Origin of the sequence: Paenibacillus sp. FSL H7-0940, assembly GCF_037979415.1 — a bacterium.
Lineage (GTDB): Bacteria > Bacillota > Bacilli > Paenibacillales > Paenibacillaceae > Paenibacillus > Paenibacillus amylolyticus.
In genome coordinates this window covers 576,716-634,386 of the sequence record NZ_CP150280.1, presented here as the reverse complement: position 1 = coordinate 634,386, position 57,671 = coordinate 576,716, and the positions used below count along the sequence as shown (strand labels likewise).

The 57,671-nt window shown below is 45.0% G+C and carries 43 protein-coding genes (2 of these 43 running past the window's edge); 17 read left to right on the top strand and 26 right to left on the bottom strand.

Going from position 1 to position 57,671, the window contains the following annotated elements:
- Both MHB71_RS02640 and MHB71_RS02635 read right to left on the bottom strand, forming a co-directional pair.
- Positions 1–10,194 carry the 5' portion of an amino acid adenylation domain-containing protein gene (locus MHB71_RS02640; protein WP_340030121.1) on the bottom strand. The gene continues 6,582 nt to the left of window position 1, outside the view, so the window shows 10,194 of its 16,776 coding nt (coding positions 1–10,194); it begins with the start codon at positions 10,192–10,194; the stop codon falls past the left edge of the window.
- A 63-nt stretch (positions 10,195–10,257) separates the two neighbouring features.
- Positions 10,258–10,734, bottom strand: a complete 477-nt coding sequence (locus MHB71_RS02635; protein WP_026080959.1) for a DUF6790 family protein — start codon at positions 10,732–10,734, stop codon at positions 10,258–10,260.
- Between the two features lie 423 nt (positions 10,735–11,157).
- Here MHB71_RS02635 and MHB71_RS02630 point away from each other — a divergent pair, with 423 nt between their 5' ends.
- Both MHB71_RS02630 and MHB71_RS02625 read left to right on the top strand, forming a co-directional pair.
- A complete protein-coding gene (locus tag MHB71_RS02630; protein ID WP_036668516.1) occupies positions 11,158–11,583 on the top strand; it encodes an Rrf2 family transcriptional regulator in 426 nt (141 codons plus the stop codon).
- A 110-nt stretch (positions 11,584–11,693) separates the two neighbouring features.
- On the top strand, positions 11,694–12,551 hold the full coding sequence (locus tag MHB71_RS02625; RefSeq protein WP_340028799.1) for an SDR family oxidoreductase: 858 nt from the start codon (positions 11,694–11,696) through the stop codon (positions 12,549–12,551).
- Positions 12,552–12,739: 188 nt separating this feature from the next.
- Here MHB71_RS02625 and MHB71_RS02620 read toward each other — a convergent pair whose 3' ends face one another.
- The 5 genes from MHB71_RS02620 to MHB71_RS02600 all read right to left on the bottom strand — a co-directional run bounded on the left by MHB71_RS02620 (position 12,740) and on the right by MHB71_RS02600 (position 17,083).
- Positions 12,740–13,279: an RNA 2'-phosphotransferase gene (locus MHB71_RS02620; protein WP_340028798.1), complete on the bottom strand. Its 540-nt coding sequence runs from the start codon at positions 13,277–13,279 to the stop codon at positions 12,740–12,742.
- 31 nt (positions 13,280–13,310) lie between these two features.
- A complete protein-coding gene (gene imm48, locus MHB71_RS02615) occupies positions 13,311–13,751 on the bottom strand; it encodes an Imm48 family immunity protein (RefSeq protein WP_053061631.1) in 441 nt (146 codons plus the stop codon).
- Positions 13,752–14,060: 309 nt separating this feature from the next.
- Positions 14,061–15,050: a serine/threonine-protein kinase gene (locus tag MHB71_RS02610; protein ID WP_340028797.1), complete on the bottom strand. Its 990-nt coding sequence runs from the start codon at positions 15,048–15,050 to the stop codon at positions 14,061–14,063.
- A gap of 299 nt (positions 15,051–15,349) precedes the next feature.
- Positions 15,350–16,219 (bottom strand): alpha/beta hydrolase, encoded by an 870-nt coding sequence (locus MHB71_RS02605; protein ID WP_036615225.1) that lies wholly within the window; start codon positions 16,217–16,219, stop codon positions 15,350–15,352.
- 210 nt (positions 16,220–16,429) lie between these two features.
- On the bottom strand, positions 16,430–17,083 hold the full coding sequence (locus tag MHB71_RS02600) for a ribonuclease H family protein (protein WP_036615228.1): 654 nt from the start codon (positions 17,081–17,083) through the stop codon (positions 16,430–16,432).
- A gap of 153 nt (positions 17,084–17,236) precedes the next feature.
- Here MHB71_RS02600 and MHB71_RS02595 point away from each other — a divergent pair, with 153 nt between their 5' ends.
- Complete coding sequence (locus MHB71_RS02595; RefSeq protein ID WP_338706654.1) at positions 17,237–17,869, top strand: DUF421 domain-containing protein; 633 nt, start codon at positions 17,237–17,239, stop codon at positions 17,867–17,869.
- A gap of 144 nt (positions 17,870–18,013) precedes the next feature.
- Here MHB71_RS02595 and MHB71_RS02590 read toward each other — a convergent pair whose 3' ends face one another.
- Both MHB71_RS02590 and MHB71_RS02585 read right to left on the bottom strand, forming a co-directional pair.
- The gene (locus MHB71_RS02590; RefSeq protein ID WP_127545022.1) at positions 18,014–18,781 is read right to left on the bottom strand and encodes an ABC transporter ATP-binding protein; all 768 of its coding nucleotides are present in this window, start codon (positions 18,779–18,781) and stop codon (positions 18,014–18,016) included.
- Between the two features lie 2 nt (positions 18,782–18,783).
- Entirely contained in the window at positions 18,784–19,860 is a 1,077-nt protein-coding gene (locus MHB71_RS02585) for an iron ABC transporter permease (RefSeq protein ID WP_218641572.1), read from the bottom strand.
- Between the two features lie 166 nt (positions 19,861–20,026).
- Here MHB71_RS02585 and MHB71_RS02580 point away from each other — a divergent pair, with 166 nt between their 5' ends.
- Together MHB71_RS02580 and MHB71_RS02575 are read left to right on the top strand one after the other, a co-directional pair.
- Complete coding sequence (locus MHB71_RS02580; protein ID WP_340028796.1) at positions 20,027–21,091, top strand: ABC transporter substrate-binding protein; 1,065 nt, start codon at positions 20,027–20,029, stop codon at positions 21,089–21,091.
- 220 nt (positions 21,092–21,311) lie between these two features.
- On the top strand, positions 21,312–22,517 hold the full coding sequence (locus MHB71_RS02575) for an MFS transporter (protein ID WP_340028795.1): 1,206 nt from the start codon (positions 21,312–21,314) through the stop codon (positions 22,515–22,517).
- Between the two features lie 94 nt (positions 22,518–22,611).
- Here MHB71_RS02575 and MHB71_RS02570 read toward each other — a convergent pair whose 3' ends face one another.
- Complete coding sequence (locus MHB71_RS02570; RefSeq protein ID WP_100528533.1) at positions 22,612–23,064, bottom strand: Lrp/AsnC family transcriptional regulator; 453 nt, start codon at positions 23,062–23,064, stop codon at positions 22,612–22,614.
- A gap of 170 nt (positions 23,065–23,234) precedes the next feature.
- On the opposite strand from MHB71_RS02570, the gene MHB71_RS02565 reads away from it, so the two are divergent.
- Positions 23,235–24,419, top strand: coding sequence for a serine hydrolase domain-containing protein (locus MHB71_RS02565; RefSeq protein WP_340028794.1), 1,185 nt, complete (start codon positions 23,235–23,237; stop codon positions 24,417–24,419).
- Between the two features lie 58 nt (positions 24,420–24,477).
- Here the strand turns inward: MHB71_RS02565 and MHB71_RS02560 are convergent, their stop codons facing one another.
- The 4 genes from MHB71_RS02560 to MHB71_RS02545 form a co-directional block, all read right to left on the bottom strand.
- Positions 24,478–25,839: an amino acid permease gene (locus MHB71_RS02560; protein WP_100528531.1), complete on the bottom strand. Its 1,362-nt coding sequence runs from the start codon at positions 25,837–25,839 to the stop codon at positions 24,478–24,480.
- 678 nt (positions 25,840–26,517) lie between these two features.
- Positions 26,518–27,216, bottom strand: a complete 699-nt coding sequence (gene sigK, locus MHB71_RS02555) for an RNA polymerase sporulation sigma factor SigK (protein ID WP_017687130.1) — start codon at positions 27,214–27,216, stop codon at positions 26,518–26,520.
- 130 nt (positions 27,217–27,346) lie between these two features.
- Positions 27,347–27,526, bottom strand: coding sequence for a hypothetical protein (locus tag MHB71_RS02550; RefSeq protein ID WP_036615241.1), 180 nt, complete (start codon positions 27,524–27,526; stop codon positions 27,347–27,349).
- Between the two features lie 219 nt (positions 27,527–27,745).
- Positions 27,746–28,678, bottom strand: coding sequence for an alpha/beta hydrolase-fold protein (locus tag MHB71_RS02545; protein WP_036615244.1), 933 nt, complete (start codon positions 28,676–28,678; stop codon positions 27,746–27,748).
- Positions 28,679–29,210: 532 nt separating this feature from the next.
- On the opposite strand from MHB71_RS02545, the gene MHB71_RS02540 reads away from it, so the two are divergent.
- Positions 29,211–31,622 (top strand): hypothetical protein, encoded by a 2,412-nt coding sequence (locus tag MHB71_RS02540; RefSeq protein WP_340028793.1) that lies wholly within the window; start codon positions 29,211–29,213, stop codon positions 31,620–31,622.
- Between the two features lie 65 nt (positions 31,623–31,687).
- Here MHB71_RS02540 and MHB71_RS02535 read toward each other — a convergent pair whose 3' ends face one another.
- Positions 31,688–32,935, bottom strand: a complete 1,248-nt coding sequence (locus tag MHB71_RS02535; RefSeq protein ID WP_340028792.1) for an MFS transporter — start codon at positions 32,933–32,935, stop codon at positions 31,688–31,690.
- A gap of 25 nt (positions 32,936–32,960) precedes the next feature.
- On the bottom strand, positions 32,961–33,887 hold the full coding sequence (locus MHB71_RS02530) for an ADP-ribosylglycohydrolase family protein (protein WP_340028791.1): 927 nt from the start codon (positions 33,885–33,887) through the stop codon (positions 32,961–32,963).
- Between the two features lie 504 nt (positions 33,888–34,391).
- Here MHB71_RS02530 and MHB71_RS02525 point away from each other — a divergent pair.
- Together MHB71_RS02525 and MHB71_RS02520 are read left to right on the top strand one after the other, a co-directional pair.
- A complete protein-coding gene (locus MHB71_RS02525; RefSeq protein ID WP_047843848.1) occupies positions 34,392–35,060 on the top strand; it encodes an HAD family hydrolase in 669 nt (222 codons plus the stop codon).
- Between the two features lie 47 nt (positions 35,061–35,107).
- Entirely contained in the window at positions 35,108–36,280 is a 1,173-nt protein-coding gene (locus tag MHB71_RS02520) for a mannitol-1-phosphate 5-dehydrogenase (protein ID WP_340028790.1), read from the top strand.
- 222 nt (positions 36,281–36,502) lie between these two features.
- Here MHB71_RS02520 and MHB71_RS02515 read toward each other — a convergent pair whose 3' ends face one another.
- From MHB71_RS02515 to MHB71_RS02505, 3 genes are all read right to left on the bottom strand, one after another.
- Positions 36,503–37,393, bottom strand: a complete 891-nt coding sequence (locus MHB71_RS02515) for a hypothetical protein (protein ID WP_340028789.1) — start codon at positions 37,391–37,393, stop codon at positions 36,503–36,505.
- Between the two features lie 142 nt (positions 37,394–37,535).
- Positions 37,536–38,189, bottom strand: coding sequence for a YkyA family protein (locus MHB71_RS02510; RefSeq protein WP_340028788.1), 654 nt, complete (start codon positions 38,187–38,189; stop codon positions 37,536–37,538).
- 37 nt (positions 38,190–38,226) lie between these two features.
- Entirely contained in the window at positions 38,227–39,129 is a 903-nt protein-coding gene (locus tag MHB71_RS02505) for a polysaccharide deacetylase family protein (protein ID WP_340028787.1), read from the bottom strand.
- 228 nt (positions 39,130–39,357) lie between these two features.
- Here MHB71_RS02505 and MHB71_RS02500 point away from each other — a divergent pair, with 228 nt between their 5' ends.
- Together MHB71_RS02500 and MHB71_RS02495 are read left to right on the top strand one after the other, a co-directional pair.
- Positions 39,358–40,302 carry a DMT family transporter gene (locus MHB71_RS02500; RefSeq protein WP_340028786.1) on the top strand — a complete coding sequence of 315 codons (945 nt, stop codon included), beginning with the start codon at positions 39,358–39,360 and terminating at the stop codon, positions 40,300–40,302.
- Between the two features lie 63 nt (positions 40,303–40,365).
- A complete protein-coding gene (locus tag MHB71_RS02495) occupies positions 40,366–41,220 on the top strand; it encodes a sulfurtransferase (protein ID WP_340028785.1) in 855 nt (284 codons plus the stop codon).
- Between the two features lie 209 nt (positions 41,221–41,429).
- Here the strand turns inward: MHB71_RS02495 and MHB71_RS02490 are convergent, their stop codons facing one another.
- Positions 41,430–42,989 (bottom strand): acetamidase/formamidase family protein, encoded by a 1,560-nt coding sequence (locus tag MHB71_RS02490; RefSeq protein WP_340028784.1) that lies wholly within the window; start codon positions 42,987–42,989, stop codon positions 41,430–41,432.
- A 743-nt stretch (positions 42,990–43,732) separates the two neighbouring features.
- Between MHB71_RS02490 and MHB71_RS02485 the strand changes: the two genes are divergently transcribed.
- Positions 43,733–44,950 (top strand): hypothetical protein, encoded by a 1,218-nt coding sequence (locus MHB71_RS02485; RefSeq protein WP_340028783.1) that lies wholly within the window; start codon positions 43,733–43,735, stop codon positions 44,948–44,950.
- 102 nt (positions 44,951–45,052) lie between these two features.
- On the opposite strand, the gene MHB71_RS02480 is transcribed toward MHB71_RS02485, so the two are convergent.
- The gene (locus tag MHB71_RS02480; RefSeq protein ID WP_340028782.1) at positions 45,053–45,640 is read right to left on the bottom strand and encodes a DUF1629 domain-containing protein; all 588 of its coding nucleotides are present in this window, start codon (positions 45,638–45,640) and stop codon (positions 45,053–45,055) included.
- 744 nt (positions 45,641–46,384) lie between these two features.
- Here MHB71_RS02480 and MHB71_RS02475 point away from each other — a divergent pair.
- Positions 46,385–47,356, top strand: a complete 972-nt coding sequence (locus tag MHB71_RS02475) for a phosphotransferase (protein WP_340028781.1) — start codon at positions 46,385–46,387, stop codon at positions 47,354–47,356.
- 65 nt (positions 47,357–47,421) lie between these two features.
- Complete coding sequence (locus tag MHB71_RS02470; protein WP_340028780.1) at positions 47,422–48,183, top strand: ankyrin repeat domain-containing protein; 762 nt, start codon at positions 47,422–47,424, stop codon at positions 48,181–48,183.
- A 158-nt stretch (positions 48,184–48,341) separates the two neighbouring features.
- Here MHB71_RS02470 and MHB71_RS02465 read toward each other — a convergent pair whose 3' ends face one another.
- Positions 48,342–49,379, bottom strand: coding sequence for an FAD-dependent oxidoreductase (locus MHB71_RS02465; RefSeq protein ID WP_340028779.1), 1,038 nt, complete (start codon positions 49,377–49,379; stop codon positions 48,342–48,344).
- 21 nt (positions 49,380–49,400) lie between these two features.
- Positions 49,401–49,787, bottom strand: coding sequence for a helix-turn-helix domain-containing protein (locus MHB71_RS02460; protein ID WP_047843861.1), 387 nt, complete (start codon positions 49,785–49,787; stop codon positions 49,401–49,403).
- A 140-nt stretch (positions 49,788–49,927) separates the two neighbouring features.
- Between MHB71_RS02460 and MHB71_RS02455 the strand changes: the two genes are divergently transcribed.
- Complete coding sequence (locus MHB71_RS02455) at positions 49,928–50,281, top strand: DoxX family protein (RefSeq protein ID WP_340028778.1); 354 nt, start codon at positions 49,928–49,930, stop codon at positions 50,279–50,281.
- Positions 50,282–50,508: 227 nt separating this feature from the next.
- Here the strand turns inward: MHB71_RS02455 and MHB71_RS02450 are convergent, their stop codons facing one another.
- Positions 50,509–51,438, bottom strand: a complete 930-nt coding sequence (locus tag MHB71_RS02450) for a DUF5050 domain-containing protein (RefSeq protein ID WP_340028777.1) — start codon at positions 51,436–51,438, stop codon at positions 50,509–50,511.
- Between the two features lie 212 nt (positions 51,439–51,650).
- Here MHB71_RS02450 and MHB71_RS02445 point away from each other — a divergent pair, with 212 nt between their 5' ends.
- A complete protein-coding gene (locus tag MHB71_RS02445) occupies positions 51,651–53,612 on the top strand; it encodes an AraC family transcriptional regulator (RefSeq protein ID WP_340028776.1) in 1,962 nt (653 codons plus the stop codon).
- A 180-nt stretch (positions 53,613–53,792) separates the two neighbouring features.
- Here MHB71_RS02445 and MHB71_RS02440 read toward each other — a convergent pair whose 3' ends face one another.
- Positions 53,793–55,316 (bottom strand): exosporium glycoprotein BclB-related protein, encoded by a 1,524-nt coding sequence (locus tag MHB71_RS02440; RefSeq protein ID WP_340028774.1) that lies wholly within the window; start codon positions 55,314–55,316, stop codon positions 53,793–53,795.
- 34 nt (positions 55,317–55,350) lie between these two features.
- The gene (locus MHB71_RS02435; protein WP_036617491.1) at positions 55,351–55,710 is read right to left on the bottom strand and encodes a hypothetical protein; all 360 of its coding nucleotides are present in this window, start codon (positions 55,708–55,710) and stop codon (positions 55,351–55,353) included.
- An 888-nt stretch (positions 55,711–56,598) separates the two neighbouring features.
- Here MHB71_RS02435 and MHB71_RS02430 point away from each other — a divergent pair.
- Positions 56,599–57,671: the 5' portion of a carbohydrate-binding protein gene (locus MHB71_RS02430; protein ID WP_076318806.1), read on the top strand. Its footprint extends 868 nt past the window's final position; 1,073 of the gene's 1,941 nt are visible here — the first part of the coding sequence; the start codon lies at positions 56,599–56,601; its stop codon lies beyond the right edge, outside the window.

Here is a 57,671-nt window from a genome sequence, read left to right as displayed (position 1 = left end):
TGAATAAATCATGCCTTCATGCCAGTGATAACCTTCTTTGAGCGGATAGGAGATAGAGACACCTCCCGCAAGTGCCACATCACACTCCCCCCGAATCAGCGATTCAGCAGCTTGGTGGATAGCGACCAAAGAAGTCGAACATGCGGTCTGTACGGCCATACTCGGCCCTCTCAGATTTAATTTGTGAGATACTCGGGTTGTAATATAGTCCTTTTCATTCAAAGTCATGGCTTCAAAAGCCTGTAGCAAATTACCGGAGCGACCGAGAAATTGCACCATCCATGGTAAGCTCAGTCCACTTCCGGCAAACAATCCTATAGCTCCCTCATAACTGTAAGGATCACACCCGGCATGCTCAAGCGCCTCCCATGAGCACTGATGCAGCAGCCGTATTTGCGGATCCATCATGTTGGATTCCTGATGCGGATATTCGAAAAATCCGGAGTCAAAATACTCAGTATCTTGCAGTACACCTTTGGCACGTACATAATCGGGATGTTTGAAGTCTTCCGGTCGTACACCCGCAGCGGTTAGATCCTCCTCATTCAGACGGGTGATACCGTCCTTACCTGCCATTAGGTTATCCCAGAACTCCTCAATATTTCTTGAGCCGGGAAAATGCCCTGCCATACCAATGACTGCGATATCCGACGAAGAAGAAATTCTGCTACTGTGTTCTGAAGCAAACGGAATACTCTGTTCCGGTCTGCTCTGCTCCACTTCGCTGTGTCCAACTGTGCTCATCACATACTCTTTTGGAGCTGTTGTCGGCTCCGGGTTCGTAACAGGATATCCAGCCGAAGCGATATGTCCGCTCTCCTCTTGTACCTGTTGTGTAACTGTCGGCAGCATCTGCTCAGCCACCAGATGATTGACCAGTGATGCAATGGAGGAATGCTCAAACAATTGCACCAGCGGAACGCTTTTATCCAGATAGGCATTCAGGCGATTATTGATCAGAATAAGCCCCAGTGAATTGCCTCCGATGTCAAAAAAGTGATCATGGATATTAACCGTATCCAGATTCAATATTTCCTTCCACGTTGCAATGAGCATCTGCTCCAGGTCAACTTTTGCCCGCTCCATTCCTTGAATCGATGAGCCATAAACCAGAGCCGGGTTATCCCTCTCTCTCGTTTCAAAATCAGCCAGACAAAGGGCATTGCGATTCAGTTTGCCATTAGGCAGCACAGGCAGATTTTCCAGACGAATCAAGCGAGAAGGCATCATGTACTGTGGAAGCCGCTGCTTTAACCAGGTCCGAAGCTGTACATCTTCATCTTCCATAACGGAAGGCCCAATCCCAGGCTTCAGACTGTAGAAAAGAATTAATTGCAATGAATATTGCTCGGCCCCTTCTACCTTAACGACAGCTTCTCTTACACGTTCATAATTCATCGCTGCCTGCTCAATCTCGTTCAGTTCAATCCGGTAACCCCGAATCTTCACCTGCTGATCCAACCGTCCCATTAACTCAACATCCCCATCCGGCAGTATACGGGCCAGATCGCCAGTTCGGTACAAACGGCCTCCCAAAACATTGGAGTTTGCAATGAATCGGGCATCGGTCTCAGCAGCATTGTGCAGATAACCGCGGGATAATCCTTTTCCTGCAATGCACAGCTCTCCATAACTTCCAGGTGGCAGTATTTCACCTTCATCATTCAGAATATAAATTTCTGTATTGGTAATGGGCTTGCCAATGGTAATCGCGGCTGTGTCATTCAATTCTTTGGTCGTTGACCAGATCGTAGTTTCCGTTGGTCCATACATGTTAAAGACTCGAGCAGGCGTAAGCCGCTTCAGATCGGTGAGGAGTCCCACAGGGACATTTTCCCCTCCGGTAAGAACACACCGCAGATTACCCAGCGCCTGAGCGAATTCCGGGTTTTCGACAAATGCCTTAATACGTGAAACCGTGCTAAGAATGTGTGTAACACCATGTTCACGTATTCGACGTGAAGCAAGAGCCGGGTCAAGCTGCTCCTGCTCATTGGCCAGATACAGCGAATATCCGGTGCATAATGGTGTCCACACTTCAAATCCGAAAATATCAAAAGATATGGTCGTTACACTGATGATGCGATCTGTCTCATGTGCAAAAATATGTCGGTGCCTGATGTCCTCAACAAAATTGACCATCGCCTCATGAGTAATCATCACCCCTTTGGGACGACCGGTCGATCCTGAGGTGAAAATCACACAGGACAGGTCCGAAGACAGGAAGCTGATGTCCGGGTTAACGGATGAGCGCACATCCTGGGCAGTTGGATCATACACGAAACGCTCTCCGCTAAAAGTCACTGTGCCTTCTTCATCAGGCGTACACAGCAATACGTTCATTCGGCTGTCTTCAATCATATTCACGATGCGCTGCGGCGGAAAAGCAGGGTCCAGAGGCACATAAGCGGCCCCAGCTTTCAGCACTGCCAATAGCATAATGATCAACGATTCATCTCGTCTGGATAATATGCCTACAGGTTCATCCCGGCGCACACCTTGATCAATCAGCTTCCAAGCCAGCGTATTAGCTTTTTCATTAAGCTCCCTGTAGGTAAAAGAGGCTCCGGATGATACAAGGAGAGCTTTCTTGTCTGGTGTGTGTTCTGCCTGCAGCTCGAACAGCCGATGCAGACCCACCGCAGGAGTGTAATCCAGACGTGGACCAGCAAGCAGATGGACTGAGTGCTCATGAGAAATGTTTCTATCAAACAGTTCGCTCAGAGACAGACTAGGCTGTTGTACAACCTCTTGGCAGAGTCCGATAAACTCCTGCATCATACCTTCAACTGTGTCCCGGCGGAACAGATCCAGCGAGTATTCGATATATCCTTCAATCACCTGCTTCTCCCTGTTTTCTTGACAGGTCATTAACAGATCATAAGTAGACGTACCCGTCTCCACCGGAAAAGAACTGAATTGCAAACCATGAAGTTCAAGTCCATGCAAGTCCATGTTCTGATAATCAAAACAAACATCAAATACCGGATTTCGGTTCAGCTCACGTGTCACGCCCAGTTGTGCCACAAGCTCATTAAACGGATATTCCTGATATGCAAAAGCATCCAGTGTATGTTGTTTGAGTTCGCGTAAAAAATCAGTGTACGTACGATCAAACGTTGGAAAATTCCGCATCGCAATCATATTGACAAACATGCCTACCGTCTCTTTCCACTCCTCTTGCATCCTTCCTGCAACAGGCGTTCCTACCACAATGTCCTGCTGACCTGAGCGGTGTGCAAGAAGAAGATTCCACACACTTAGCATTACCATATACATGGATGCTTCCGATGAGGAAGCCAGCTCATGCAAGTGTTGTGTCAACGAACGATTCAACGTGAAATGGAGACGTCCCCCTTGCATGGATCGCTGTGATGGACGCTCATGGTCAAGTGGAAGCTCCAGCACAGGTAAAGAAGGGCCAAGATGGTCCAGCCAGTATGTTTGATGTGAATTGTATTCATTTGAAGCGAGACGCTGCTGCTGCCATACCGCGTAATCTTTGTACTGCAATCGGACTGCTTGCTCTTTGCCAAAATATAAATCATTGAAGTCACGAGTGATGATTTCGACAGATGTACCATCCGCGATAATATGGTGAATATCAAAGAATAGCAGGTGCTTGCGCTCGCCTATCTTAATCAGTTCAACCCGCATAAGCGGAGCACTCCCCAGATCAAAAGGACGAATCAATGTCTCGATCATCGCAGGCAACTCTTGGTCATCTGCCACATGTTGCTCTGCATAACCCATACTTAAGCGAACCGAAGGTTGGATGATCTGAACGATCTGACCACCCCGTATCTCAAACGATGTTCTGAGCGCCTCATGATGTTGCATCAACTTCTGCAAAGCAGCCTCAACTCTTATACGGTCCAATTCACCTTCAATAATGGTTGCAGACGGTAGGTTGTAGGCCGTATTGCCTGGATCAAGCATCGCTTGTGTGAACATACGCATCTGTGCAGAAGAGATTGGATACGCATCCATAGTGGGTGCAGATTGAATTATCTGTTGGTCCACTTTTGGTTTCGCCATGACATAGAGATGCTCCGCCAGTTGAATAGGCGTTGAATGATTGAAAACATCTGCTACCTCAGGCTGAATTCCTAAATGAGATCGGATCCATGCAGACAAGCTGACTGCTTTGAGAGAATCTCCTCCAACCGCAAAGAAATTAACCTCTTCATCTAGATCATCGATGCCAAAAATCGTTCGATATGCGTCCAGGACAATCTGTTTCAGTTGGTCTGAACCACCAGTATAAACTGTCCCTTTTACTAGAGTAGAGCCACTTCCCTTACCCTGCTCTGCATGCTGCCTATCATCCCCGGTACCCATTCCTTGCGCTGCTGATGAGCCAGAAAGAGAAACACCGACAGGATAGGATTGTTTGTTGAAAACATAAGTAGGCAGAGAGCATTTGCGTCGTACCGTCTGCCCTTTGAGCACCTTCCAGTCCGGTTCAATGCCTTCGCACCATAACTCCGCAAGTCTGCGGTTCACATAGATACTGTCCTGCTCCGTCTCCCTTACGTGACGTAGCATATTCAGTACCGTCTGGGAATCTCTTGATAGACTGTGCTGTCTGGCAAAGGAGCTTAGCGTTCGTCCTGCACCTACTTCAATTAATACAGCCCGTTCATCCTTTAACACTTCAGCCAGGTTTGATTCAAACAACACCGGCTGTAAAATATGACGGGACCAATAGTCAGGTTGTGTGATTTCATCTCCAAGCGCCCATTTTCCACTGGTATTGGACAGTAATGGGATCTGTGGCGTATGAAGTGAATGCTCTGCTAAATAACGTCTAAATTCCTCAGCGGCCTGATTCATCATTGGCGTATGGAATGCATGGGAAGTCTTCACACGAATGCACTTCCAGCCCAGTCCTTCAGCCTTGGCTTCCATCCGTGAAATGGCTTCAGCTGTCCCACCAATCACACTGGAACCTGTAGTATTCACCAGGGCAAGCCACATGTCTTCCTCCAGTTGTGACTTCACCTGCTGTGCATCCGCCATAATGGCAAGCATGACCCCGGGTTGTTGTTGCTGCATCAGACGTCCGCGAAGTCGAACTAACTTGACGGCATCTCCGAGTTCGAATACACCCGCTACCGCTGCGGCAGCCAACTCACCAATGCTATGCCCGATCATGCCATCTGGCTTGATGCCCAGGTCCAGCAGCGACTTGGCCAGCGCATAACTTGTCATGAACAGTGCGAATTGGCTGTACTCTGTCTGGTTTATTCGCTCAGGCTGCTGATCCCCGTATACAACGGACAGCATATCTTCTCGTTCTTCCGCAGGCAGAAAGTCCAATATTTCCTGAATATAACTTCTGAAGATTGGAGCCAGGCCTGCTTGCTCTGTAGATCTGTATAGTTCTGCACCCATTCCCTGATACTGACTGCCCTGTCCGGGGAACATAAAGTATACGGGACGAGTGCCTTGAGCCGAATGGTATACCCGTGCTTTCGCCAGCTGCTGTATCAGCTTGTCCGGATTATCCTTCCATGTCTTATCCAGAATGAGTGCCTTACGATACGCAAAAACAGATCTACCTGACTGCAAGGTCCACGCTGCGTTCGATATAGATAGCTCCGGCTGCTGAGTCAGATGTTCCATAATCCGTTCAGCGGTGCGGTTCAGCGAGTACTCTGTTTTGGCGGAAAAAAGCAATATATTTACGTCATCATCCGGGCTGCACTTCTCCATCTCGGGAGCCTCCTCCAATACCATGTGAGCATTCGTGCCCCCCACACCAAATGAATTGATTCCTGCGCGCATGACTCCAACTTTGCCCTGTTTCCAGTCCACCCCTTGTGCATTAACTTTAAAAGGCGTATTCAAAAAATCAATTTTGGGATTAGGCTGCTCATAATTCGCTGTTCCAGGGATATAACCTTGTCCAAGACTGAGCGCTACCTTGATTAAACCAACCACACCTGCGGCAGTATCCATATGTCCCACATTGCCTTTGACCGAACCCAGATAACAAAATTGCTTTTGGTCGGAAGCAAAGGCCCGAGTTAACGAGTTTACTTCAATTGGATCACCAAGCAACGTTCCCGTACCATGTGCTTCGATATAACTCACCGTTTCCGGGTCTACTCCAGCTACCTTATAAGCATCCTGAATGACTTCAGCCTGTCCGCTTACGCTAGGAGCAAGAAAACTGAGTTTCTCTTGTCCGTCATTGTTAATTGCTGAGCCTTTGATGACCCCGTAGATATGATCTCCGTCCCGCAGAGCATCGGTTACCCGCTTCAGCACCACAATTCCCATACCATTGGAGAAGACGGTTCCACTGGCTGCCGCATCAAATGGACGACAGTGTCCATCTATGGAGAACATCATGCCATCCTCAAATATGTAACCCCCTTCATTGGGCAACTCCACGGTGATCCCACCAGCCACGGCCACATCACATTCTCCAACGATCAAAGATTGACATGCCAGATGAGGTGTAACCAATGAAGTAGAACATCCCGTCAGAGCGGTATAGGCCGGCCCTTTTAAGTTCAGCTTATAAGCCATTCGGGTAGCGAGAAAATGATTGGTGCTGAGGGTGAATGCTTCGTATTTACTGCTATAGTTAGCATCGTTAAAAAGCACTTGACGGTACCATTCGAAGTCATCGGACCCGCCAAGGAACACACCCACCTTACCCGCTTCATCCGGTCTGCAGCCCGCATCCTCCAGCGCTTCCCATATTCCCTGATACAAAAGTCTGAATTGGGGAGACATCATTTTGGCTTCACCGGGAGTATAGTCAAAGAACCCTGCATCAAACTCATCGATGCCGTTGGCACGTCCTTTTGCCTTGACATAACGAGGTGAACGCAGCAGTGCTTCCTCCACGCCAAGCTCCCTCAATTCATCATCACTATAAAAGTGAATGCTTTCCCGCCGTTCAACAAGGTTACTCCAGAACTCCCTTATATCCTCAGCGCCCGGCACATTCACCGCCATGCCCACAATTGCAATGTCCTCACGCATAATGCCGTCTTTTCGTTGAAACAATTGTTCCCTTTCAGTCGGTATCCGAACTCCCTCATCTTTTGGTCCTAGCGCTGCAAATTGACGCAATGTCGGGCATTCGAAAAAACGAGGAACAGGGAACTCCACATCGGTATAATGCTTAAGTTTATTGTGAGCCTGAATGACAGAAAATGAATTTCCGCCCAATTCGAAGAAATGGTCATCGCGCCCTACTCTCTCAACACCGAGCACTTCGGCCCACACTTCGGCTATAACCTTCTCAAGCTCAGAAGACGGGGCGGTATAGAACGTACTGGAAGCGTGAGCATGCGTGATATCTGCCATGAGTGCCTTCCGGTCAATCTTCCCACTGCTATTCAATGGAAATTCGGATTTATGTACAAAAACGGATGGTATCATATATGCCGGTAACAAACGAGACAGATGCTCTCTCAATTCGACAGAAGGCAGTTCCTGCTCTGACAGATAGTAGGCATACAGCAAGCCGGGCCTACCTTCAAATGATTTCATGACTACCACGGTCTGGATGACACCCGGATAGGATGACAGGGTATTCTCAATTTCGCCTGTCTCCAGTCTGGCCCCCTGAATTTTAACCTGAAAATCAATGCGTCCCAGATATTCGATCGTACCGCTTGGGAGTGAACGTACCAGATCCCCTGTGCGGTACATGTACCTGAAGTGCTCTGCGTCCTGTCCTTCCTGAAAGAAAGGATTAGGGACAAACTTCTCTCGGGTCATCTGTTCCAGATTCAAATATCCACGTGCAAGCCCAACACCGCTAAGACAGAGCTCCCCTGGAATACCTAACGGCTGAAGCTCATCATGATTTCCGACGACATACCATCTGGACTCATTGAGCGGGTAACCTATCGGTACATTGCCCAAGCCTTCGTAATGGCTTAATGGATAATGAGAAACCCATATGGTGCATTCGGTTGGACCATATACATTTTCAAGACTTGCTCCAATGCCTAACCTGTTAAATTTCTCAATGATGTCTGGCGTGACTGCCTCTCCGCCAACAAACATCCATTTCAGCGTTTCCAATGCTGACAGATCGGAGCGAAGCTCCATCGTTTCCAGAAAAAGACGGAATAACGTTGGAACAAAGTTGATGTGTGTAACCTTATGTGATGCCACCGTAGACACAATACGAGCAGGGTCTTTTTCTGCTCCAGGCTCAAGAATACTTAGTGCGCCTTCACCCATGAACCAGCCGAAAAGTTCCGTGGCCGAAACATCAAAGGTATATGCCGTTTTCAGCAAGTAAACATCCTGCGCCTGCATTGGAAAACGACGCTCCAGATCAAGCAGTGTATTGACTACGCTATGATTTTCAACCATGACTCCTTTTGGCTTACCTGTTGATCCGGACGTATACATGATATAGGCAAGGCTATGCGGATTCAGCGCCTCTTCAAGATTTGAGACATCCCCCGAATAGGCCTGATCTCCCTCAACGTAGATGTACTGGACATCCAGAGTCTCGTCATCTTTTTCGGGCTGCATAGCCAGCACGATGGATATGTCTGCATCCGATATAATATAGTCCTTTCTGGACAAAGGATAGGAAGGGTCTACAGGCACAAAAGCACATCCGGCTTTTAATACAGCCAATAGGGCAATGACCATATCCGAGGAACGTGACATCTGCACGCCAACTGCTGCGTTATCACTTTTTTTACTCGCAACGATCTGCCTAGCCAATTGATTCGCTTTTGCGTTGACCTGCGCATAGGTCTGATGCTGCTTCCCTTCCATTAGAGCTACCCGCTCCGGGAAACGTGCTACTTTATCGTGAAATATATCCATAATATGTTGTGGAGTGTAGGGAAAATAAGAAGTTTGATTGAATCGGTACAGTAGGTTTTCTTTCTCATCCTGCATCAGGAGGCTGAACTCCCTGATTTTTTGTTCAGAATTGGTTACTAGTTGATTCAGCAAATATAGAAATCGTTGGCCCATTCGCTCCATTGAATCTTCACGGAACAAGCTCGGTTTATATTGCAGCTTCAACTGAGCACCTTGCGGTAAACGGCTTAACACCACCATCAGATCTCCTGGAAACGTAACCTTATCCTGATCCAGAATACGAGTTCCGAGCATATCTTCCTCATAGGAATCATAAACAAAGGAGATATCAAACAACGATGGTGATCCGGGTTGAGCCTGTAACATACTGTCTCTGACAATGAGGTTATTGGGATATCCGATGTTCCTGTACGTATCCATCCAGGTTGTGGCTACTTGTTGCAGCAGAGGTTTTAGAGTTGATTCGAGGTCAATATGGAATCGCATAGGCAACATATGGACAAAACATCCAATCGTTTCTTCCAAGTCCATACCGGGACGATGAGAATATGGGGAGGCAAAGGTGATATCGTCTGTACCGACATATTTACTCATAAGAATGCCAAAGGCACCCATAAAGAACATAAAAACGGTTACTTCATTATCTTTGGACATCTGTGTAATATCAGCCATTAACGATTCCGAAATATCAAATCGCAGTTCATGACCAATCCCTTCTTGTACAGAACCTGCTGGAAAGTCGTGCTTTAGAGAAAGAGGTTCCACTCCCTTCATTTTGTTCAACCAGTATTCCCGCTCTTTGGAGTACTTGTTTTCGTGCAGTTTCTTGTTCTCTGCCTCAACATAAGAGATGAATCCTTCATCCAGCTTGACATCCACAGGCTGATCTTCAAGAAGACACGTATATGACTGGATAAGTTTGTTTTTCATCAGTTCAAGCGACAAGCCATCACATATTAAATGATGAATACATAAGGTCAGAATATATCGGCTTTTATCCATCTGAACAATCATTATACGGAACAGAGGACCTTTCTCCAGCTCAAAAGGTGTCCCGATGCATTCATCCACCAGTGCTACTAACTGTTGTTCCTTTGGATTCTCCTGATTCTCGCTACTTAGGTCCCACAAGGCAAGTGAATAATCCATATCTTCATGAACGGATAACACGGGTACATCATTTTGAATCTCAATCCGAGTACGCAGCACCACTTGCTCATACATAAGCAATTCGATGGATTGGCGAAATATCTCCATTTGAAGATGATCAAATTGCATTGAAGCTGAGATGTTATACGAAGTGGGATCATTCACCTGACAATCAAAATAGATTCCCTTTTGTGTTTCGGAAAGTTCAACGTTTTTTTGTACCATCACGACCACACCTCATCGTTTAATTGAGATTCAAGCTGTGTAAGGCAAAAAATCAGTTACAGCTTAGTGCATTACCCAGATTCCACCAGCCAATACGGAGAGAACCGTGATAAACGTTTGATACACCACATCCATAATGAGATTCCCGATACTGTCTCCATCTGCCTTGCGATTTTTAATCATGACATAAGTATGTGACCAAAGACCACTTAATCCGTATATGTACATCGTTACCAATACACCAACCCAAAAGTTCCCTTGGAACCAGATGGCCATAATCCCCATAACTCCAAGCCCTACCTGGGAAAAACCGTATTTAACCTGAAATGGTCCACCAGGCCATCCTAACATTTTGGCTGTCTGATCCGCTCTGGCAATGTTGACAACATAACCAATCACTCCAACCAATCCAAACGTAACCACAAACTGATGAAGCAGCAACACCCTGCTAATCTCGCTCATTTCCCCGGGAAAACCTAACACATATAGGTGTACTCCCCCTGAAATTAGACCTAACAACCATAGAACCAAAAACCACATGCCTGTCCCACTCCCGCCGTTTGTTATTTGGAATCATTTGTAACTAAATGTACAATCTTGTAGTTAAACACATTATATAATCGCTTTTACATTTGTCAATTCATACATAATTTTCTAGTTTGTCGAAGCTTTTGTCATTTTTCTTCTTCTGTACGCAAACAAGAAAACCATATAGTTCCATTTAACTTGAAAATAATAGGAACTTAGCCCTATTATTACATTAAAAGGTTTGAAACCTACTTCTTTTTTAACGCTTCAAAAGAACCACAACTCATTTATTTGACATAGGTGATAGTTCAATTATCATCTGTTTGATTATCTACGATTCCAGAACAACAGCAACTATCCATTAAAATATAATATAAAGGAATTGACATCCGATCTCTTTGTAACTATTATAGTTACAACGGTGGTGATTATCCCATGAGACAAATCAGCAGTCGCTTTTCCATTGCGGTTCATACCCTGTCCCTGATCGCTGTTATGCCCAATGAATGCACCGGAGATGTGATCGCGCAGAGTGTGAATACAAATCCCGTGATTATTCGGCGGATTATGTCCAAGCTGAAACAGGCTGGACTGATTGACGTCAGACCCGGTGTGGGTGGTGCTTCCTTGTTGAAAGATCCAGCCGACATTACCCTTCTTGATGTATATCGAGCGCTTGAGGTGGTGGAGGATGGGGAATTGTTTAACTTTCACAAACATCCGAATCCGAAATGTCCGGTCGGCAACATGATTGAACACACCTTGCGTGCCGAACTCATTGAGGCTCAGACAGCCATGGAACAGCGCTTGAATCGTGTAACCATACAACAGATGATGGATCAGATTCATGTCTCTGAATAAAAAAGCTCATAATGAGCTTTTTTTAACCCTTCCGTTGTAATCACACCTGTTATAACATTTATGATTACATCCATATGCAAACAAAACACATATCCTAGGAGGAAAAGAAAATGAAAATTTTGGTTACTGGCGCAACAGGTCAATTGGGTTCAATGGTTGTAGAGGCATTGTTAAAAACGGATTCTGCCAAAGGTTTGGCAGTAAGTGTACGTAATCCGGAAAAAGCGGAAGCACTCCGCACTCAAGGGGTTGACGTGCGTCACGGTGATTTCGATCAACCGGAGACGTTGGAGAAAGCTTTTGCCGGTGTAGACCGTCTGTTGCTCATCTCGACTGATGGTGACAATGAAACGCGTATTCGCCAACATCAGGCTGCCATTGACGCTGCCAAGAACGCAGGCGTGGGTTTCATCGCTTATACAAGCGTTGTGAATGCAGAGAAAAATACCCTTTCCCTGGCGGAAGTTCACCGCGCTACAGAAAAAGCTATTCGTGAATCCGGCATTCCGTATTCCTTCCTGCGCAACAACTGGTACCTGGAAAATGAAGCAGGCAGTGTGCAAGCAGCTACGCAAGGTGCACCTTGGGTTCATGCCACCAACAACAGCCAAGTAGGCTGGGCTACCCGCAGTGACTACGCCCATGCTGCTGCAGCTGTACTAGCAGGCGAAGGACATGAGAATACCGTGTATGAATTGTCCGGCAAACTGCGCACGCAAGCCGAACTGGCTGCCATTGTTGGTAAAGTGCTTGGACAAGAAATCAACGTGCAAAACGTGGACGATGCCGCTTACGCTGACATCATGAAAGGCGCAGGTCTACCGGACTTTGTCGTATCGATGCTTGTTGATATGCAAAGTGCCATCCGTGAAGGCGCATTGGCTGTAGAAAGTGATACTTTAGAGAAATTGCTTGGCCGTCCGGCTCAGCCACTTAGCGAAGGTATTAAAGCAATTGTAGGCAAGTAAGTTTTGGATATGAGAAAGGGACACACCAACAAATGTTGGATGCGTCCCTTTTTTTGTGTAGCTAACGATCAATACAAAGGTATACAACTTCAACGGATGACTGTACACTCACCCGTTGATTGCGACTGCTGCGATTGGAGATAGGTATTTATGCTGTCCACAACGGTTCATCACTCATTGCTCACCAGTCACTGCTCAAGAATATAACGTGCAGGAATGTGATCGGCCAGCCAGATATTTTCGTTTCCATGATAAAAAAGGATTCCATCTGTGGCCGCTTGAGCAGCATTGATTCTCAAAATGACAGGCTGATCATCCCGTCTTTGTCCCACCTGATTGGCCGTATCAATATCTGCGGACAGATGTACATATTGCCTTTGCCGCGGCTGTAAGCCATGTTCCATAATAGAATGCACTGCGCGTGCCGGGGTCCCATGGTACAGGGTTTCCGGTGGCTCGGCAGATATTTTCGATATCTTATGAGGAGTCGAATGTCCATACAATGCCCGGATGCGGCCAGAACGGATTTCATGTCTCTTTTTCTCCGAGGTTTCAATCATCTGCTCCAGATCGGCTTGCGTGACTTCCTTCCACTGCGGACTTTCATGTAAAGCCACCAGCAATTGCGAGATTTCCACCCAACCCTCTTCGTCCAGTTCCAACTCATACTCCCATGGTGCATGTCGCAGAGCGTATGAGAGTTCCTTGCTTAATTTCATCAGATCCAATACAATCATCTCCCACATCTAATAAAACTGTCTATTTTTGCGATTGAACCGCGGTTAAAATCTCCTGAATGTTACGTTCCAATCCTTCATCGTCTTCCTGATTGAATTGGCGGTGTCCATCAATCCCACGTTGGATAATCGTATTCATCACCGGATGAACCTCACGATCGGAAGCCACCCGAATCAGATCATCGGCAAAATCAACCGCCTGCTGTTCACTGTAATTAAATGGTTTAATCAGCATCCGAATGCTCAAGGCATGGGCCTGCGGCTCCGCTAGCTGATCCCGATGAGTGATGCCATACACCGCGCCAAAACCAAAAGCAGCCATGACCTGACGCTCCAGTTCTGTCGTCTGTTCCAAAGGCGTGCCAATCAGCTCACACATTTTGTCCACCATCTGCTCCAACTCGTTTGCTGCCGCAGCCAGAATTACGTCATTAATATCGTCAGCGTTGATAAATTCAGTCATATTGGTTTTCTCCATTTCTGCACCGTATTTGATCCATTCTCTTAGACTCTATGAGAACATTGTATCGGAGTTGGGGTGTTCGTTTCAAATTCTATCTATAGGTGGAGCTGTTAATCACGGCATGATTTATCGTCTGGCTAACTTCGAGACGAACTCTATAAAATATAACGTCATTCAATTACATCCGATTCCCTATAACATAATAAATAACAAAAAAACCAAATCTCCTCTTTTATAAGTCGACTTGGTTTAATTTATTGTACGAATATGCTCATCTAGCATACCATTTTATAAAAGAGGTGTTATAACTCAAGCCATCTCATGTTGCTTTTTCGACTCCACTTCATAGACCTGCGTATGTTGATTCTCGGCTAAAGACCATTCCACTGTACCTGGCTTGCGCACTTTCCATACCCAGGCTTGAACTCGCAGCGAGCTTCTGACCCAAGCTAAGGAAGCACAGCGTTTCTCAGAACGAACCGTCAACCCCCAATGAATAACACGAGCGAGCCAAGGATTCACATACTCATTATGTGAGCGAACAGATGGCAATTCATCCTGGAACAACCGCTGTTTCACGTCCATAGGGGGTTGCCCACATGTCCAATAATGGAGCAGAGCTGCCAAACTATAGATGTCCGACATCGGTCCTTGACTAGATTTCTCCGAATAAAACTCCAGCGGAGAATAACCTGCCGATGTAAATATCACCTGTTTCTCTCCGGATTGCATAGGCCAACGGGTAGCTGAGCCAAAGTCCAGAAGTTTGGGTGTACCATCCTCCATAACCATAATGTTGGAAGGTTTCACATCCCGGTGAAGAATGCCTTGCTTATGTATGTAATCCAATGTATCCACCAGTGGAAGCAGCGTCTCCGTTATGAAAGCAGCATCAAGAGCATGATTATGTTCATTCAAATACTCGGTCAATGTGATTCCCGTGCAGTATTCCATAACCAGATACCCCGTACCATTTGCTTCAAAATGATCCATATACGATACAATATGGGGATGATCCAGTTTCGATAATAGTTCACCTTCGAGCAGAAATGCAGCCAGTAACTCCTGATATTGCCCACCGTATCCTCGTGAAGAGCAGAACACCCCTCGCTTGTCTGCCTGCCGTTCAGCCATTCTCTGTGGGAAAAATTCCTTAATGGCTACTTTTGCACCTGTGTTACGATCTCGCCCTGCATATACAATAGCCAACTCACTGCTGGCTAATACCTGTCTTACCTGATATGTATCATTTATAATCACATTGCGCTGCAATGCCATTTTGCAATTGTCTTTTCTCATAACAGACCTCTTTTCAACCTTGTCGATCGGAAGACTTTCCGCGTAAATGCATCACTTGGTTTAACCAGTCAGCAATTCATCGCCAACTATACATATAAACCAAATGATGCAATTTGAAACACCTTAACGCGAAATATTTAAATATTAATGATATCAAGCCTTCTGCGATATACTGCTAATCCCTATCCACACTACTCTATAGAAGAAAAGCATTCTCTTATATAGAGTATCGACAGATGGATGTAATTACTTTATTAAACTGGAGAATAACATTTCTCATCCTTCATTTACAGCTTTTATTAATAATTATTCTGTAAAAAACGCCCGATTTCCTCGTTCATCTGAACCAATACGTCCTGTGAAGGAAAATGTCCTGTATCATACTTGATGGCTTCTACATTCGTAATAATCTTTTGAGCTCGCTCAATACACTTATCCGCTGGGAAAAAGACATCCTTCTCTCCTACCAATAACAAGGTTGGTGACGTATAATTCACCAGTTCTTCCCGCTCCGTAAGCTTGGGCAGATCCTGATCTATGCTGACGTATTTAAAAAGTTTGCCGATAATGTTTTTATCCATTTCTTTCATGCAGTTGCACGACATGTTGTCCGTAATTTTTTGCAAAGAAGATGGTGAAGAAGTCATACGATACTTGACGAGTGGCAGCGTGATATCCTGAGCTGTTTTAATTTTGGAATTGACCGCAAGACCCGCAGGAGCAACCAATACAGCACACGAAATGCGTTCCGGAATATAGGTAGCCAGTCTGAGAATAATGCCTCCTCCAAACGATGGGCCGATAAATGCACTCTTTTCGATATCATAGTGATCCAGCAGATCCGATACCCATAATGCCAAACTATCAAACCGTGTCGAGATACTCGCTTCCTCACTATAACCAGGATGACCAATCGTATCAGGAGCAATAATCCGGTATTCTTTAAATAAAGAAGAGAACCAGGACAACGTCATCGGATTCACACAATTACCGCCTTGGAGAATAAATAACGGCTTGCCATCTAGAGGACCCGTCAGTAAAACATGTGTCTTTCCAAAACGCGTCTCTACATACTCCCGAGTAAATTCCTCACCCAACTCGTTCAAATAAATCTCATACTCTTCAAGTATGCTGCTCTTGCCTTCTTCACTTCTATAAATGGAACTCATGTCTGCCTCCTGCAATATATACTCAAATACCCCATTCTATTGAATGGACTTGCTAATCAATGGACCAAAAAGATAAAGAGGGCCTGCAGATGACAGGCTCCTCCATATGTTTAACTAATCATATTCAGATGATTATAGAGCGGAAACTGGAAATTGTAAATAACGATTCTAATAGACCAGAAATTAAGGAGGAATCCTTTGGAAAAATACCTACTTCCGGCCGTAATCTGCCTTGATTTCGCCCCACTGTTTGGTCTGCCATTTTAGCACTTTATTGCTGTACGTATTCGTCTGGAGCCACTGCTCGGCACGATCAATCATCAACCAGATCTCTTCCGTGGAGTTGTCTCTTGGCAACGTTGTGGCTACTTTTTTCTGCTTTAGCCATTTCATGGCATTGACCGAGTCGGTATACACCGTTTTGGTACTGCCTTCTTTTTTCAGATGTGCGAGGGCATGTACAATGGCTAAAAATTCGCCCAGATTGTTCGTGCCTTTGGAGATCGGTCCGACGGAGAAAATAACCTCACCGGTACGGGTGTCTACCCCTTTGTATTCTACAGGTCCGGGGTTACCACGTGTGCCCACATCAACAGAGACGCTGTCGTAATCCACTTCCTCTGACGTTTCCATGCCAGCACTTCTTCCGCTACCAGCCGACTTTGTCTTCGACGCTCCGCCTGCACTTGAACCCCAGTTCCCTTTCCATCCAGCACGATACGCTTCTTCTGCGGCTGTTTTGGACTCATAGGATTTATATTTTGCTCCAGTATAATGATCCGTCTGCGCTTTGCAATCTGCCCATGTGTTATACACACCCGGCTTCTTGCCTTCCCAGACAACATAGTATTTCTGTTTTGCCACTGTAACCCGCTCCTTTGTTCCTTCATCAATACCCTATTGTAAACGATCCGGTGGGCGGAATGAAAGCTATGGATTTAGCCATCTGCATAATTTCTCCAACTCCAGAACAGTCTAAGAAGCAAAACGCATACTGGAATAGAAAGGAATATACGTATGGACTGGATATGGAAATCTGTTTTACTTGTACTTATCGGCATGATTCTGCTGCGAATTGCAGGACGCAAGTCGATCTCACAGATGAGTGTCGCCACAACGGTCATCATGATCTCCATCGGAACAACGATTGTACAACCCATCGCAAATCATGAGCTTGGCAAAGCGATTGGATCAGCATCAGTATTCATTTTGACATTGCTTGTAGTGGAACAACTGCAATTGAAATTTAATATTTTTGAACGGTTAATGAGTGGCAGTTCCAAAATCGTGGTAGAGGACGGAAAGGTCATTATCCCGAATCTGAAACGTATGCGTTATACGATGGATCAGCTTGAGATGCATATGCGACAGCACGGAATTACAAGTGTAGACGATCTGGAGACAGCAACGGTGGAACCCAATGGTCAACTTGGTTATGTCCTGAAACGACATGCTCGTCCCGTGACGATTGGAGATCTGGAAGAGATCCTACGAAGTTATGCGATTACAGGTAGTAGTCCAGCAACGGGAGAACACCCCCAACAAGACAACAGCAACAAGTCTTCAACGCATAGCGATAATTCCTCAGATATTTTTCAAGAAGTCAGCAAAGGTGCTCATGCTCATCCCGTTGATCCTAAGCTTCAATAGTTGATCCCTACCCCCACCTAAAAAACAAAAGACCGGCCCTGTGAGCACTCAACAACATCGCTCCAACAGGCACGGTCTATTTTCACTTCAATTGATTATTTCGAAAGATTGCTCCGGGTCATCCAAACGAAGATATAGTCCCAATCAACGTGTACTCAGGTAAGCAATGCCCAGGCCGCCTGTAACCGGATTTGTATAGATTTCACAATCGACATCAAATACCTCACCAATCATCTCGCGAGTCAGAATATCAGCCGGTTTGCCATGGACCACAATCTGGCCCTTTTTCACCACATAGAGATAATCGCAATATGCTGCGGCGAGTTCGAGATCATGCAGCGCTGCCAATATGCCAATGCCGAGTCCACGGACAATATTTAGAATCTGAAGTTGGTATTTGATGTCCAAATGGTTCGTTGGCTCGTCCAGGATCAGGAATTGGGGTTGCTGTGCCAAGACACGCGCCAAGACCACACGCTGTTTCTCCCCACCAGACAGAGACACGTAATTGCGGTCTGCATGTCCAGTCAGATGTACTTTTTCTAAAGCCTGCTCAACGATTTCGTGATCCCGTTCATTATCCGTCTCCAGCATTTTTTTGTGCGGGGTACGGCCCATCATGACCATCTCACGTACTGTAAAATCAAAACTCAATTCATTAAACTGGCCAACAACGCCCATGTGTCTGGAAACAAGCTTTGGACTGGATTTGAGAATATCGGTATTATCCAGAAAAACCTTACCTTGCTGCGGTTTGATCACTTTATAGATGCTCTTGAGCAGCGTTGACTTGCCACAACCATTGGGTCCGATCAGTCCAACGAACTGTTTGCCGTTCACCTGTAATGAAATATCCTTGATGATGTCCGTGTTCAGCACGGAGATGGATACATTTTCTACGTTCAGCTTCATGTTTAATTTCCTCCAAAACCGTAGCCTTTTTTGACCAGCATATACATAAACATTGGTGCACCAATCATTGCCGTAATAATACCGATTGGCAACTCCACGCTGGATATGAGGGATCGTGCAATAACATCCGTCCAGATGAGGAAAATGGCTCCAAACAGCACGGATACAGGCATCACTTTACGATGATCGGAACCCACGAGACCTCTGACAATATGCGGAATAATGAGTCCAACAAAACCAATCATGCCACAGCTCGCCACCATAACACCTGTCACCAAAGCGGTTAACAGCATGTACACCCTGCGGTACACACTCAGATTAATGCCCAGTGTAACGGCTGCTTCATCCCCCAATAACATCGTATTGAGAACTCTGGACTGTAAAAGGAAAAATAGAATCGCCACAAGCACGACGATACCTACGAGTGGAAGTTTATTCCATCCGGAAGCCGCCAGGCTGCCCATGGTCCAGAATGTCACCGTTTTGATGCCTTCAGCATTGTTGGCAAAATAAATAATAAAGTTCGAAAAAGCGCTACATAACGCGTTAATCACCATTCCGGCAAGCACCAGCTTGACCGACGTCATTTTCCCCCGAATCCCTGCCAAAGTCAGGACCAGTAAGGACGCACCCATCGCACCGGCAAAGGCCCAGAAAGCCACCCCCGTCTGACCTAGCCACCCAATCGCACCGAATCCAATAAGAATTGCAAAGGTTGCTCCAAGTGAAGCGCCTGAGGATATACCCAGTATGTAAGGATCAGCGAGCGGATTCTGCACAGCAGCCTGCATAACAGCACCGCACAAGGCCAAGCCTGCACCGATAAACATCGCCATCAGCACACGCGGAAAACGAATCTGCCAAATGATATCGGTAAAGGAACCTGCCTCAATCGGTGTTGTCCCCCACTGAAATCCCGTTAATTTGTATAAAAGAATACGATATGACTCCGCCAGCGGGATACGAACCTGTCCAATGGAAACTGCAATACCTACGGATATAAGCGTAATCATGATTAAAGCTGCAATCAGTAAAGCAAACCCGGATTTACTATGAATCAGAGACTCTCTTTTCCCCATACGCTGTGTCTGAACCTGAACCGTCTGTGCCATCTCTTCCCCCATCAATTCGCGTAAAATGTAGAACAAATTAAATTTAGCTATTTACAATGTGTTTTCTCGGATTATAATTGAGAATGATTATCTTTGTCAATTTAAAACACATAGAAAAGGGGTTCATCATTTAATGAAATTCACATCCAGAACCATTGGCATCGCTGCTCTAAGTCTCCTGTTACTGCTGCTTGCAGCCTGTTCGAACGCTTCAACTTCTTCCCCTGCCGAAGAAACAACTTCAACTACTAACACGACAGAAACTTCAGCTCCTGCTGAGAATACAAATAAAACGACGTACCCGCTCACCATTGAGAATTTCACGATCTCGGGTGAGGGCGGCGAGTGGAAACCCAAAGTGCAAGTATTCGATAAAGCACCTGAACGTGTTGTTGCGAATACCCAATCTGCGGCTGAGATGCTCATCAAATTAGGTCTGACCGATAAAATGGTCGGTGTTGCTGCTCTATACGGTTCCGTTACACCCGATGTGGCTGATGATTTCGCCCAAATTCCGGTATTGTCCAAGGATTATGTAGGTAAAGAGCTGGTTGTAGGTGCAAGCCCGGATCTGGTTCTCGGACGGGGCGACCTGTTCGCTGATGCAGACTGGGGCGTGGGTACCGTCGATGGATTGAATGACTTGAATATCCGCACGTTCCTGCAAACGACGAATCACAAAGGCACACTCGAAAGCCTCTATAGCGATATTGCACAACTTGGAAAGATCTTCGACGTTCAAGAGAATGCCGCAACTTTCACGGAAAGTCTGAAGACTCGTGTTGCAGCCATTAAGGCAAGTGTAGCGGATCAGCCTGAGCAACGTTTTGCTTATATCGTACCCGCTACAGAAGACACCATTACGGTAAGCAGCATGCAGAACGATACGTATCAGCTTGATGCACTTGGCCTGTTGAAGCTGAAAAATACGTTTGATGGTGTGCAAGGTGAGGTAAGTGTTGAGCAACTGATCACAGCGAACCCGGACTACCTGCTCTTGTCCGCGTATGCCGGTTCACCGGATATCGATAAGCTAATTGAGAACCTGTATGCCAACCCTGCCCTGCAAAGCATGAACGCGATCAAGAACAAACAGATCTATGTCACAGATTTCAGCCAGTTCTGGGGTTATGGATATCAAATTCTGGATGGCATTGAGAAAATGGGACAGGAAATGAAAGCTAATCCGATGAAGTAATGACTTGAGCCAATGAGCAGGAGAAGACATTCTCACTGCTCTTTTTTCAGTTGACTTTAGAACATACTAAATTAACGGATAAACTCACAAATTAAATTAAAAATCATGTTAAGACCTCCTTTTTACCTTTAATCCTGTATGCAAAAGTTTATTTTTTTTAGATAAGCTTATATGCATAGTTCTGGATAGGATTAAACGATAAGAAAAGAGGTTTTTATTCATGGCCATTAACACATCCCTCCCAAAGCAAAGGGAGCTACCTTCCATATCTTCAGAACGCCTTCCGTGGGCTGGGCTTCTTGCATTAGCCATGGCGGGATTTATTTGCATCCTCACTGAAAGCTTGCCTGCGGGACTGCTGCCGCAAATCGCAAAAGACTTGGGGATCACAGAAGCCCTCACAGGACAGTTGGTGACTCTTTATGCCATTGGATCACTTGTTGCTGCCATTCCATTGACTGCTGCTACACGCGGATGGAGACGCCGACCTCTACTGTTAGTATGCATTAGTGGTTTTCTTGTCTTTAACACCGTTACCGCCTTATCGTCAGATTATATCCTTACACTTGCTGCTCGTTTCATGGCGGGAGTCTCTGCGGGTGTGTTATGGGGCATGACAGCAGGTTATGCTCGTCGGATGGTTCCGGATTCGTTAAAAGGTAAAGCCATGGCTGTGGCTATGGTCGGCACTCCGGTAGCATTAGCCCTGGGTGTCCCAATCGGTAGTTTTCTCAGTTCTTATGTCGGCTGGCGCCTCATCTTCGGGATGGTATCTCTTCTAACCGTAGCTTTAATCGTATGGGTTCTCTGGAGAATGCCGGATTTTGCCGGAGAGCCAGCTGGTGAACGTCTTCCGTTGCATAAGGTGTTTTTAATTCCGGGAGTTAGGCCTATTCTGTTTGTTGTTCTGGCCTGGATGCTTGCCCATAACATTCTATATACCTATATTTCTCCCTACCTTGCCCAGACCGTATTTGCTAATAGAGTCGACTTGATTTTGCTCATTTTCGGTTTTACTTCCATTGTTGGAATTTGGTTAACCGGCATGCTTATTGACCGATTTTTGAGGAGATTGGTTATCATTAGCTTGGCATCATTCGCTCTGGCCTCTGTCGTGATGGGAATCGCTACTCATCAACCTGTGATTATTATCCTTGGCGTCATGATCTGGGGACTTACGTTTGGCGGAGCCGCGACACTGTTACAGACTGCCATCGCTCAAGCCGGAGGCAAAAGCACAGATGTCGCCCAATCGATGCTGGTTACAGCATGGAATCTGGCGATTGGCGGAGGAGGCATCATCGGGGGCATCCTTCTTGAAGTATTTGGAGCAGGATACCTTTCTGGGGCGCTGTTTATCTTGCTTATTCCTGCGTTGCTTGTAGCTATGCGTGCTTATAAATATGGATTTACCAGAGCAAATTAACAGGAAGGCATTTTGCATGAGTTACACACAGGAGGAAAGAGGAGTTCACTTGATGTGGACTCCTCTTCTGTTTTTCATTTTAAAGACCAGAATCTTATTCTGCCTGTGCCAACAGATTTGGTCCTTCCACGAGATTCTTATGTGCAATTGGAGAAGACATGGTGATTAAAGTCATGTAAGTACCGTACGGATCACACTTGTTCTGAAACTCCTCGAGTCCCTGAATGGTATCTGTGAGGATTTTCAGCAAGTAATTGTACTCTCCGCTTATCCGATAACACTCCACAACTTCAGGGGACGCACGACAGAAATCCAGGAAAGGATAACAATCCCGCGTACGAAAAAGAACATAGGCTGTGCTCTGCTTGCCCAATTTGGATGGGGAGATCACGGTTCGATATTCCTCGATAACCCCCTTTTCTTCCATTCGTTTGACTCGTTCAGTAACGGCGGGCTGAGATAACCCCACCAATTTGCCTAGTTCGGTCATGGATAATCTCGCGTGATTCTCCAAGTGATACAGAATATGCTGATCTATTTCGTCCATGTAATCCACTCCTTTAAATACGTAAGATATATTCAGAAATTACCTTAAGTATATTCGCTAATTCATTATAATGCCTTTAACAAACCATGTAATACAAGATCAATCATTTATATAATAAACACAGTTATCACGAGAAATCAAATACATCAGTTGGTGAGAGGAAGATAAGCATGAGAAAAAAAGACATGACGACATTGCATAATTATGTGGATGAAGCCATTGACCGCGCTCTAAGCGAAAAAAGAATCGTAGGAACAGTTGTACAAGTTGCTTTAAGAGGGGAACTGATATACAGCCGGGCTGCTGGTTTCGCGGACAGGGAGCAAAAGCGCAGCATGTCGGAAAACGCTCTGTTTCGACTTGCTTCCGTAACCAAACCTATTGTCTCGACAGCAGCTCTGGCATTAATCTCACAAGGAAAGCTGAGTCTCCATGATCCGGTGACCCGCTGGCTTCCTGCATTCCGGCCTAAACTTGCCAATGGTCAGGACGTTTTAATATCAGTACATCAGTTGATGACACACACCGCAGGCTTGACATACCGTTTCTTCCAAGAAGATCAGGGAACCTATGAGCTTGCAGGAGTATCGGACGGAATGGATTGGTCTGAAATTAGTCTGGAGGAGAATCTGCAAAGACTGGCTTCTGCTCCTCTTCTGTATGAGCCAGGCAACATGTGGAGATATTCCATTGCGACAGATGTACTTGGTGCCCTTATCGAAAAGGTAACTGGGATGTCACTACGAGAAGCTGTCCAAACGCTGGTTACTCATCCACTCCACATGACCGACACTGACTTTGTTGCGGTGGATTCGGAACGATTGACTACCGCATATGCTAATGGTTCTGAAGAACCACGTCTCCTTCATAAGGAGTTGGAGCTGATTCCTTTTATTGAGGGTACTGCTGGCTTCCGACTGTCACCCAATCGTGCGAATCATACTTCTGCTTACTTATCAGGCGGAGCGGGTATGGTTGGAAGTACCGGAGATTTTCTTACTTTACTTGAAGCATTGCGACAAGGAGGACAGCCTCTCCTTACAGAAGCCGTTGCGACTGAGATGTCCACCAATCAAATCGGGGATCTCGTGATGCCATACTGGCCAGGCAGAGGGTTTGGCCTTGGTTTTACCGTACTTAAAGATCCTGTCACAGCTGGTACACCGGAATCCCCGGGTACGTGGCGAATGGGTGGAACTTACGGCCATTCCTGGTTTGTTGATCCAAAAGAAGAACTTAGTGTTGCAGCATTCACCAACACGGCACTTGAAGGGATGTCGGGCCAGTATACCACCGATATCTGTGATGCCATCTACGCGAGCATTCGTGAAGGCAAAGAGGCTGCAAGAATTTAAATACGAATAGCCACCCAATATCATTGGGCGGCTATTTATTTGGCAACGATGGTAAGACCTACTGTCTGTTACTGCTCAAATTTTTCTTTTTAAAAAGGTAGATCCCCGCAACAAGAATAAACCACACCGGCGTGACAAACAGTGCCACACGCGTGTCATCGGCCAATGCCAATACCACTAGCACAAACGCCAGGAATGCCAGGATCAAGTAGTTCGAAAACGGATATAGTGGCAGTTTGAAACGGCTGCGACTCGCCAGTTCCGGCTGAGTACGACGATATCTGAGATGACAGATGACCATGATGCCCCATACAAAGATGAAACACACGGTCGACACGCTCGTGATCAGCGTAAATACGCCTTCTGGCATGATATAGTTCAGAACAATTGCAATCAAAATAACAATCGTGGAGAAAAACAGCGCGTTGGAAGGGACTTTCCTCTTGTTCAGTCTTGCAAATGATTCAGGTGCGTTGTGATCCTTTGCCATGGAGAACACCATACGGCTTGTACTGAAAATGGCACTGTTACATGCTGACGCTGCGGAAGTCAGTACCACGAAGTTCACAATACCTGCTGCGGCTGCAATACCTACAGCGGCAAACACTTGTACAAACGGACTTTCAGTAGGCACAATGGCGTTCCACGGGTAGATACTCATAATAATCAGCAGTGCGCCAACATAGAAGAGCAGTACTCGGATCGGAATCTGGTTAATGGCTCTCGGAATAACCTTCTCCGGGTTCTCCGTTTCCCCTGCTGTGAGTCCCACCAGCTCCATGCCTACAAAGGCGAACACCACCATCTGGAACGATATGATGAATCCATGCATTCCATTCGGGAACCATCCCCCATGACTCCACAGATTGGTGAAACTTGCTGGACCCTGATCCGTCGTAAAACCTTTGAAGATCATATATAAACCTACAACAATAAGTGCCAGAATAGCCACGACTTTAATCAGGGCAAACCAGAATTCCATCTCCCCGAACAACTTGACCGTTGCCAAGTTCATGATTAGCAAAATGACCAGCGCAATTAACCCTGGCATCCATTGAGGTACATTTGGAAACCAAAACTGTGTATACAATCCAACTGCCGTAATATCAGCCATGGCAATGGAGATCCAGCAGAACCAATAGGTCCAGCCTGTAATAAATGCCGCCATATTTCCCAGGTAATCACGCACAAAATCGACAAAGGAATGATACTGCAAGTTGCTTAACAGCAGCTCCCCCAATGCACGCATGATCAGGAACAACACAACACCCGTAATAATGTAGGCCAGCAAGATGGATGGCCCTGTTAGCTGGATCGTTTTGCCTGCTCCGAGAAACAGCCCTGTACCGATCGCACCTCCGATCGCCATCAACTGCACATGCCTGTTCTTTAATCCCCTTGTTAACGTTTCTTGCTGCATGATCAACCACCACTCTCTTTCTGCAAATGCTCTCTACGATGTAAAATATTATTACTCATCATATAATAATCTGCCCAGAATACATATCCCTCTTTTATATATTTTTTTGCACAGCAAAGAGGCCACCTTTGTAAGAGGTGACCTCTTGATACGCTCGTATTTCATGCCCTGGCTTTTATGATCTTGAGTTACATCCGATCCATATTATCATCAGCCTATGTACATTCCTTTGTTATCCTCATGCCATGTCATGCTGATTATACATATCTATAGAAGTATACTAAAATATAAACCAAGCATAGAGCGGCAACAACTACAAAGGTAATCGCTAACGAACGTTCATTTTTCCAAATTCGAATAGCATTAGCAACATTAATTATGAATAATGCAAGCAAGTTAATGGTACCCGAGTTTGATTGAAACGAGTTGAACACGATCATCATAAATCCTACAATCCAGATTAACAAAAACCACAGTGGAGTTTTCCGAAAAAGCTGCTTCATTATGATTTACTCCTTATAAATTAAATTGGTCTTTGTATTAGATATTCTTCAACAGGGATGAAAATTCCTTTATTTAGGTTATAACCCCAAATAATTAATACGATTTAGACCCAATTTTAAGTATCTTCACAGTAAAAAGGGCTCCCGATAAGGCGCCCTCTGGTCTGTTCAGCAACTACTTTTGCTTATAAAACTCATGATACAGCTTCATTAACGCTCGTTTCTCAATCCGTGATACATAAGAACGTGAGATGCCCAGTTCCTTCGCAATTTCGCGTTGAGTTCGTTCCTCCCCGCCTGCTTCCAGGCCAAATCGACCGATTACAACTTCCTTCTCCCGGTCATCCAGGATATCTAGATTGCGATAAATTTTGCTTTTTTCAATCTTGAGCTGTACCCGATCTACAACATCATCAGCTTCTGTGCCAAGGATGTCGATTAATGTAATTTCATTGCCTTCTTTGTCCGTACCAATGGGGTCGTGCAGGGATACGTCTTTGCGTGTTTTCTTCAGGGAACGGAGATGCATCAAAATTTCGTTTTCAATACACCTCGCCGCAAATGTGGCAAGCTTCGTGCCTTTGCCTTGTTGAAAACTTTCGATAGCTTTGATCAATCCAATGGTTCCGATGGAAATCAGGTCTTCCTGATCTTCACCCGTATTGTCGAACTTCTTGACGATATGCGCGACGAGGCGCAGATTGTGTTCAATGAGCAGATTGCGAGAGTGAGCATTGCCTTCAGCCATAAGGCGTAAATGTTTGGCTTCATCACCCTCAGCCAGTGGCTGGGGGAACGCATTATTTTTGACATACGAGACGAGTAACGTTAACTCTTTAATGAATAGAGCAATTGCGGTAAACAATCCGGGCACAGATGACACCTCCTGCAGTTTTACAACGATCTGGCCTGAGCACATGTGGGAACAGGGTCGATCTATTGTATGTAGGCAGTGGCCCAGAAGTGCACGTACACTTGAAAAAGGTGAAGCTTCTGTAGTTATTTCACAGACTCACAGAAACAATGGAGCCCACCCGCTGAAGCAGGAGAAATTCTTTTTCCACACTTTCGATAAAATACTTCTTTTCACCAAATAGGACAACATCATTCTGGGCTAATGAAACATCGCTTTTAAAATAGATCACATTGTCCGTTTCCCGGAATGCACCTTTGTAATAGAACATCCTATTTCTCTCCTTCATGTATCTACCTATGTAATTAACTACCCGCTCCATGTGGATCTGCTTCCTTCATGCTAACATATTCTCTCTCATTCATCATGTCATATTCGCACACTAACCAACATAAAGCCCCAGCCCTGTGCAGAACAGAACTGAGGCTACATATCGATATGAATTCCTGTTTCTCCTGTCGATTGCTTCAAGAAGCTAATTCAAATTAAATTATTTGAAGATTCGTTGTGAGAACTGATACAGGCCGCTGTTCCAGACAGATGGTTCGTGTCCACCTACATCCAGATAAAAGGTATGCGGAATATTCATGCTGCTCAAGCCGTTTTTGAAGTTCTGGCTGACCCATAACAGACCGTCACTTGATCCACAGGAGATCCACAACAATTTGAGTTGGCTGGCTACTTGTCCCGGGTTGGAAACCAGCTGTGATACAGATTGCGTATTCGGTGCAGCCGAGAAGGCCCCTACCCAAGCGAAGGTATTCAGATTTTTCAATCCGAAGTTAAGCGACTGCCCACCACCCATGGACAGACCGGCCAACGCACGGCTATTCTTGTCTTTGTATACCGGATAATTGGCCTCGATATGAGGAATCAGATCCTTGAGCAGGTCTTGCTCAAACCGTTCAAACGCAGCCACTTTGTCCGGAGCAAAAATGTCACCGACTGGACGGTCGTCCTTCATGGCACGGCCATTCGGCATGACAACGATCATCTGGGACAGCTTGCCTTCCGAATACAGGTTGTCCAAAATGTTCTTGGGTTTCATTGCATTGACCCACTCATGCTCATCCCCGCCGATGCCGTGCAGGAGATACAAGACGTTATACTTTTTATTCGGAGAATATCCTGGCGGTGTATACACGGTCGCTTTCCGTGTATTGCCCACCGTTGTGGAGTAATAGGATATCAGATTGGTATTTCCGTGCGGAATATTGTTTCGATAGCCATCAAAACCCGGTGGTGCCGGCACCACCGGAGTATTAGCAAGCGCATTGTTTGCGTCATTGCCGGATACATTCATAGATTCATACGCTGTGTTCTGAGCCCCAACCTCGCTGGAATCCGTAGCAAAAGCCATTGTTGGGGCAATCATGGCAACGATCATCGAAAGACTTAAAAGGATTGTAATACGTTTTTTCATCTCAATTTCTCCTCTCAATTTTGTCAAACTTAAGTATGCGTTTCTCGAAGTTTCACTGGATTACGCTTGATGCTGAAGTTCAACTTTTTTCTAACGCGGTGAAGCAAGCTTCCTCTTAACCCAAAATTGAAAGCCCTTACAAGAAACAGGTTAGATCACCTCCCTTCCCTTCAGAAAAACACTGAAACATGTAGATTACACTCTGTTTTCCCGACATAGAATTACTTATATAGTATATTTAAACTTATTTATCCATTTTTTGCAACAATATTTTCATTTCTAGCGATTCAATTCAATGATCTTATAGCATCAGAGTTTTTCTTCTTTCTTCTTTATTCTCGAATCATAATTTAAAATTGTAAAATACTGTTGTTAAATTGAATATTTTACCTTATTATAGCTTCCATAGGGGGGTGTCTATGAACAATTTCAATAGATTCATAATATTTTTCTTCTGAGATATGCTTACGCAAAAGTTTCAACGTTTCGGCCGCCAATATCTTTTGCAACTACTTTATTTTCTGGGAGGAAAATGATGATGTTCAATGTACGCTTTTCGATCAAAAAAGCATGGGCTTCATTCCTGGTTATTACATTATTGCTGCCTTTACTTGTGGGGTTATGGCCATCCAATGTCTATGCTGCATCTAACAATGAAGGAAAAATATCCATAACCGCAGATGATGAGTTCACACTTTTTATAAACGGCAGACAGACGGGAAAAGGCACCGACTGGGCCAAAGCCTATACGTTCCCTGTGCCGATTCAATCTGGCATCAATGTGATTGCAGTTCAAGCGAAGGATATAGGCCTCTATGCGGGACTGCTGGCAGACCTTAGCTACGGAGATGAGAATCTGGTTACGGATTTCAACTGGAAAGTATCTGAACGATATATCGAAGGTTGGGAGCAACCCAAATTCGATGATTCGTCATGGTCACGTGCTACTGACTTCGGACGGTATGGCAGTGATCCTTGGAAACAGATTAGTGGCATGCCTGAGGAGACCAGTGCACGCTGGATCTGGGCAGGCAAGACCAATGTGAATGCTCCAGTTTCAGAAGCATATTTTCGAATCTCATTTAACGTCTCCGAAGATGGACTGGCTATTAGCAACCCCATTTCTTCTTCAGGTCAATTCGAGCAAGTCGATTATCAGTTAAAACCGACCCAACCCATGCCTGCTTCCATGGTGAAGAGACTTCCCGTGGTAAATGCCGTCTTTGAAACGGTGGAAGAGAAAGGTTCTATAGAACTTAGCACCCAAGAGGCTGCCCAGATCGGTAATAACCTAGCTCCTGGTCAGATCTTTCTCGATCAGTCCTCTGCCCGGGCTATCAAAGTTACAAGCGTCAATAGAAGCTCTGGTGGTATGCGGGTAGATTACACCACTCCGGGTGTGGAGGAATTGTTCGATTACTATGATATTCCCGAGCAGGAGGTCTCGTTCGAAGAGCGCAATATCGTCATGCCTGATCCTGAGATGGTATTGGATAGCAAGGAATGGCTTGTTCAGGAAACCCCTTCCTTGTTAGAGACCGATATAGCTGACGATGCTGAAATGCGACAGTTCGACATCGACAACACGATTCAAAATGATTTGGATGCAAATACGGACATGGTTGCGGATGCGGAAACAATGGATATCGCTTCCACGGATATCGCACCCATGGATCTGAATAATGTGAATTCCATGGACATGAATGATACAAATGATATGGATCTGAATGAAATAAACTACACGGAATTAACTGATATTAATTCAACGGATCTGAATGATGTGATTCGTGCTGCTGGAGCAGGTGATTTTGCCAATTGCAAAAAATCCGGCAATGAGTTTGTCTGTGATTTCAAGAAGGTACTTGTAAATCAACAAAATGCAAACGGTAACAAAGTGTTCGTTGAAGCAGGTGGCAAGCTCACCTTGATTGCACCCAAAGTTACGGGGAAATACGGATTTTGGGGAAAATATGATCTGAAATTTACTGCTGGTGAGAAAGCCAACATCTATATCAAAGGTGATGCCAAGTTCAAAAAAGAAGTCAAAGTTCCAATCATGGGCTTCAACATTGGTGCTGGCAATCTCGGAGCCGTATCTGTCGGCGTTTTTCTGGTCATCGGTATTGACGGCAACGTCACCTTTGAATTTCAGGTCGATCAGGGATACACGGTTACCGCGGGAGTCAAAGGGAAAACACGTGTCTTTATTCCCGTGAAGATCCAGCCTTACAGCAGTGTGAACAGATATCTTACGGTAACCCATAAAATTGAAGGACAGATCACTGCTTGGGCAGGAGCCAAAGCGGAAGTCGGTCTGAAAATTGCCGGCAAAAAAATACTTGAGGTAAGTGTTTTTGCCGGCATTGAAGGCACAGGAAAATGGACAAGCAGCAATAATGTGCCCAGTACCATGTCTCTAAAGATTGATGCTCTCGTCAAAGGAGAAGGAGCTGTATTTAATAAGTCCTTCAAACTCTTCGAGCTGCGCTGGAATTTGGTGAATCTGGTGAAAACCCCTACCAATCCGGGAACCGGACAGAACCTGGCACGAAATGCTGCCATAACTGTAACTTCCACCTATCCCGGGTATTCAGCAGCCCGAATCAATGACGGGGATCGTAACACGGCCTTGGGGGAAAATTATAGCTGGGCCAATAACCGTAATTCCTCACTTCCCCAATATGTCGTCATTGATTTGCCGGCATCGAGTTCAATCCAGCGAATTGATCTGTATACCACCCAGGGATACCCGCTTGCCAATTATGATCTGCAATACTGGAATGGCTCAAATTGGGTGAATCTTGTACAGATTACAGGCAATCAAGAGTTAACGCGTTCACACACATTTTCAGCAGTCAGTACCTCCAAGATCCGTGTCGTAGCGAGTAAAGGTCCTTCGCATCAGCCAACCTATGTGCGAATCAATGAGCTTGAAATCTATTAAAACAACATGCCCAAAAAGCCTCAGCCTCTGGTTACACAGGATGCTGAGGCTTTCTTGACATCTGTTTAGTGTACGGATACTGGATTAACTACCTCTGCACCCTCGGGTGAAGCCAGTCTGTCTTTCATCAACAGACTGATGAACAAACCCAACAAACCCAGTGCAGCAATTACTGCGGCATACAAAGGCACTGAGATAAGTCCTGTATGCGTAATTGCATACCCACCCATATAGGCACCAGCGGCATTTCCCAGGTTAAATGCCGAATGACTTGAGGTTGTCGCCAGCAGCGGCGCTTCGCGGGTCATATTCATAATCCGAATCTGAAGTCCCGGCATAATACCAAACGCGGCAACCCCCCAGAAAAATATGGTGATTACCGCGAGATAAGGATTCTCTAGTGTAATCGTAAGTGCAGCTAACAGAACAGCTAAGATCCCAAAGTTGACGATTAACGAAGGCATCAGCTTCCAGTCTGCCAGACGGCCGCCAACCAAATTTCCCAAGGTTACACCGACGCCAAACAACACCAGAATCCAGGTCACACTTTGCTCCGCAAAGCCGCTAATATCCACAAGCATCGGTGTAATATAGGTGAAGACTGTAAACAAACTTCCGCACCCCAACGCCCCAATAAGCAGAACCAGCAACACTTGTGGACGTACCAGATTTCGAAATTGCTGACCGAGGTTTGCAGGCGGTCCTTGCGCAATAACCGGAATAAAACGAATAATCCCCATTAATGAGATAATGCCCAGAATTGTAATCGCCCCGAAAGATGACCGCCATCCAAGCTGTTGCCCGATAAATGTACCAAACGGAACGCCAATGATGTTGGCAATCGTTAGCCCCGCGAGAACAACCGATACCGCTCCTGCCCTTCTCTCTGGCGCAACAAGCCGCGTTGCCATGATTGAACCTACACCAAGGAACGTACCATGAGCAAATGCCGTTAATATCCGTGCTGAGATTAACAACCCATAGGTGGGAGCAATAACGGACAATGCGTTCCCGATAATGAAAATGCACATCAGCAGTACCAGCAGTTTTTTCTGCGGAATCTTGTGTGTAAATACGGTCAAAATCGGCGCACCTACCGCTACACCAAGCGCATATCCCGTAATGAGTTGTCCTGCCTGCGGAATACTTACATTCAGGTCTGTTGCCACATTGGGCAGCAGGCCCATAATAATAAATTCAGTCATACCAATCGCAAAAGCCCCTATCGTCAGGCATAACAGGGATATTGGAAACGCCCCTCGTTTACCTGACTGCGAAGCCTGTGGTTCTGTTGTGTGTCCTGTGGTGCTCATAGATGTTCTCTTCTCCTGTTTCTAATCAGCGATTTTCTGTCGCCTTCAACCACAAGGCATCTGTTAGTTGTTCGAACGTTTCACGCATAGCCAGCTTGTTCCGCCAATGTGCCGGAATGCCGCTTAGCCCGTAATAAGCACCTGCGATTTGTCCGTACACCGCACCCGTGGTATCCGCATCATCACCCAGATTAACAGCTAACAACGCGCCTTCCTCAAAACTTGAGGACTTATGAAACGCCCATAGTGCTGCTTCAAGTGAACGAACCACATAACCACTGCCCTTAATTTCCGGCGGTTCTTTGCTCTGATAGGAACCCATCACAACCTCTTCAATTGCAGGCGAAAAAGTAGGTTCTTCCCTCCACTGTCTGCATGTCTCCGGCATCAGCATGACGCTCTTGTCCGCTCCGCGCAGACCGGCAACAATTATGGCGGTCAGCACTTCACATGCTTCCACGCTTTCTGTTGCAGCATGTGTTGTCCGGGAGCTCAGCCCGGCATAACGAACCGCCTCGTTTGGTCGATTAGCGTAAGCCATCGCGACAGGCGCAAGCCTCATAATAGAGCCATTGCCCGCCGTCATCGGGTCAGTTGATCCGCTGTAAGCTTCTCCAGTTATCTCAAACCTCTCCAAGGCACTTCGCGTGGCCCCGCCGATATCAAAGCAATCGCCTGTACTGCTCATATACCCGACCTTGTACCAATTGATGTATCTGCGCATCTGATCCGCAGGATCAAAGTCTGCCTTGCGTACCAGACTTTCTGCCAGACACAGAGCCATGGATGTATCATCTGTCCACTGCCCTGCCTCCAGTCCGAATACACCGCCACCCACGATATCCGTTACGGGTTCAAATGTGCCCGGGCTACTGAATTCCACGGTAGTTCCCAACGCATCACCCGCTGCAAGCCCGATGAAGCAGCCATTGAAACGGTCCTTTTGCAGCATGTTTGTCTTCCTCCCTTACTCCATATACTTTCAGAATCTTTCTTCCATTCTCCCACAGGGCCTGATCTGGCGTAAAGCTAATAAAATCCAATAAATTAATCTCCATTTCTTCTATTATAAAAGTGTCGAAAGCTGTTGAACGGCCAGACTATCCAATTTTCATAAAAAAAGTTTTATTTTTTTGAGCTGTAAAAACAGTTTATTCAGTACACCGCTTACATGCAAAAGGGTTAACGGTTTGCAACGTTCATCATTTTCTGAAAACAAATCATACACGTGAAAATTTTCAATGTAAACAATCATGACGCGCTTGACCCTTCGGTTTGTCCTATGTTACGGTTTTATTAGCTTCAAACGCATATTTTTTCCCAAATTAATATTCGTTTTCGGTGTATTGCGTCAACTAATATCCCGCAGGTTAATGAATACAGGGAATAAATTTGCAGAAAATTTTCATTTTTATATTTATCCCCAAACTAATTCTGAAATAGGAGGAACAAATTTATGATTAAGGCACTGGTGTTTGATTTCGACGGAACGATTATTGATACAGAGACAGCATGGTATATTGCTTTTCGTGATGCTTACAAGGAACACGGCGTAGATTTAACCCTGGAGATGTATTCACAATGCATCGGTACCAGTCTGAAAACATTTAATCCATATGAGTACCTCATCACAGATTTAAATCTTCCGATCGATCGGGAAGCGTTCAGGGAATCCGTTCAGTTGCAGCACGCTGCATTGATGAACAAAGAAAAGGTGCGTCCTGGTATTCAGGAATATCTTGAACAAGCACGTGAAGCCGGACTGAAACTGGCTGTAGCATCCAGCTCCAAACGGGAGTGGGTTGAACAACATCTGGAACAACTGAAACTAAAAGATTATTTTGAAGTCATTCGTACGGCAGATGATGTTGCAAATGTGAAGCCTGACCCGGAACTCTACACTCAAGCGCTTGAAGCCCTTGGAGTAACTGCAGACGAAGCCGTAGCGATTGAGGATTCACCTAACGGCGCGCGTGCAGCTGCTGCGGCTGGTATGCACTGCGTAGTCATCTCGAATACCATCACAGGAACACTGGAATTCGATATGCCTCACCAACGGCTGTCTTGCTTGACTGACCTTACATTTAACGATTTGATTTCGAAGCCACTCGTCACTACCGTCTAAGGTCTGCACGAATTTCGCGATTTAATCCTTAAAGGGGGAGTTCACACATGAAAGCTGTACATTTTGGTGCGGGCAATATAGGCCGCGGTTTTATCGGTCATATGTTGTCCGCTTCCGACTACGAAGTCTGCTTTGTCGCACGTAACCCGAAGAAAATCTCCATGCTTCAAGAGAGACAGGAATATCCGATTACACTTGCCAATAGAGATCAGGACACTACGATTGTCAACAACGTGACGGCTATTAATGTGAATGAGCAGAATCTGGTTGCTGAAGAGATCGCTTCAGCCGATGTGATCACAACCGCGGTGGGTGTATCTGCACTCGGAGATATCGCCGAACCGATCGCCAAAGGCATTCAACTTCGCATGAAAAACAATAATCAGGCTCCACTGCATATTATCGCTTGCGAAAATGCCATCGGTGGTAGCACCAGGTTGAAGAAACGCATCTATCCATTTCTGGATGAACAAACTCGCAATAAAGCCGAACGTTATGTTTCTTTCCCCAATGCAGCTGTGGACCGGATTGTTCCGGCTCAAAACCACAAAGACCCGCTGCAGGTCACTGTTGAACCTTTTTACGAATGGGTCGTTCATCGTCCAGCACTTCTGGATGGATTTAAGAAAATAGATGGCGTCCACTATGTGGATTCGCTTGAACCTTATATCGAGCGTAAAATGTTTACGGTCAATACAGGCCATTGTGTCGCCGCATACTTCGGCTATCTCGAAGGATTCAAGACGATCCGACAGGTGATGAGTAATTCCACCCTGCGGGCCAAAGTGCGCCATGTTATGGAAGAGACCGGTCAGATGCTTATCCAGAAGCACGAATTCAACGCTCAGAAGCATAACAAATATATCGATACCATACTGGAACGCTTCGCCAATCCCAACCTGACAGATCAGGTCACCCGGGTCGGACGTTCCCCCCTTCGCAAGCTTTCGCCTCATGATCGGCTTGTTCGCCCAGCGATGCAGGCCAGTGAATTCGGAATTGAAATTCCTCATTTAACTTCTGCTATGGCGGCCGCAATGCTGTTCAATGACAAGCGCGACGAGGAAGCCATGAAGCTACAACACATGATTCGTGAAGATGGCGTCTCCGCCTTCATCCATGAACGCATGGGAATTCCCGACGAACATCCCGTTCATCAGAATGTAATCGCCCGTTATCAGGAACTCAGAGGGCGCAAGGAATCGACTATACTAACCTGATTAACGGATCAAGGCATGGGTTCGATCCTGCAAACTGAATAGAAGCACGGCCAAGAAGCCGGGAGGAACCTATGCAGCTGCATCGCTCCTTCCGGCTATTTGTCTATGCACGGCGTGGCACGGCACGGTACATCCTATCTATATTGTAGTAACGTTAATAAAACAGCGCATCTCCTCTCTCAAGGAAACACGCTGTTTAGGGAATCTTTTTAATTTAATTTTCTACTCATTCATAATGGAATTGAGGGATGCATATGCCATGGGCAGGAAACCTTCCGAAGGTTCACCAATAGGTGCTTGGATGTGGAAAATGAAACCATTGCCGTCCAGTTCTTTCACAATAAAATACTCTGTCTTCTTATCATTCTGGGACATCATATATAATCTTGCATCCTTCATCGGGCCGTTGCTGAGTTGTTCAGCCGTTAACTGCTTCACTTCTCCGGTCTCGGACAACTCTTCCTTGGCATCCATCTTCAGCGCATCCAGATTGTAATTCGCCGGCAGCTTCTCAATCTCTACCTCGTAATCCGGATCAATCTTCATTGTTAATTCATGGTCTTCGGCGTCAAAAGCCATCGGTTCAAACACATAAAGTGAATAACCTTTCGCTTGTGCCAGTTTCACTGGGCGTTTCTCGGTCATTCCTTCTACCGTCACTTCCAGCTCTGATGTCTTCGGACGATCAGACGTTACTGTACCGCCTGCATTGGAACCGTTATTGTCATCACTCGATTCAATCTTTGCAATCTCTGTAAGTACCAACTGTTTCGTTGTTGCATCAATCGTTTTCTCTACATATTTGAAACGAACGGAATCTTCGTCATCGATATCATCCAGAGACTTCTGCAGATCTTCGCTCACCTGGAATGACATCGGCTTCTCATTCACTCGAATCTCAACGGTATGCGGATCAGCCCATCCAGTCAGAATACCTTCTGCTTCTATTGCAGCACTTTCATTTGGTTGTTGCTCCGGTGCTGGTGACTGTTCTTCCGTATTATTCACTGGTGGCTGTGCAGCAGGATTACTGTTCCCACAGGCCACAAGCGAGAATCCCATAAGTAAAACCAGGAGTGATGCACTGACTTTCATTGTATTTCCTTTTCGCATATGAACACCTCCGTTAGCTTATACGCAATGATGCTTGTCCATGTTGCTTCTCATCCATTGGCTTGGCTGTATACTAGTACTTACACGGGAGACAGGCAGCTCAATCATGCAAAATATCTGAATCGTTGCTCAGATCCTCTACTCAGCTGGCCTTATCCATCTGTACCAGTTTGGCATTGGCTCCGTTAAACGCTTTGGTCTGGAGGTTAAATTGCTTTCGGAATTCAGCAAGCTTCGCATATTCGCTATTCCGTACCCGAATAGCTCGCTTAATCTTAACCAGATTAGGTTCTGCACTTTCTCTCATCAGATCATACAACTGCTCATCGGCATTCAGACTCAACTGATACGAAGCAACAAAATTTTCCAATGCACGTGCTCTTGCTTCATATTGATCCAGCACCTTTTCAGCCTGTGCCAACGTTTCTTCTTTTTCAAATGATAGTTCCTTAAGGGAACCACGCAGGGCCACCGTCTTCTCGTTGGTCTGTTTCATGGCCTCTTCCGCCTTTTTCAACAACGTTCTTCGTTCATGGATATGATCTGCTGCCTGATCCAGCAGTGCTTCGAGATCACTGTTTTTGTTCTTGCCTTTGTCTAAAATAGACTTGTATAACTTCATATCTTCCTGCTCATGACTGGTCAGCGTCTTCAAACTCTGATCGATCTCCTGACCGCTGAGCACCAATTGGTTTATCTGATTTGCCGCAGGCTCCTGCGGATCTCCACAACCACTCGCCAGCAGAATTAGCAATACACTAACTGCCGCAAGCGCCACTTTTTTACTCGTTAGCACCAAAGTCCTTCCTCTCTTGCATCATCTTGTTGTTATATTACAAGCGGGTATCTCCGCTAAAATTGGCTACCCAGTGTGCATCCGGATCGTATACTTCGAACTCGTAACCCCGATCTTCGAGTAACTTCAGAATGCGTGGTAAAGCCTGAACCGTCTGCTCCCGCTCATGCATCAGAATCACTTCCTTATCCCGATGTACACTTTTGCTCACCCGGGCCACAATCTTGTCCGGCTGACCTGGAAGATTCCAATCGAGTGAATCTGTCGTCCAGTCCCACAGTTTGAACCCGGCCGCAGCAATGTCCCCTCTGAACTTTTCACCGATCTGTGGACTGCTGCCATAAGGTGCACGAATAAGATGAGGCGTAAAACCAATCAGGTCTTGCACCATCTTCTGCTCTTTCTTGAACTCTTTCACAAAGTTCGCAGAGCTGCCACTCTTATACAGCTTTTTATAGTTATGCGTCATGCTGTGAAGCCCAGGATAACTGCCTTCCTTCAACAGCCGTTTCACTGCTTCCGGATGCTGATTCAACTGACGTCCGATCATAAAAAAGGTAGCTTTCGCCTCATGCTGCTTCAATATATCCAGCAGTTGTTCTGTATATTCAGTTGGCCCATCATCAAACGTTATGTAAGCCAATTTGCGAACCTGGCCCTGGAACCGTGCCGGCTCCTCCTTCGCATCAGGAGTAACTTGTATCATGCCGAGCTTGGCCGGCTGTTCGATTACAGTAATCGGAGGCGGCGCCACAACGCTTTTGATCCAATGCGTCATGCCAAAGAATATATATGTAATACCGGTAACGAACAGTACCAGGAGCATTAGAGCTATGATTACCCTTCCATACCGGATTTTTCTTCGTTTATGTGTTTTCGTGCGACTTGTGCTAGGCGGAATACTGCCACGTTCTCCCGCTCTCTCTTGTTGAACTCTCACTGTCATGCCACTTCCTTACTTTCATTTTTTAACGATTATTGGTATATTATCTCGTTTCATGTCTCTATATAGAAGATTAATAGAAAAATGGATCGGGAGAATGACAGAATAGTTACAAGCCCGGTTACAATCTACTTATCTCTTCGTTCTCTTTATCTTTCCTGCGGTTGTCTTCTCCTGTATAATGAAGTGATTTACGCTATCAGACTTCAAGAAGGAGCTACACCCATGACAAGCTTGAACCGTGCCGGCAGATCCATCTATCTGTTATTCTTTGTCGGCATTATCGCCATTTCTTTTTCTTCGATCTTTGTACGCTGGTCTACCGCAGATGTTGCGGTCATTGCCATGTACCGTCTATTTTTGACAAATCTGCTAATGCTCCCGTTTGTCTGGAAATACAGACATGAGATGATGCGTCTGAGCTTACGGCAGTGGGGCTTGCTGCTTGCATCCGGTGTGATGCTGGCCCTTCATTTTCTGCTCTGGATGGGTTCGCTGCGGCTCACCAGTGTTGCCAGTTCCACAGTTATTCTCGCGCTGGAGCCTATACTGATTCTTGCCGGTTCGGTATGGCTGTTCAAAGCCAAAATTAACCGCATGATGATCATCGGCATGGGCATTGCCCTGTTTGGATCAATCGTCATTGGCGCAGGAGATTTCCAGTTGGCAGGTACTGCTCTGCAAGGTGATGTCCTGTCTTTGCTTGGCACAATCGCAGTCGCCGTTCATATGTTGCTGGGTCAATTTTTGCGTGCGGGGCTTAGTGCTTTTTCGTATAACTTCTGGGTGTTCTTCGTAGCCGCTTGCACGCTGGCGGTATATAATCTGATCATGGGCCACCCGTTCGGAGGTTACGCTGCGTCAGAGTGGGGAATCTTCCTGCTGCTCGCCATTGTGCCAACGATCTTTGGACATTATCTCTTCAACTGGCTGCTTCAATATATGAATGCCACGACGGTATCCATGGGCGTACTTGGGGAACCCGTATTCTCTTCATTACTGGCCTGGATGCTGCTCGGCGAATCCCTCAGTGCATTACAGATGTCTGCCGGGGTGGTCATTATATTCGGGGTATGGATTTTCATTCGATATGGCAAAACCAAACCTCAACCCATTCCTGCTGATGCTCCTATCGCTGGCAAAGGGCCTGTTGAACCTACCACGGTATAACGTATTTTTTCTTAATGCATAGTAATAAACGACTCTACCACTCTCATAAGGCGGTGTATTTTGATGAAAAATATTGTATCCATGCGCTGGCTGCTCGCCAGAATGTATGAACCGGATGTAGTTATTGCAGATTGCCGATTCTTGCTCGGTCAGCCGGAGACTGGAAGACAAGCCTATGAAGCTGGACATATTCCAGGAGCTGTCTATCTCGATTTGGAAAAAGATCTGTCCGCTCCTGTGTCTTCGCACGGAGGACGTCACCCACTTCCTGATCCGGCTGTGCTCGCAAGTCGTCTCTCCAAAGCTGGCATCGGCTCCAATAGTCGTATTGTTGCTTATGACGATCAAGGCGGGATGAATGCATCTCGGCTATGGTGGCTGCTTCGCTATATCGGTCATGAACAGGTGTATATCATGGACGAAGGTTTCTCCGCTTGGAAAAACGCCAAATTCCCAGTGACCGCGGATGTGCCAGTTCAGATCCCGGCTTCTTTTGAGGTGAATGTGCAGCCAGCCATGCTGGCAAGTGTTGAGGATGTTCAGCAGGCTTCGGCAAATGGCAGTGCCGTGCTAATTGACTCCCGTGATGCTCGCCGTTATGCGGGTCTGGAGGAACCGATTGATGCCAAGGCCGGACATATTCCGGGTGCGGTGAATTATTTTTGGAAAGATGTGTTGGATTGGGACGGACGTTGGACAGATACTGGGGTGTTAGAAGAGCGTTTCAGTAAGCTGGACAAGGATGGCGCGATTATCGTGTATTGCGGCTCCGGCGTATCAGCCTGCCCGAACGTGATTGCACTGGAAGAAGCGGGATATACAAATGTGAAATTGTATTCCGGGAGCTGGAGCGACTGGATTAGTTATGAGGAGAATCCGGTGGCTACTGGTAATGCGGAAGCGGACAAAGACGTATAGCAGTATATCGATTTGAATACACCGCCAGGTGGCTTATCTGCCCCAGCGGTGTATTTTTCTATGTTTGGAGCCAACATCGAGTCAACAACACAACCCAGTAAGTATTTACAAGCATACAGAAGTAGACATTACGTGGCAGCTTTTTTTGATTCATGATAACAAAAAAACGTGATGGACATCTGTCCACCACGGTTGAATAATGAAATCTATTATTGCTTTTTACTTAACGATACATTAGCTGTTAACGTCTTGTCGATCGTCGTCCAGTTGACATAAGCACCTAGTATTTCATTAATAACAGAAACCGGAACTACGGTTTCGCCATTTAAAAGCTTTGGTACGTTACTATTGAATACTAGTTTATCGTTAATTGAATACACATCTGAACCAATTTGAGCACTTATATTTTTCGTGCCTAATTTGATTTGCGTTGTACGCGTCTTATGATCCCATTCTACTGTGCCGCCCAATAGCTCCGAAATGGTTCGAATCGGTACGTAGAACTCATCGTTATGAACAACCGGTTTGATTAACGTACCACCTACGTTCATTGCAACGTCAACATATTCAAGAAAATCGGTCTTTCGAATGAGTCCATGAACCCCTTTCGTTCGGTCTACAACCTGAGATACTTCATAATCCGTTGCGGCCGATAGGTACGCATAAGCTACACTTCTATCCATATCAAGCTTATCAGATAAGAATTGAATCGATTCACGTACTGATTCTTTCATTGCTTCATCCAAATCAGGGTCCAATCCAATTGGAATCCAATAATCCTCTGTTTCAGCAAAGGGTTGCGTGAATTCTCCACTGTGTGGTAGTGATGGATCACCTTTCTTTAACACCGTTAACCGAACTGTCCCCCTTAAGGAAGCTTCCAATGCAGTTAACGCTACTTCCCCATCTCCTTGAGCAAAGTGTGGATCTCCAGTATAGAATAACCCGCCTTTAACTTGAATCGGATAATAAATAGTTGCACCAACACCCAACTCATTAATATCCATATTCCCTCCTGTTTCAATAGGTGGGATAGAACTTACAACTTCACTGGTATTTGGTGCAACCCCCATGACACCTAGAAACGGGTTAATTGGGAAACGTACATTTTTGCCAGCTTTTGTTGGTAATACTCCATACCAATTGCCGTTGATTTCTTCAATAGGCGTAAATATGGATACATTATTATATAATTCCGGTTTTGTTGCGCTAGCTCCCTCTTGTGGGCCTGTATTTTCTGGAAATTCGTTAGGAAGGGCACCTTTACCATGGCGGTTAGAAATGACACCATACGGAACTCGAGTTTGCAACGAAAGGACTTCTACTTTAAGAACATCTCCTGGCTCTGCTCCCTCAACCTCTACTGGCCCAGTGATAATATGAGGTCCGTCTTTTACATAATCATGCTTAATCTCAGAAGCCGCAATCACCTTCGCATCATCCAATACTCCATCGGGTGAGATACCGAATTTGCCGAAGTACTCCACTGGATTTCTCCCTTGATCCTCTATCAGTCCCTCATGCGATACCGTGTCAAATGTTACAGCACTTCCTGATGGTACAGTAAGAATCGGAGAGCTTTCTCGATTAGGCAGTGATCCCCAGCGAATGTTCTCAATCGCAGACGTTACATAATAATCACCTTCTACCTTATCGATGGTTGTTGGTTGTAGCGGCATACTAAAACCCACTGAAGGTAGAGCAAATGTAAACATACCTATAATCCCTACTGAAACCCCAAATTTCCTAATCGTTCGGTTAATAAACATTACGTTCCCCCTCTGTACTATGTAATATTTTCTAACACAATAACATATAAATACATTTACAACAATATTTTTTCGTCAACAAACATAACATTAACGAGCTACATTTCAAGAATAAACTTATAACTTTTAAAAAAACTGTAAATATACTTGCCACAACTAAGTCATGTAAAACTTAAATACATTTAGTTAACTTAAGGATCCTTCTTCAGAGATTTGAACAAACGAAATTAAGTTACAGGAAAACTATGTATGTCCTTGATGTCTATGAACCCGCCCCAGGAATACTACTGCACTCCGGTTCAGGCTTAATCACCTGTCCGCACGTGATTGCACTGGAAAAAGCGGGATACTCAAATGTGAAGTTGTATTCCGGAAGCTGGAGTTACTGGATTAGTTATGAGGAGAATCCGGTGGGAACTGTGGGAGAGGTTTAAGTTACGATCTATAGGGAATACAAAAGAACCAATTGACATAAATACCGCCTGTAGTAAATTCAGGCGGTATTTTGCTTCAGGATGTCTGAATGGATGGGCTGATTTTCTCTTCAATATTATCTATTAGGTGGCAGTGATTGCTCCCCTAGATGATCTTCTGTTACCAAGTGTACTTCTTAAAAAACGTTTCTAAAATAGATATGAACATGTAACGTGAACTAAACTACATAAAAAAAACTTCATTCCTCACGAAGAAATGGTACTATAAGGAAATAGAGTACCTACTAAAGTCCTAAGGAGAGATATTACTTGGTAAAAAACAATTCGTTAAAGAAACTTATAGTGATCGTATTCACTATAGCATTGCTATCATTACTCCTAGATTCTATTTCACCTAGATTTGCTGAAGCTAAATGTACATACGTAAGTGGTTATACTAAGAAAAATGGAACGAGAGTGAGTGGATACTATAGAGGCTGTGGGACAACAGATAATAACTCTAGTTATAAACCTTACGTACCTACGTACACTCAAGATAATAATTATTTCGGCTTGTCAAATACAGTCAATCTGTACAAAGGAAATAATTATGTAGGAAATGCTGAGATTGAAAATCTCGTATATGTAAACGGATATTACCGAAAAGATGGTACCTATGTTAGACCACACTACAGAACGCATCCTAATAATTATATCAATGACAACTTTAGTTATCTCGGGATTTCGTCACTAGTCCCACATACAAAGTATCCAAGTTTCATCTTTAATACTAATCAAGACATATCTCTGAAAGAAAGCTACTTACTATATAGTCTTGCTGAACATAATTTAAACCAGAGTCAACTCAAAACATTAAAAAACTACGCTGAAAATCTTAATGAAGTGGAGTTAAACAAAGAACTTGAACAGAAATCAATTATCGCTGGCAAGCAATTCTACACTTCTCTGGGTTATGATGATACCACAGCTTACAACAAGACTCGATTTGATCTCTCTGGGAACCTATCTATTGAGGATTACCTCTTTAATGTAACTTACAACTTTAATCCAAGTTCCAAAGAAGTATTTGGTGATTTTCCAATGTTAGAAACCTATGCATACCTTTTAAATGAATCTCGGACTGATTTAAATCTACTTGAAGTCACTAAAAAATATGGTAAAAGGTTTTATACATTTGTTGGTGCTGATAATTTAACTATAGAGAATCAAATTGAAATGGATTTAATTCAACCATTTGAGACTAATCCATCTTCAATTCCTCTTATGCCCCCAACAGAAACGAAAAAACAGTCAATCAAATCATATCTAATGAGTGAAAGTACACATCACGGCATAATTTTCAACTCTCAAGTATCTTTTGATATAATAAATTATCAAAACTCTTTAGAATCCCTGTATAACGGTTCCAGTAGTAACTTTACTTTTTCTCTCTCAGAAGGTATTAAATTTTATACTAAGCATGGCTTAAATGTAGAAGGTGCACGAAATCAAACTATAAAGGACATTAACATCATTTTGGCGAGTTAAGCAACTCACAATCTAAGAATCCGGTGGCTACCGGGGAAAAATAAAGACTAAGAGCCCACGTTTTGCGTGGGCTTCTTTGTGCTTTCATTATATCCATACATTTTAGGTGCTTACATCTCCGACTTCTGTAACGTTTAGATTCAGCTTATGTTTTCGGCATACTTCGTAAAAATCTTTTGAAACAATGGGTTTGAAGATATTTATATAATCCAGCATAAAAAATTCATGCTCGCCAATTCGCTCTTCATGAAGGCAGATTTGAGATACAACTTTGACGATCTTACGTGGAGGCTGTTGTACAGATGCAGCAATGACCGCTTTGCGCCCATATTCCGAAAGTTCATAATCAAAAACATCCAAACGATCAAGCTGATGTGCAGTCCAATAGGTTTTTTCAACCGCACGACCTTCGTGGTAACACACCGTTGTCGGAATAAACTGTGTGTTTGTTTTCGTTTCCTCCAACAGCGTTTTAAAACGATCTGATACGTGTCTCGTTCCTGTGATCGTCTCAAAATAATCTACGTTCAGGTTGCGCACCGTAGACAGTAACTCAACCTCTGCCATTGTCCCCTCTGGCAACGGATTCTTTATCGCCAAATAATTCATATCTAATTGGGGAGTGAAGGTTGTTCCGCCACTAATAAACCCTCTACGTGGGTATTGAGATTCCAGAAAATAATAGTTCAAAGAATGATGTCTCCTTCCGAATGAAGTACATTTTAATCAATTATACGGGTCAAATAGCGATAAATAAAACACCATGACAAGTTAGATTCATCTTTTGTTGGTGTACTTTTTTATTTTTTATAGACTACATAGAGGCCCACATCGAACGATGCGGACCTTCGTTAGGGTTATATTATTTTAATGAATCTAGCACACGCTATTTGCTCTCATTAGCACAAGTTTAAATTCTAACGAATCCCAGAGACGTTATTTCGTCAGTTCGGTCCATTTTTAAGGTGTTGACACCGTTTTATGACGGAATAGCGTTACTGAGGTTTGTTAAACCTTGTAGTCTTTCATAATCCACCATTTAAGATGTGCTAGATTCGTTAACGCATGGAACGAGGGGGAATCGGTAGGAGTGAAGTCCCTCCTTCCTTTGCATAGTTATATGGCGAATATCCATTATTTTAATAGATGCCTTGTTCCATAATAAAAGATGTTCATTGAAATGTAAGATGGCTTCCCAGCTCCTTAAAATCATTGGTCATATATAGTCAACAGAGAGTCAACTTGCATGCAAAATAGGGGCCGGATCACCCACTAACGTGAGTACCCGACCCCTTGCTTTGATATACATATGAATATACAGACCTTAATCAACACTTTAACAGATCAAAAAGAAACAGTCTATATTTTTGGGAAAATGTTCTATATATTTAGGTTGCTGGCCGGCAAAATACAGTTGAAACGGAGCTTAAGTCGATGATGTCCAACAACCATCTTACTCGTGAAGAATTACAGGATTATGTGCAACATGTATTTGGTGCCAGTTACCTCATAACGCAGAGCGCAAGAATACATGGAGGCGCACAAAAAGTCATTTACAAAATTGACTGCACGAATGGTTTCACTTGTATGCTGTACGTTTGGGATATTTCCAGCAACTATTTTCAGGAAGAGATCTTGAATGAACCCACTTTCCACAGTTCCTATGGCAGCGAACTTTTCTCTTTGAATACTCGCTTTCTCGCTCAACATGGAATTCGAACACCAATCTTGTATGATCTAAATAACGATAGAGACCAGCGCTCTTATGATTTTGCTCTTGTTGAGTATGTGGATGGACAGAAAGCCGAAGCCTATTTCCAGCATAAAAATCACAAAGATCGGGATGAGTTGTTTCAACGGATCAGGGATATGTTGTCTAATATGCATGGAATCCAAAGAAACGTTTATGGAAACGCCAACGATAACAGCAAAAAGGTTGGACCTTGCTACCAAGTTCAGCGGTTAGATGCCGAAACAGCCTTATCTTATGCATCCAAACACATGACAGATATAAGGAAAAATGACGAAAGGTTGCTTGAGAAACTTTACGAATTGGAATCAGCAATTCAACCCAGAGATCTCTATAGTTTCATTCATGGAGAGTTAGGTCCGGATCATATATGGATAGATCATGCTATGCAACCATGCCTTATTGATATTGAGGGCGCAGGATTCTTCGATCTCGAACATGAGCATAGCTTTCTGGAGTTTCGATTTGGAGACTTTTATCATTACTTAAAAAATAACGATCTTGACCCGGAGCGGATGACATTTTATCGATTTTGCCATCATTTGTCCTTGATATCAGGAGGATTGAAACTGCTTCATAGACAATTCCCTGATCAGCAATTCGCTAGGGGGCTCGCGGAGTATCATGCCAGATGTGCAGTTCAAATGCTTTCATGAATATGGATATAAGCCTGGAAGGAGATTGGCGCATGGAATTTATTTACGAAGATGAAAAACTTGCAGTGAGCGTTATTCAAGCCATTCACACTGGGGATATTCCAACGTTAGAGCAACTGCTGGCAGAGAATCCGGGATTGGCAAACATAAGAATATTGGAAAGAAAGCCTGACAACGTAGATGCAGACTCCAGTACCTCTCGAACGCTGTTGCACGTGGTGACGGATTGGCCGGGGCACTTCCCTAATGGAGCGGATGCCGTGCTAGTATTGACCAAGTTTGGTGCGGAAGTGAACGCTCCTTTTGTTGGTCCAAACATCGAGACACCTTTACATTGGGCTGCAAGCTCCAATGATGTTCAAGTGCTTGATGCCCTTCTTGATGCTGGCGCAGACATTGAAACGCCTGGCGCGGTGATCGCCGGTGGCACGCCGCTGGATGATGCTATTGCTTTTGCACAATGGGATGCAGCACGGCGCTTGGTTGAGCGCGGCGCGATCTTTGCCCTTTGGCATGCGGCCGCCCTTGGAGATATTCACGCTATACAAGAACATTTTAAAGGGGCCCAACTCCCGGGACGTTATCCTTGGGGAACAAGCACCTCCCCTTCTCCTCCCGATGCAGTAACCGTTGCCTTCTGGTGTGCTTGCCATGGAGGTCAAAGAGAAACAGCCGAATGCCTGCTTGACCAAGGCGCCGAACTGAACTGGATTGCCAGCTGGGATGGAATGACTCCACTGGACACAGCAAAACGTAATTTTTCATCGAAACTGATCCCGTGGCTTGAAAGTCAAGGTGCCAAATCCGCTAGCGAGATTCACAGGTAGATGAATAGCTAGCATGGAATTGCCATTCGCCAGTGGCTGCGAATACAGTTATGAGGAGAATCCGGTGGCCACTGGGGAAGTATAGAAGACTCCAACAAATATCCACAACGAAAAGGACATCGCCACTTGAGCGATGTCCTTTTCGTTGTGGAGTGACCCTAGAACCGTGAGAGGCGACAAGGGTCTAATTCATTTCTTGATTTGCCATCAATAATTTCACTTGCAGCCAGATTCGCAATCAGCGGCGCCAGCGTAATTGCAGAATGCATTAGCGTCAGATAAAGTCCATTCATGTGATCATGGAAGCCCACAATCGGATAACCGTCTTCAGGCATGGGTCTCCATCCAACCTTTATGCTCTCCAGTTCCAATTGATTACCGTGCTTGAGACTGCGACGCAATGTGTCGTAAGCTCGCTTACCGACCGCCTGTGGTCCGTTTTCCTCCGACTCGTCGATATAATCTTCCGCAGCCAGCAGCGTATAATCTGTCAGTTGACGCGCTTCAAATTGCGCATTGGAGATTAATGTGTGTATCCGTTTATTAGCAGTTTTCATCCGAATTAGAATCGAAGGTGACGAAGTTATTGGCACGTGACAACCTAACGGGTTACAAAGTTCGGGTGTACCTGTTCCTGCGGCCAATACCACAACATCCGACTCCACAAAACCCTTGGATGTATGAACACCAACCAGACGGGAACCCTCTTGCTTCAGCTGTGTAACGTTGGTGTCGAACTGAATCTTTGCTCCGTACTCTTGCGCTTTGCTCAACAACAGCTCCGTTACCGCAATAGGGTCCACCGCACCTTCTTCGCTGACAAACATGGCTTCACCCGGATATTCCTTCAGATTGGGCTCCAATGCCTCAAGCTGCTCCCGGTTTAATTTTTGAAAGTGTTGCTCCCTTAGAGGCGGAGTGTCCCAAGTTAGCGCACCATGCCAATGAATGTTCAGTTCGGACAACTCTTGCTGAAGTGTGTGATATTCTTCCACAGCTGCATCGTACAAATGCCAGTATTCAGGAGCCACTCTATGCGTCGTATGTATCCAGGCAAATGATTTTTCCGTGACTTCACGCGCCGCGGCTGAGTGGCGTTCAATAACAGTTACATCTTGATTTCGTTTGGCTAGATGATAGGCCATACACGCCCCAACAATCCCTGCACCAATGATCACAATTTTTTGTTTATTCAAAACTAACTCTCCCTTGTCACCCTATCCCCCCAAGGAATCGATTTTCCGAAGTTCGGAAGGGTTTGCTCCTTTTTCGTCTTCTTCGCCGTACAGCTTCTCCATATGCTGCATATGGCCGGCTCCCCAGTCGCTCATTGTCTGGAGCACAGGTTTCATGAGCTGTCCGTACTCCGTAATCGAGTATTCGACCTTAGGCGGAATTTGAGCATATACTTCGCGATGCACAATATCGTGATACTCCAGTTCTTTTAACTGCTGGGTCAGCATTTTTTTTGAAATATCTGGAATGGCTTTTTGTAATTCGCTGAACCGCATTGTACCGTTGCTCAGTAGTCGTAGAAGAATCAAAGATTTCCATTTACCCGTAAGGATATCCAAGGCCGTTCCGAATTTGCAATATACCGTCATTCTTATTCCTCACTTTCTGACCATACCCGGGTATACTTTTGGTTACCTGGTTAGGTTTAAGTGCCTACTTCCAGATTGGGCCTTCTCACTTTAGTATAGAGGCAGATATTAAAATCGAGCAAGTGAGGGGATAAGAAAAGATGAATGTAACGTTATGGATCGTACAACTTATATTGGCGCTAGGTTTCATATATTCAGGATGGATGAAAACCATTCGTATCGAGTCGTCAAAAAAGACCTGGGCCTGGGTCAATGATGTGCCAAAAAGTCTAGTTATTTTGATCGGTATCGCGGAGCTACTCGGAGCGCTGGGCCTTGTTTTGCCTTGGGCACTGAACATCACTCCGGTGCTTACGCCGATCGCCGCAATCGCTTTGGCTGTTGTCACACTGCTTGGATTGCTGTTTCATATTCGGCGTAAAGAGTACCGGGAGCTCGGCGTTAATATCTTCTTTATAGTTCTGGCATTGATCATAGCCTTTGGAAGACTATAAACATCGCACTAAGTAAACCTTCGTGGTCCGCTATGGCTCAGACGTCTCGGCTTGCCCTAACGGATGTGATCACACTGGAAGAAGCGGGTCACACAAATATGAAGTTGTATTCCGAAAGTTGGAGCGACTAGATCAATATAAGGAGAATCCAGTGCTACCGGGAAAACATATTGAAAGGTGACAAAAAGCCCGCCAGGAAGGCGGGCGAATATGACCAGATTTATTATTCACTTTCCATCAAGCCCAATTTTATACACATCTCCTTCTGGAAAGGTTAGGAATGTAAGACTGTTTCCAACTTGTCCTAAGAAGCGGTCATAATAATCTAAAGAAGCAAATTTATTCTTCTTACCTGTATAGCGATTATAAACATAAATAATACTTTTAGTATTGCCTACTTTGTCTATCGTATTTTTTCGGTAATAGAACTTATTATTCAAGTATGCTAAAGGATGAATATAACCATCTGATGCAAATGTCTTTTTTCTGGCTCCATCCAACTCTGCAAAGACACCTCTGGAACTATAGCCTCCATCTATCATCTCAGAAAAAAACAACACATTACCATAAAATTTGTATACTGACACACCTTTTGAGGATAATGATTTAGTTGCGGTACCATCTTTTTTCATACGATAAAACAAATCTGTATGCCGCTCCGTATAGTATACATACTCTTTATTAATCTCAAAATTATAAAAAGGAGATACAGGCAAAATAATCTGTTTCTTCGTACCATCTGTCTTCATTGAGCCATAAGACAAATCATCGTACAAATTACCGTTGTATTCACTTTTCACAAAGTAAATCGTATCTCCAGCTACATCAAAACTTGCAAAATTATCATCTCGGGATACGTAAGCGAATGCCGAACCATCTGTTTTAATCTTAGCGATAGAATAATGATCTTCTTCGTCCTCTACTAAAAAATAAATCCAATTCCCAATAATTTTTTGCTGTGAAGCTTGCTTATTATAAATAGATTTCGTTGTGCTTTTTTTGCCTGTAAACGTAGTAAAATTAATACCCACCATTCTTCCGTTGTCGTTATAACCCTCCCATATTAAAGAATTTCCAGAAGTTCCTGCACCATATGCAGGTACCACTCCAAATAACATGATCATACTTAATAGTGCTATTAACAATCTTCTTCCCATCTTGGTCTCCCTAAAATATGTATTTTTATACATCTGTTATTATAGATCGTTTTTTACCTGCAACACAATTCATTTAGACTTCGCAATATGTATATCGCATTGCAGCGGCTGTATTTCAGTTTTTTTGCAAGAAGCCACTAATATTATTATATAATAACCTCACCACATAAAAGGCTGGCTTCAACAGCTCATGGAAGGAAGACAACTCTCTATTGAAAGCAACCTTGAATGTACAAGAACACATACTCATCTGGAATTGTGCATCGCTCAAAATCATGGATGTACGACATATTGTCATACAGGCCGACGAGTGCGTACGTCCTTACCTGTTCCCTGCCAGCGCCTTTTTGTACGTAACGAATGGCAATGCAACCGTGATCTTAGATGGAAATGAGCATGCTACCAAACCATTTTATATGCTTCATGGGGGCAAAAACACCCGTCTGGACATCATCCTAACGGACGAATCCTTTCATTATTACCTGATTTTCTACAAAGCCTCCTTACCGCTATCTGGCAAGCAGCATACACTTCAACAACCGGATCAACCATTGCCATTCCACCTCCAGTACGGTTTTATTCCATATCATCCTGCCATCCTCTACGAAATCACTGAGCGAATGCTGGGCGAGTGGAATAAACCGGGACGCTTGGAGCGACTCCATACCAAAACACTATTCTATCAATTTGTATATGAATTGCTCAGGCAAATGGATCAACAGCAGGTAAGCATTGTTAGGCCCAACCTTGCTTCTCAGCTTATTCGCTATATGCAGGAGCACTACGCCAAGCCGCTGACGCGGGAAACCCTCGCTCACACATTCCATTACAGCGTCCCTTATCTGTCCAAGTACTTCCGACGTGAAACTGGCGCAAGTCTAATCGATTACTTAATCGGTATTAGGATGAACAAAGCAGTAACGCTGTTGCAAAAGACCGAGTTATCTCTGCAAGAAGTCGCTGCAAGCGTCGGATATGCTGATGTATCCTATTTTATAAGAATGTTCAAAAAACATACGGGAGTCACACCAAAGCAATTCAAGGATGAGTCCGGACAAGTGACAAAAGGTTCTTATCGTCCTATCCTTAGGCTTCGATCATCCATTGCTCTGCGTAAACTCCGTCGTTATATTGATATCAGAGATGATAATCATTATCAACATAGCGAAAAAGGAGATTTACGGATGTATAGAAGCAAACTACCTGTAGGAATTACCCTACTGTTGTGCCTAACTCTATTGGTTAGCGCATGTTCCAGGCCAGCAAACACGAATGGAAGCACTGGCAGTACGCAAAGTCCAACTGTAGGTGCAGAGAGTAATATCAGTAACACCACAAACGGAAGCTCGGAGATGGTAACCTATTCTGCGGTTAACGGTGAAGTACAAATCCCCAAAAAACCTCAAAGGGTAGTAATGGTTGCAGGAGCCTTTACCGGTCATTTGCTAGCTCTTGGCCTTAAGCCTGTTGGAACTGGTGATGAGTCCTTTAACAGTTATACAGAAGGAAAGCTCGATGACGTTGTCAACATCGGTAACGATGTACCCTACGAGAAAATCATGGAGTTGCAGCCGGATTTAATTGTCGTTTGGAATGACCCTGAAACGATCGAAAAGCTGTCCAAAATTGCGCCGACCGTCGCTGTTGAATATGGAATACCTCTACGGGAGCAATTGATGGATTTTGGCAAGATGACTGGTAGAGAAGAGCAAGCGAAGGCCTGGATCGCAGAGTGGGATGCTAAGATCGCTGAATATAAACCACTCGTGGAGCAAGCGGTAGGTGATCGCACGGTTTCGATTTTTGATACGGGAAGTGCCAAAGAATTTTATGCCTACGGGAGCTTTGGTAGAGGTGGAGATATTATTTATGGAGAGTTTGGCCTGAAGGCACCGCCGATCATTCAGAAGGAAGCCATCGATAGCGGCAAAGGTTGGGCCAAGTTATCACTTGAATTGTTACCACAATATGCAGGAGATTATATCTTTGTAAGTGGATGGACAGGTGATGAGAGTGGGGATTCCGTTTTTGAAGGTCCTATCTGGGATAACCTCCCTGCTGTCCAGAATAATCACGTTTATCGCGAGGAAAGCCGTGGCTTCGTGTTTAGTGACCCAATTTCGTTGGAAGCCCAACTTAAATTTGTCGTAGACAGCCTAACCAAAACAGAGTGAAATTGAGTAGGCCACGGTATGTACGAGGCGAGGAGCAATCCTCGTCTTTTTATGTTTTTGTATAGTCCTTATCTTTCATTTGAAGAGAGTTTGAAAACAAAAGCACACACATAAACAGGGACCTCTCACCATGTTGGCAAGAGTCCCTGTCTTTAAACTTGTTATATAGCCCATTTTCCGTTAAGTGATGGTAAGGCCGCCACTTGCATATCCCGCTACCGTTGTAGCCACATCAATTCCGGCTGTTACTGATGCTGAGAACACCATAAGCAGGCGGTCACCGGCAGATACCGGAATACTCAGTCCTGTAGTCACCCCGCTGGATATTGTGCCCAGTGCCAAAATGCCAGTCAGTGGAGGAGCTAAGGTTACCAATGCACCCGGTACAGCTGTAAAGGAGTTATTAGGTGTAGTGGATCGGAATAATTGTGCAGTTAAGGTTACTGTAGATCCAACCAAACTAAGTCCGGCTGTTGTGCTGAAATAAGCGGCCAGTGAAGTAATCGTTCCTGCACGCGATGCTGAGAAAGCAAAGTTAAGCAATGTGCCTGCAGCGCCTGTGAGATCAATAATTCCTCCGTTAACACTTACTCCGGTAGAACTGTTACCAAAACCAACTAAACTGGAAGTATTCAAAAGTCCACCCAAAACTGTAGTCAACACAACAGGAAGTCCTGATGCATAAGGAATAATTGTTCCAGAACCACTCGCACCCGTAGCCCCGGTTGTACCTGTTGCTCCGGTTACACCTGTTGTACCTGTTGTTCCTGTTGCTCCCGTTGTACCTGATGCGCCTGTTGCTCCCGTTACTCCGGTCGTACCTGCTGTGCCTGTTGCTCCCGTTACTCCGGTTGTACCTGCTGTGCCTGTTGCTCCGGTTACTCCCGTTGTACCTGGTGCGCCTGTTTCTCCTGTTGTACCTGCTGTGCCTGTCGCTCCTGTTACACCCGTTGTACCTGCTGTGCCTGTCGCTCCCGTTACTCCAGTTGTACCTGCTGTGCCTGTCGCTCCTGTTACTCCGGTTGTACCTGATGCGCCTGTCGCTCCTGTTACACCCGTTGTACCTGCTGTGCCTGTCGCTCCTGTTACTCCGGTTGTACCTGCTGTGCCTGTCGCTCCCGTTACTCCGGTTGTACCTGCCGTGCCTGTTGCTCCGGTTACTCCCGTTGTACCTGCTGTGCCTGTTGCTCCGGTTACTCCCGTTGTACCTGCTGTGCCTGTTGCTCCGGTTACTCCCGTTGTACCTGCTGTGCCTTGTGCTCCTGTTGCACCTGTCACTCCAGCTGTCCCTGGTGTGCCTGTCGCCCCCGTAGCCCCAGTTGCGCCTGTAGCTCCGTTGATGCTTGGGGTTTCACCCAGCAATTCGGAAGAAACCAAACGATGGGCTGTTACCAATGCGCCTGTGCTGCTCTTACCCCATACGGATACTTGCACAGGATCATTAACCGTCGCTGTTGTTGTAAAAGTAAACTCGAAGGCATCTAAATTGGCAAAATAGTTGTTGGTTACTATTTGATTAGGTGCGATGTCAAAAGACTCACTGACATACAGAACCCTCATTCCACCACTCATGTAATACCCTTGTATTTGTATGGTTGAGGTACTCACATCACTACGGTTATCAATTTTGACTGTAACTGTCTGAGTCGGCCTTACACCGCTAACAGCATTATTTTCTATTGGCCCTGTTGATAAAAAGCTCATCGCTACATCTCCTCTTTTGGGGATTTCTGATCTCCTAGATGTCATTAACTGTTTTTTCGTGCTCCACCACCCGGTGTGCATCTACCAATTGCCCAGAGGCTTGTTTGCCCCACACTGAAATCCCTACTTCCTCCACACCTTCCACGTCTGTTCCAAAAACAAACTCAAAAGCAGCTAAATCTGCAAAATAAGTTCTGGTCACTGCTTCATTAGGAGCAATACTGATTACTTCACTCACATACAGCGTTCTTGTTGTGCTTAGCACATACCCCTGAATGGATACTGTTACAGAGTCCACCTCAGCCCGACTTACCAATCTAATCGTTACCTGTTGGGTCGGTCTAACCCCGGAAACCGGATTGTTTTCAATCGGCCCAGTTGACAAAATAGCCATTTTTCCCATCCCACCTTTATGAACCTCTGACTCTAGCAGTATTTGGCATAAGCTCACTCGATAGTAATATTCAAACACTCAATCAACGGTGTGGACAAAACACAGGGGGCACCCCACCATTATCACTTAACAACCTTCTACGCTCAGGGCTTTAGCTATACAAAAACTGGAATATGTAATGCAATGTCAAAGTTGGTCAGCAAGTAAGAGTAGATTTTGTTATGTAACCAGGATCGATTCCCGAAAAAAACGAAATGACCGTCCCCCTGGGAGATTCCAGGGAAACGGTCACAGCTTAAGACGTCTTTTTCTCGTATCTAACTCATGGGGCGAGTAAAGCTATGCTTGAAAGTGTAGTTTTATAGAATACGAGATCGTATTTTACCATCAAGCCCAATGTTAAACACATAGAATAATAATGGTCTTCTTCATCCTCTACTAAAAAATAGAAAAAGATTGTATTATCTTAAAATTGTGATATGATATCGTCAAGTTAATAAACATTTAAAAGAAAATATGAAAAATAATTACATTTAAATGTGACCAAATCTCTTTCTTCGCCAAATTTCATTGTTCTAACCCATTTTATTGAAAGCGATTACAAAAAGAAACCTGACAGATTATAGCTTTTCTAATCGCACCCACAGATGCAGGCTTACTTCGGGTTATAGCCACTCCCCTTGCTGCCGTGACCACGTACCCGGTGCACAGGTTGTCTGGCTTAAACCATATATGACAACATGAAGACTTATCCTAACAGTCAACCTAACCATTATTTCAAGAAGGGGGTGACATGAGGAAAATCTTTTCGTTTTTTCTGCATTTCATCATCTCAGCTATCCTGAATTTCAGCTCACCAACTAACCCAATCTCATGGAGGCGAAACGTATGATTCGTAAACCGCTAGTTTTGTTGTTGTCGTGTCTGCTAATCTTTGTCACCCTGCCCGTTGAATCGAGCCATGCAGCCAATGCAGCCGTTGCCAAACTTCCTGGAAACTCTAATCCCCTCATCGATCATAAACTGGGAGCCGATCCTTATGTGCTCGTCCATAACAATCGGGTCTATGTCTACATGACAGGTGATGCATATCTGTACAACAGTGACGGCTCTGTCCGAGAGAACCAGTACAGCACGATTGGGAAAATTAACGTCATTTCCTCAGCTGACATGGTGAACTGGACAGACCATGGTTCCATCCCGGTAGCGGGTGCGAATAATGCCAATAATGGACAAGGAATTGCCAAATGGGCTACCCAGTCCTGGGCTCCTGCCATGGCGAAGAAAACCATTGCTGGCAAAGAAAAGTTTTTCCTGTACTTTGCCAACTCGGGTGGAGGTATTGGCGTACTCACGGCTGATTCCCCCATTGGACCGTGGTCCGATCCAATTGGTCGTGCCCTCCTGACTCACGGTACACCGGGTATGTCCGGCGTAACCTGGCTCTTTGATCCGGCTGTACTTGTCGATGATGATGGCTCTGCTTACTTGTATGCTGGAGGCGGCATTCCGAACGATACCAACGCTGCTTCCATTGCCAATCCCAAAACAGCTCGGGTCATTCGTCTCGGTGCCGACATGACCAGTGTGGTGGGCAGTGCTGTGACTATTGATTCTCCTTATATGTTCGAAGATTCTGGCATCCACAAGTATAACGGCAAATATTACTACTCCTACTGCATCAACTTCGCGGGAACACACCCCACTGCATATCCAAAAGGTGAGATCGGATACATGGTCAGCGACAGCCCGATGGGGCCTTTCACGTATAAAGGACACTTTCTGAAAAATCCCGGCACGTTCTTCGGTGTAGGCGGCAATAACCACCATGCCGTGTTCCAATTCAACAACGAATGGTATGTGGCGTACCATGCGCAAACGGTAAGCAAGGCATTCCTCGGTGATGGTAAAGGGTACCGTTCCACACATATCAACAAACTGACACATAATGCGGATGGAAC

Bases quoted from the DNA above. Each gene is read 5' to 3' on its own strand.
- MHB71_RS02635 (WP_026080959.1), bottom strand. From the start codon at position 10,734: ATGTGGTTTTTGGTTCTATGGTTGTTAGGTCTAATTTCAGGGGGAGTA.
- MHB71_RS02630 (WP_036668516.1), top strand. From the start codon at position 11,158: ATGAGACAAATCAGCAGTCGCTTTTCCATTGCGGTTCATACCCTGTCC.
- MHB71_RS02625 (WP_340028799.1), top strand. From the start codon at position 11,694: ATGAAAATTTTGGTTACTGGCGCAACAGGTCAATTGGGTTCAATGGTT.
- imm48 (WP_053061631.1), bottom strand. From the start codon at position 13,751: ATGACTGAATTTATCAACGCTGACGATATTAATGACGTAATTCTGGCT.
- MHB71_RS02610 (WP_340028797.1), bottom strand. From the start codon at position 15,050: ATGAGAAAAGACAATTGCAAAATGGCATTGCAGCGCAATGTGATTATA.
- MHB71_RS02605 (WP_036615225.1), bottom strand. From the start codon at position 16,219: ATGAGTTCCATTTATAGAAGTGAAGAAGGCAAGAGCAGCATACTTGAA.
- MHB71_RS02595 (WP_338706654.1), top strand. From the start codon at position 17,237: ATGGACTGGATATGGAAATCTGTTTTACTTGTACTTATCGGCATGATT.
- MHB71_RS02590 (WP_127545022.1), bottom strand. From the start codon at position 18,781: ATGAAGCTGAACGTAGAAAATGTATCCATCTCCGTGCTGAACACGGAC.
- MHB71_RS02585 (WP_218641572.1), bottom strand. From the start codon at position 19,860: ATGGGGAAAAGAGAGTCTCTGATTCATAGTAAATCCGGGTTTGCTTTA.
- MHB71_RS02580 (WP_340028796.1), top strand. From the start codon at position 20,027: ATGAAATTCACATCCAGAACCATTGGCATCGCTGCTCTAAGTCTCCTG.
- MHB71_RS02575 (WP_340028795.1), top strand. From the start codon at position 21,312: ATGGCCATTAACACATCCCTCCCAAAGCAAAGGGAGCTACCTTCCATA.
- MHB71_RS02570 (WP_100528533.1), bottom strand. From the start codon at position 23,064: ATGGACGAAATAGATCAGCATATTCTGTATCACTTGGAGAATCACGCG.
- MHB71_RS02565 (WP_340028794.1), top strand. From the start codon at position 23,235: ATGAGAAAAAAAGACATGACGACATTGCATAATTATGTGGATGAAGCC.
- MHB71_RS02560 (WP_100528531.1), bottom strand. From the start codon at position 25,839: ATGCAGCAAGAAACGTTAACAAGGGGATTAAAGAACAGGCATGTGCAG.
- MHB71_RS02550 (WP_036615241.1), bottom strand. From the start codon at position 27,526: ATGTTCTATTACAAAGGTGCATTCCGGGAAACGGACAATGTGATCTAT.
- MHB71_RS02545 (WP_036615244.1), bottom strand. From the start codon at position 28,678: ATGAAAAAACGTATTACAATCCTTTTAAGTCTTTCGATGATCGTTGCC.
- MHB71_RS02540 (WP_340028793.1), top strand. From the start codon at position 29,211: ATGATGATGTTCAATGTACGCTTTTCGATCAAAAAAGCATGGGCTTCA.
- MHB71_RS02535 (WP_340028792.1), bottom strand. From the start codon at position 32,935: ATGAGCACCACAGGACACACAACAGAACCACAGGCTTCGCAGTCAGGT.
- MHB71_RS02530 (WP_340028791.1), bottom strand. From the start codon at position 33,887: ATGCTGCAAAAGGACCGTTTCAATGGCTGCTTCATCGGGCTTGCAGCG.
- MHB71_RS02525 (WP_047843848.1), top strand. From the start codon at position 34,392: ATGATTAAGGCACTGGTGTTTGATTTCGACGGAACGATTATTGATACA.
- MHB71_RS02520 (WP_340028790.1), top strand. From the start codon at position 35,108: ATGAAAGCTGTACATTTTGGTGCGGGCAATATAGGCCGCGGTTTTATC.
- MHB71_RS02515 (WP_340028789.1), bottom strand. From the start codon at position 37,393: ATGCGAAAAGGAAATACAATGAAAGTCAGTGCATCACTCCTGGTTTTA.
- MHB71_RS02500 (WP_340028786.1), top strand. From the start codon at position 39,358: ATGACAAGCTTGAACCGTGCCGGCAGATCCATCTATCTGTTATTCTTT.
- MHB71_RS02495 (WP_340028785.1), top strand. From the start codon at position 40,366: ATGAAAAATATTGTATCCATGCGCTGGCTGCTCGCCAGAATGTATGAA.
- MHB71_RS02490 (WP_340028784.1), bottom strand. From the start codon at position 42,989: ATGTTTATTAACCGAACGATTAGGAAATTTGGGGTTTCAGTAGGGATT.
- MHB71_RS02475 (WP_340028781.1), top strand. From the start codon at position 46,385: ATGATGTCCAACAACCATCTTACTCGTGAAGAATTACAGGATTATGTG.
- MHB71_RS02460 (WP_047843861.1), bottom strand. From the start codon at position 49,787: ATGACGGTATATTGCAAATTCGGAACGGCCTTGGATATCCTTACGGGT.
- MHB71_RS02455 (WP_340028778.1), top strand. From the start codon at position 49,928: ATGAATGTAACGTTATGGATCGTACAACTTATATTGGCGCTAGGTTTC.
- MHB71_RS02450 (WP_340028777.1), bottom strand. From the start codon at position 51,438: ATGGGAAGAAGATTGTTAATAGCACTATTAAGTATGATCATGTTATTT.
- MHB71_RS02440 (WP_340028774.1), bottom strand. From the start codon at position 55,316: ATGAGCTTTTTATCAACAGGGCCAATAGAAAATAATGCTGTTAGCGGT.
- MHB71_RS02435 (WP_036617491.1), bottom strand. From the start codon at position 55,710: ATGGCTATTTTGTCAACTGGGCCGATTGAAAACAATCCGGTTTCCGGG.